The sequence below is a fragment of the Acinetobacter indicus CIP 110367 genome (assembly GCF_000488255.1).
In the GTDB taxonomy this organism is placed as follows: Bacteria; Pseudomonadota; Gammaproteobacteria; order Pseudomonadales; family Moraxellaceae; genus Acinetobacter; species Acinetobacter indicus.
On sequence record NZ_KI530756.1, the window covers coordinates 230685 to 288355 of the forward strand.

Sequence of the window (57671 nt, forward strand, 5' to 3'; positions counted from 1 at the left end):
TCTTGTCCAAGAATTCACGCAGTTCAAGAATGGTGCGCTGTTCTTTCAGCATCTTGTCGATCTGATCACCCAGACCTTTGGCTGCCATACCCAAGTGCGTTTCCAGAATCTGACCCACGTTCATACGCGATGGTACACCCAGCGGGTTCAGTACCACGTCTACCGGCACACCGTTGGCATCGTGTGGCATGTCTTCAACCGGCAGAATGTTGGATACAACACCCTTGTTACCGTGACGACCCGCCATCTTATCACCTGGCTGGATACGACGTTTCACCGCAAGGTAAACCTTAACCACTTTCAGTACGCCAGTGGTCAGTTCATCACCTGTAGACAGTTTGCGTTTCTTCTCGGCGAATTTCTCGTCAATTTCAAAGCTCTTCTCTTTCAAGAAGGTTTGAATTTGCGTTAAACGTTCCGCAATCGCTTCGTCACTTGGCTGGATTTCAAGCAGATCAACCAGTTCAAGACCAGACAGCATATCTTCAGACAGTTTGTCGCCACGTTTGGTGCCGCCACCGCCATTCGATTCCTGACCTTTTAACAGACGGACAATACGTTCACGTGCTGCTTCTTCGAAGATTTTGTATTCTTCTTTCAAGTCTTTACGGTATGCATCAAGCTGCGCTTTCTCAATCGCCAGTGCACGTTCGTCTTTTTCCAGACCATCACGGGTAAAGACTTGAACGTCGATGACTGTACCTTTGGTGCCCGATGGAACACGTAAAGAGGAGTCTTTCACATCCGCTGCTTTTTCACCGAAGATGGCACGAAGCAGTTTTTCTTCAGGCGTCAACTGAGTTTCACCTTTTGGTGTTACTTTACCCACCAGGATGTCACCGGCAGTCACTTCTGCACCGATGTAAACGATACCTGATTCGTCCAGTTTAGACAGCGCAGCTTCACCGACGTTTGGAATATCAGCCGTGATTTCTTCAGCACCCAGTTTGGTATCACGTGCAACACATGACAGTTCCTGAATGTGAATCGACGTTAAACGGTCTTCTTGAAGCACACGCTCAGAAAGCAAGATCGAGTCTTCGTAGTTGTAACCATTCCAGGTCATGAACGCCACGCGCATGTTTTGACCCAGGGCCAGTTCACCGCCATCTGTCGATGGACCATCCGCCAGGATGTCACCACGTGCAACTTTATCGCCTAAACGTACCACAACGTTCTGGTTGATACAGGTATTCTGGTTTGAACGCGTGTATTTGATCAGGTTGTAGATATCTACGCCTGCTTCACCCGCGATCATTTCATCTTCATTCACGCGAATTACGATACGTGATGCATCAACAAACTCGATCACACCACCACGGCCTGCAACCACACACACACCTGAGTCACGTGCCACGTTGGCTTCCATACCGGTACCAACCAGCGGTTTGTCCGCGATTAGTGTAGGTACCGCCTGACGTTGCATATTTGAACCCATCAATGCACGGTTGGCGTCATCGTGCTCAAGGAATGGAATCAGCGATGCTGCAACAGAAACCACCTGCTGAGCAGATACGTCCATATGGGTCACTTTTTCAGGTGACATACGTACGAATTCACCATGGTGACGTACAGAAACGAATTCTTCAGTCAGGTTACCGTCCTGATCTACAACCGAGTCGGCCTGTGCAATCACAGTACCCACTTCTTCAATCGCAGACAGATATTCAACTTCGTCTGTTACACGACCATCAACCACTTTACGGTATGGTGTTTCCAGGAAACCGAAGCTGTTGGCTTTCGCGTATACAGACAGCGAGTTGATCAAACCAATGTTTGGACCTTCAGGCGTTTCAATTGGACATACACGACCATAGTGAGTCTGGTGTACGTCACGCACTTCGAAGCCTGCGCGTTCACGGGTCAAACCACCAGGACCAAGCGCCGATACACGACGTTTATGAGTGATTTCAGACAACGGGTTGTTCTGGTCCATAAACTGAGACAACTGGCTCGAACCAAAGAATTCTTTGATGGCTGCAGCCACTGGCTTCGCATTGATCAGATCTTGCGGAGACAGGTTGTCAGTTTCAGCTTGTGATAGACGCTCTTTTACAGCACGCTCAACACGTACCAGACCCACACGGAACTGGTTTTCGGTCATTTCGCCCACTGAACGAACACGACGGTTACCTAAGTGGTCGATATCGTCGACTTCACCTTTACCGTTACGGATTTCAACCAATGTTTTCAGTACATCCGTGATGTCTTCGTTCGACAGGATGCCTTCAACTTCGCGCGACTTCTGGTCAGTACCAACTTCATAAGGACGACCCAGACGACGGTTGAATTTCATACGGCCGACTGGTGACAGGTCATAACGCTCAGAAGAGAAGAACAGGTTGTTAAACAGGTTCTCAGCTGCTTCTTTGGTTGGTGGCTCGCCTGGACGCATCACTTTGTAGATTTCAACCAGTGCTTCTTCACGACCTGTAGTCGTATCGGCACGTAGCGTATCTGCAATGAATGAACCGCGGTCGATGTCGTTAGTGAACAGGATGTTGAACTGCTTCACGCCGCCTTCAGCCAGTTTCACCATCACTTCATGGCTTAACAGGGTGTTGGCTGGAATCACATCGCCATCTTTCAGCACGATGTCTTCGGCAGTAATACGCTCGTACAAGTATTCATCCGGCACTGACAGTTTGGTCAGACCAGAGGCTTCCATTTGACGAACATGACGTGCGTTGATACGCTTACCTTGTTCAACAATGACTTTACCATCGGCATCAGTGATATCGAATTGTGCCATTTCGCCACGCAGACGTTCTGGAATCAAGTCGATCTGATAGCTACCCATATCCACGTAAACAGGAACTTTTTCGTAGAACAGGTCAAGAATCTGTTCGTTGTTATAGTTCAGGGCACGCAGAACCACAGTCGCCAGTAATTTACGACGACGGTCGATACGTACATAGACTAAATCTTTGGCATCAAATTCAAAGTCTAACCATGAACCACGGTAAGGAATAATACGCGCTGAATACAGCACTTTACCGCTTGAGTGAGTCTTACCTTTGTCATGGTCAAAGAATACGCCTGGTGAACGGTGTAATTGCGATACGATTACACGCTCGGTACCGTTGATCACAAAAGTACCGTTATCCGTCATCAATGGCATTTCGCCCATATAGACTTCTTGTTCACGTACGTCTTTGATTGATTTCGTTTCACGATCTTTCAGGATCAAACGAATTTTAACGCGCATTGGTGCCGCATAAGTTGAGCCGCGAAGGATACATTCACGTACATCAAACTCTGGTTTACCAAGACTATACTCAACAAATTCTAAAGCAGCATTGCCAGAATAACTTTCTATAGGAAAAACTGAACGAAATGCGGCTTGGAGACCGATATCTTCGCGGTTTTTTGGAGATTTGCCATCTTGCAAGAAAGTACGGTACGAGTCGACTTGAATCGCCAACAGGTACGGTGCTTCCATGACTTGGGGCAATTTACCAAAATTCTTACGGATCCGTTTCTTTTCGGTATATGAGTATGCCATCTGGAGTCCTCGGAAAGTAAACCAAGCCCGCCTGCAGAACGGGCTCAGAAGGAATTACGCAGGCCGATATGGCCACCACTCTTTACAAATGCTGCAATTTTTAGTGGTATTAAAACGCTTAACAATATTTTTTAACATTGAAAAATATTGGTAAGCGTTTGATTGTTATCTTTATTTTTAATTTGTATGAAATTTATATCATGCAAACAAAAATCGAGCCGATTATTGTAACGCAAAAAGGCTGATGACCCAAGAGCCATCAGCCATTTTTTGGAGTCGATTATAAAAAAATCGACTCCGCTTAAGCTATTACTTAAGTGTAACTGTAGCACCAGCTTCTTCAAGTTTCTTCTTAAGCTCTTCGCCTTCTTCTTTAGAAACGCCTTCTTTAAGTACTGCTGGAGCACCTTCAACCATGTCTTTCGCTTCTTTAAGACCAAGGCCAGTCGCTTCACGAACTGCTTTAATTACTGCAACTTTGTTTGCACCGAAAGAAGTCAACTCAACGTTGAATTCAGTTTGCTCTTCAGCAGCAGCAGCGCCAGCGCCTGGAGCAGCAGCAACTGCAACAGCAGCAGCAGATACGTTGAATTTCTCTTCGAAAGCAGAGATCAGTTCAACAAGTTCAAGAACAGTTTTTTCAGCAACTGCGTTTAAAATTTCTTCGTTAGTTAAAGCCATGAGAATAACTCCAAATGGAAATTGAATGGTGTGTAAATTGATTTAAGCTTAAGCTGCTTCTGACTCGTTTTTCTCTTTGAGTGCTGTAATAAGGCGACCCAATTTCGAAATAGGAGCTTGAAGAACGTTTGCAAGCATAGTAAGCGCTTTTTCTTGGTTCGGAAGATTTGCAATCACGCTAACTTCAGCACCTTCATAAACCTTACCGTCAAATGCAGCAGCTTTAAGTTCAAATGCTTTGTTTGTTTTAGCGAAATCTTCGAACAAGCGTGCAGCTGCACCCATGTCGTCTTCAGAAGTCGAGAAAGCTAAGATTGTTGGACCAACAAGAGTTGCATTCAAGATATCGAATTGAGTACCTTCGAATGCACGCTTAGCCAAAGTATTACGCACGATACGAGTCGTAACACCAAGCTTACGCGCTTCAACACGTAAAGCAGTTAATTGCTCAACGGTTAAACCTTGATAGTCAGCAACAACAGCAGAGAACGCGCGAGAAGCAACTTCGTTTACTTCTGCTACGATCTGTTTTTTGTCTTCAATAAGAAGAGCCATTGTAAAACCTCCTAACGGTGATTTATGTACCCACAAGGGATACACTCCCAATTCGTGAATTCATCACTGAACTCACACGCGGAGGAGGAATAAATCACACCACCGCGTCTACGCAGGCTGGGATTTTAAGAGAAGAGCATAAAACTCCCCTCGCCTGAGGTCTTTGACGCTGATAAATTCTCATTTACCAATTCAAAGTCCGCCTGAATGTCCCCTCTCCTTTCAGGAGAGGGCTAGGGAGAGGTTTAACCCTCATCCCGATCTTCTCCCAGAGGGAGAAGGAGACCTTTCAGGACTTTAAAATTCTGTCTAAGTCAAAACTTAGTTAGAAACGTTGTTTACATCAACAGTCAGACCAGGACCCATAGTTGAGCTTAGAGTGATCTTTTTGATGTATACACCTTTAGAAGTCGCAGGTTTTGCTTTCTTCAGGTCAGCTACAAGAGCTTCAACGTTTTGACGAACAGCTTCAGCAGTGAAACCTACTTGACCGATCGCAGCGTGGATGATACCCGCTTTGTCTACACGGTAACGTGCTTGACCAGCTTTTGCATTTTTAACTGCAGTTGCTACGTCAGGAGTAACCGTACCCACTTTAGGGTTTGGCATTAAGCCACGTGGACCAAGGATTGTACCTAATTTACCTACAACGCGCATTGCATCTGGAGCAGCAATTACCACGTCAAAGTCAAGGTTACCCGCTTGGATGCTTTCAGCCAGGTCATCAAAACCAACTACGTCCGCACCTTCAGCTTTAGCAGCTTCAGCAGCAGCGCCTTGAGCAAACACAGCTACACGTACAGTTTTACCTGTACCTGCAGGAAGTGTAGTCGCGCCACGAACAACCTGGTCAGATTTACGAGGGTCAACACCTAGGTTTACAGATACATCCAAAGATTCTTTGAATTTAGCTGCAGGAAGGCTGTTAAGAACTTGTACTGCTTCTTCCAAAGTATAAACTTTGTTTGCTTCTACAGCAGCAGCAATGGCTTTTTGACGTTTAGTTAACTTTGCCATGTCTTATAGCTCCACTTCCAAGCCCATAGAACGTGCAGAACCAGCGATGGTACGTACACGCGCGTCTAAGTCAGCACCAGTTAAGTCTGGTTCTTTCGTAGTCGCGATCTCTTCTAACTGAGCACGAGTCAACTTACCAACTTTAGTTTTGTTTGGTACAGCTGAACCCTTCTGGATACCAGCAGCTTTCTTAAGCAGAATAGCAGCAGGTGGAGTTTTCATGATGAATGTGAACGACTTGTCGTTATACACAGTGATCACTACTGGAATTGGAAGACCAGCTTCAACTTTTTGTGTCGCCGCATTGAATTCTTTACAGAATGCCATGATGTTAACACCACGTTGACCTAGTGCAGGACCAATTGGTGGAGATGGATTTGCTTTACCAGCTGGAACTTGCAGCTTGATATAGCCGTCAATCTTCTTAGCCATTTTCAATTACCTCTGGGTACAAACGCCGCTAGGCTCCCCAATGATTTCTAAGTAACGATACCGTTACAACAACAATGCCCGATCCATAACAAATCGGGCGTTTTCAACCAGCAGTGAATTAAACTGATTTTTCGACTTGGCGAAATTCCAGCTCAACCTGTGTTGGTCGATTGAATACATTAATCGTCAACGTTAAACGCGACTTGTCGTAAAGGACTTCTTCCACCACGCCTTTAAAGTCGGTGAATGGACCGTCAATTACCAGTAATTCTTCGCCTGGTTCAAACATCGTCTTCGGACGAGGTGCTTCACCAGTATTGCGTACACGTGCAAGAATCGCATCAGCTTCACGCTGCGTAATTGGCGCAGGTTTTTCCGGTGTACCACCAATAAAACCTAATACTTTTGGACATTCTTTTACAATGTGCCAAGTATCATCATTCATTTCCATTTCGACTAGCACATAGCCCGGAAAGAATTTACGCTCAGATTTACGTTTCTTGCCATCCTTCATTTCTACCACTTCTTCGGTAGGAACCAGGACTTCACCAAAGCTATCGGCAACAGCGCTACGCTGGATTCGATCATTAAGCGAACGCATCACTTGTTTTTCATAACCAGAATAGGCATGAATAATGTACCAACGTTTCATAGCTCTCTTACCCGATAATAAATTTAATTGCCCAACCTAAAACGTAGTCAAAACACCACAATAAAATGGATGCTACAACCACAACTGCAAGTACGTGCCAAGATGTGGTCACTGTCTCTTGCTTGGTTGGCCAAGTCACTCGACGCAGCTCGATTCGTGAATCTTTCAATAAACGAACAAAGCCTTTGCCTTGATGGGTGGCGTATAATAAACCTAAAGCCACTACGATACAAGCCAAAATTACCCCAACGCGCACCCAAATATCATTTGCCGGTGCCCAGTACGCTGGTAGATGCTGATTCACCATGGTTGCCGCAATGAATAAAATCAAGGCGATAATCCACAACACGTAGTCTAATGGAGAACCCGAATTTACAACTTCAGCAGGATTATTTCTTTGAGGAATTGGCGCTTCGCTTAATGCGTCACGCGATTTATCATTCGACATTTTTGTACTCGTCGTAGGATTCGCGACTTATTATATGACCAGTTTTGCCAGCATCAAGCTTTTTTTGAAAAATGGCAGGCCAGGAGGGACTCGAACCCCCAACATTCGGTTTTGGAGACCGACGCTCTACCAATTGAACTACTGGCCTGTAGAACAAGCCGAAATCCGCAAACTTCGGCTTGTGAAACTTATTTTATAATTATGCAGTTACTTTAGCAACTACACCCGCACCTACAGTACGACCACCTTCACGGATCGCGAAGCGTAAGCCAGCGTCCATTGCGATTGGGTGGATTAATTCTACTGACATTTCAACGTTGTCGCCTGGCATAACCATTTCAACGCCTTCTTTCAGCTGGATCGCACCAGTTACGTCCGTAGTACGGAAGTAGAACTGTGGACGGTAACCATTTAAGAATGGAGTGTGACGGCCACCTTCGTCTTTAGAAAGTACATATACTTCTGCGTCGAATTTAGTGTGCGGCTTGATTGAACCTGGTTTAGCAAGTACTTGACCACGTTGAACTTCTTCACGCTTAGTACCACGTAGAAGAACACCACAGTTCTCGCCAGCACGACCTTCGTCAAGAAGCTTACGGAACATTTCAACGCCAGTAACAGTTGTTTTCGCTGTATCTTTGATACCAACGATTTCAACTTCTTCACCAACTTTAACGATACCAGTTTCTACACGGCCAGTTACAACTGTACCACGACCAGAAATAGAGAATACGTCTTCGATTGGCATCAAGAATGCTTGATCGATTGCACGTACTGGCTCTGGAATGTAAGAGTCAAGTGCTTCAACAAGAGCAACAACAGCGTCTTCGCCGTATTGACCAGCTTCACCGTTAAGTGCAGCAAGCGCTGAACCACGGATTACTGGAGTGTCGTCGCCTGGGAAGTCATAAGTAGAAAGAAGTTCACGAACTTCCATTTCAACCAGCTCAAGCAGCTCTTCGTCGTCAACAAGGTCGCATTTGTTTAAGAATACAACGATGTAAGGTACACCTACCTGACGAGAAAGAAGGATGTGTTCACGAGTTTGTGGCATTGGACCGTCAGTCGCAGCACATACAAGGATCGCACCGTCCATCTGAGCAGCACCAGTGATCATGTTTTTAACATAGTCGGCGTGGCCTGGGCAGTCAACGTGAGCGTAGTGACGAGTTGGAGAATCGTATTCTACGTGAGAAGTGTTAATTGTAATACCACGTGCTTTTTCTTCTGGAGCAGAGTCGATTGCAGCGTAATCTTTCGCTTCACCACCGAATTTCTTCGCACATACAGTTGCAATTGCAGCTGTTAAAGTTGTTTTACCATGGTCAACGTGACCGATTGTGCCCACGTTAACGTGTGGCTTATTACGTTCAAACTTAGCCTTAGCCATGTTTATTTTCCTCGTTTACGTCGAACACAATCTGAGTAATACCCAGCCTCGACATATCGCCTAAAAAACTAGACACCTAATACTTAAAAAGCAGACTAAATAGCCTGCTTTCTTTAAATCTCATGCAACCAAGTTGCTAAACTGTATCTGGAGCTCTTATCGAGATTTGAACTCGAGACCTCTCCCTTACCAAGGGAGTGCTCTACCACTGAGCTATAAGAGCGATCATCTTCGATGATGGAGCGGGAGACGAGGATCGAACTCGCGACATGCAGCTTGGAAGGCTGCCGCTCTACCAACTGAGCTACTCCCGCACATTGTTGGTAATGTACCACTTCATTCGAAGTTAATGGTGGTGGGAGAAGGATTCGAACCTTCGAAGCTTACGCGGCAGAGTTACAGTCTGCTCCCTTTGACCGCTCGGGAATCCCACCAATATCACACTTATTGCAGTGCTCGTTCTTTACTTCACATCTCGAATTCTCTAAGATGGTGCCGGCACACGGATTCGAACTGTGGACCTACTGATTACAAGTCAGTTGCTCTACCAACTGAGCTATGCCGGCGTTTCTTAGTGTTTCGTACGTTTCGTATCGGAACGGTGTGCAGTTTAGCAAAACTTGAAATCCGTGCAAGTGTTTTTTTTAAAAAAACCGTCAAAAACTCACAAAATCAATCCGTTTGACGATAATTCAACCGCTTTGATCACTGCGCGAGCTTTTATTTGGGTTTCATTCCACTCAGATTCAGGATTTGAGTCGGCAACAAGGCCTGCGCCAGCCTGCACATAGACCTTATTTTCACGAATAACACAGGTCCGAATCGCAATCGACATGTCCATTTCGCCATGCCAGCCTAAATAACCAACAGCACCACCAAAAATTCCACGTTTTACTGGCTCAACTTCGTCAATAATTTCCATGGCACGGATTTTTGGTGCCCCAGAAAGTGTGCCTGCCGGGAAAGTTGCCTTAAAAACATCCAAGGCATCAACATCATCACGCACTTCACCCTGCACATTGGACACAATATGCATGACATGCGAATAACGTTCGATCACCATTTGATCAGTCACCTGCACTTTGCCAATTTTTGAGACGCGACCAACATCATTACGACCCAAGTCAATCAGCATTAAATGCTCAGCAATCTCTTTTTCATCAGAAAGTAAATCTTTTTCCAAGGCCAGATCTTCTTCTTTGGTTTTACCACGTGGACGTGTGCCAGCGAGTGGACGCACGGTGGCAATACCATTTTCCAGACGTGACAGAATTTCCGGCGATGACCCAACAATATGGAATGGGATGTCATTGTCCAAGGTGCGCCCTTGCACCAAGAACAGATATGGTGATGGATTAAGGTGACGTAAAGCGCGATAGACCTGTAACGGCTCACCATCAAAGTCAGACACCATACGATGTCCCGGCACCACTTGCATGACATCACCAGCACGGATGTATTCTTTAACCTTCTCAACCGAAGCAATAAAGTTGTCATGCCCAGTTAAAGATTCAAAATGCGGTGCCATATGAGTCTGTGCTTGCAGATTCACCGGTATCGCCAGCAACTGCTCCAGCCCATCCAGTTGTGCCTGTGCTTTCTGATAGGCATCAGCATCCTTGCTATCGGCGTGCACAATCAGGAATAAGGTATCTTTTAAGTTGTCAAACACGATCACGGTTTTAGACAGCATCATCCAGATATCTGGCAGGCCCACCGGATCGGCATCTGGAATATTGTTCAGGCGCGGTTCGATATAACGCACCGCGTCATAGCCAAAGTAACCGACCAGTCCACCAGTAAAGCTTGGCAACGCCGGTAAATCGGCCTGTGTTGGCACTTTAAACTGGGCCTGGAAATCACGGATAAACTGGAAAGGATCACTACACGGCTGCTGTAGCAGTTCGCCATTGGTCTGCTGAATGGTCAACTGCCCTTCATTGCAAGAAAATACGGTCGACTCGCCCAGACCAATAATCGAATAGCGCGCCCAGTTTTCACCGCCTTCGACAGATTCAAACAGATAGGCCTGTTCATGCTCTTTTAAACGCGCAAACACAGACAATGGGGTTTCGGTATCGGCCAGACGCTGACGGTAGACAGGAATCAGGTTATAGCCGGCAGCTTGCAGTTGTTGATATTGGGCTTGAGTGGTCATGTTGAATCTCTTTCATTTTCGCGGGGTCATAGGAAGGTTGCTGGTAGGTGCTGACTTAGTGACGCCATCGAAAAACTACACAATCACTCATTGCGGTGTCCTTTTACATCTATTCTTACATTAGGAAGCTAATAATTCTGTCAGATTATCCACCACTTGCTGCGGCTGACAATCATAAATACTCTCGCCATGATTATAGCCATAGCTGACTACAATACAATCAATACCGGCACGACGTGCAGCTTCCACATCATTGGAAGAGTCGCCAATCATCAACACTTGGGATTTTTCTACCCCAAAGGTCTCAACACAGTGCAATAACTGGCGTGGATGCGGTTTACGTTCGCTAAACCGATCACCACCAATCACATCAACAAAATAATGGCTCATGTCCAGTGCATCTAAAATGGCGCGTGATGGCAGCTCGGGCTTGTTGGTGACACAGATCATTTTTTTCTGCTGCTGTTTGCCCCATTCCAGAAACTCCAGAATTCCGGCAAAAGGCTGGGTATCCAGACAAGGATCGGCATTGTAAATTCCTAGGAAAGTTTCCAGCAGCTGCTGATGCTGATCGGGATGCACCTCTCCGGTTAAATGCAGCAAGGTGCTGTGACAAAATACCGAGGTGCCTTTGCCAATCCAAGTGCGTACCTGTGCTTCGGTGACCATGGGCAGCTGCAAGGCATTCAGGCTCATATTCATGGCACGATACAGATCGGTGGCTGAATCGACCAGCGTGCCGTCCAGGTCAAATAAAATCAGCTCACGGGTGTCAAGTTTGGCCACAGACATTTTGGTCCTCTCAAAAAATAAAGGCATGCCAAAGCATGCCTCGATTGTATGCTGTGTCGCGGTTTATTTAAACAACAGCCAGGCAATAATTGCCAGGATCACCAGCACAATAATGGTCATCAGGCCAACAGAGGCATTTTTCTGCTGCTCTTTTTCCTGCTCAACGCGTGATACAGGCTGCTCAACCGGTACCGGTTGTGGCTCTGGGGTGGCCGCGCTTAAATCGGTCCCTTCAGGAATTGGGGCCGGTTTTGGTACACCGACATTGGTTGGCATGCCATCACGTGTCAATTGTACCGATGCATCACGCTCTTTCAGCTCAGGCATACCCTGATCATTCATCTGCTGTGCCGGCGTTTTCACTGCTACAGTTTCTGTCGGCTCGGCTGCAGTAGCGGTTTCCACCACATCCAGCTCAGGAATCTGTTCTACTTCGGTGCCTGCAGGCGCAAGCGGCTCATCTGCCAACAGTTCCGGTTTGGCTGGTGCCAGGACTGAAAATTTAAAGCTGGCAAACTGGACAATATCACCTTCATGCAACGGAGTTTCCTGCTCAATCCGCAGGTCATTCACAAAGGTGCCATTGGATGAATTTAAGTCTTGTACCCACAGGTCTTCAGCTTTCAGTAACAACGCAGCATGTTTGCGTGATACTTCAGCCGACTGCAGCACCACATCAGCTTCCTGATGACGCCCCACCAGCATGTCACGATCAACACTAATTTCCTGCCCGGTAAATTCACCCGTAATTGCTTGTAATTTCCAAGTCATAGCGAACTTCTCTTTAAATTTTTGCCCATCATAACATGCTCAAAACCAGATTCCATGTCCGCTCTGTTAAGAGCGCGGTCTTAAGGTGGTCGTGGTGGTGGTATTGGTGGTTTTGCTGACTTGCGGGCTTAAGGTCTGACGCTGCAGCGCCGGTTCTACCGCAACGGGTGTGGTCACCACAGCCGCCCCCGACTGTGCCGCAGGGGTCGCGGATGGCACCTGCTGATAACGGGTTTGATTTAGTGGAGTTTTAGACACTGGCACCCGCTGCTGATAGATATCTTCCACCCGCTCCGGCAGTTTGGCAAAATTACCATCCTGATCCAGCGCCAGTTGCAAGCTATACAGCTGACTATAACGCTGCTGCGAAATCCGGCGGATATCATTCTGATCTCCAACAATGGTCGGGTGAATAAAGATCAGCAGATTACGCTTCTGATTAGACTTGCCATCGGAACGAAATAAACGCCCCAGTCCTGGAATGGCACCTAACCCCGGCACAGCCTGACGCGAATAGGCAGTGTTATCTGAAATGAGGCCACCCAAGACAATGGTCTGACCATGCTCGGCCAGAATTGAGGTTTTAATTGCACGTTTGCTGGTGACCAAGTCCTGCGCCTGTCCTTTGCTGGATTTAACCCCAGAAACTTCCTGTTCCACTTCCAGACGCACTGTGCCATTTTCGCCAATATGCGGCACCACTTTCAGGGTAACCCCGACGTCTTTACGTTCAATGGTGGTATAGGGATTGACGGTACCATTTCCTGTACTGACCGAACCGGTGACAAACGGCACGTTCTCACCAACCACAATATAAGCTTCTTCATTGTCCATGGTGACAATGGATGGGGTCGACAACAGATTGGATTTGGTGGTTTCTTTTAAGGCTTGAATCAGCGCACCATACAAACGGCGTGAACCATCACTACCTTCCTGATAATCCCCCAGCACCAGTGAGGTACCCGCGCCAATCGCACCACCGGCACCCGCTGCACCTCCAGTTAAATAACCGGCGGCAATATTTTTCAGGCTGGAACCCAAGTTATCAAAATTGATCAGGCCAATGCCGCTGCTTAAATCACCCAAGGCCCATTGCACGCCAAGCTGATCGGCATCGGTGCCTTCTACTTCAATAATCGCGGCTTCAATGAGAACCTGTTGACGGCGTGTATCCAGCTGCTGAATCGCAGATTCAATTTCACGCATCAGCTGTGGATCGGCTTTGACCACCAGGGCGTTCTGGCTACTATCGGCAATAATACTGACGCCATTGCCATTAAAGCTGGTGATCTGGCTCTGCTGATCAAAACCGTTATTCAGGGTAATACTTGGCGAGGTACTGCCCGTGCTATTGCTGGATGTGCTGTTACTGCTGTTATTGACCAGACTGCTAACGCTATTGTTACTGCTATTTTTCGTATTGGAAGATGAACTGCTGACCGCCTGCCCCGACACCAGCCCTTGCAGAATTTCCGCCAGGCTTTGCGCACTGGCATATTTTAAGCGAAAGACTTTTAAGCCGCCGAGACGGTCGGCCGCCGGCACATCCATCATTTCAATCATCTGGCGGATACGCTTGCGGGTGGCGGTATCACCTTTAATGATAATGCGATTGGTCCGGTTATCCGCCACAATTCGCACCCGCGAACCTTTGAGATCTTTGGCATTGCCGGTCGAACTCATTGACTCCAATAGCCCGATCACTTCTTCGGCCTGACTGGACTGTAGCGAGATGGCTTCAATATCATTTTGGCCGGTGCCATCCAAATTACGGATAATATTTTCCAGCTGATAGATATTGCTGGCCCGGTCCGAAACAATCAGGGCATTGGTGCCGGCCACCGCAGACAGGTGGGCAAATTGCGGCATTAAAGGCCGTAAAGCCGGAATCATATCATTGGCATTGGTATTTTCCAGCCAGATGACCCGGGTCACAATCTGGTCGCCGCGCGCATTCTGGCGTGCATCAAACGGAATTCCGGAGCTTTTGACATTGTTATCTGGCACCAGCTTGATGGTATTACCCGAGGGAATAGCCACTACCCCATTAACATTAAGCACGCCCAGAAACAGGTCATAGACTTCATTGCGGTTCAACGGCTTGTTGGAAATGACCGTAACATTGCCGCGCACCCGCGGATCAACCGCGAAGTTTTTACCGGTAATATCGGCCACTTCATTAATAAATGCAGTCAGGTCAGCATCACGTAAATTAATTTTCCAGGTTTGTGCATAGCTCGCCGTACTTACCATAGCCACCAGAGGTGCACCGACCATCAATGCCCAAAGCGGACGCTCATGATTTAATAAAGCCATAATCTACCGTGTTTCCTAACCCTATAAGGTGACAAATCCGTCACTTAAAATCTTGTTGTACCGTGATGACCTGGTCACCACGCTGAACTTCCAGTCTGACCTGACCCTCCTGTCTTGCCTGTTCCAGCAATTGGGCTTCATTTTGCCCTTGTCCGACAGTCTGACCATTTAAGGATAAAATCCGGTCGCCTGGTTGTAATCCCAATCTGCTTCTGAGTGCCGCCGGTGTCCGTGCGGTAATTTCATAGCCCTGACCATTGCCACTATTCACGCCCATATCCTGTAAATAGCGTTCCCGGTCTTGCTGAATCTTTTGCACTGCCTGACCAATCGCATTTTGCGCAGTTGTTACCGATGCCGGATTTCTGTTGGGTGCAGCTGGGCTTTGTGTCGGCACAATCGGCTGATTCAGCCCGTTTTCAATGCCTTTAAACTCTATCTCACGGGTGGCGCCACTGCTATGACGCAAAACCACCCGATCCCAGTACACTTCAGCCAACTGATAACCACTGCCTTCAATCACATCGCCGACGCGATAGCGCTCTGCCACCTCATTGACTTTGAGCACGGCAGAAGAAAACTGGTTGGGATAACCGACCATCACGCCTTGTAATTGAAGGTTCAGATTGTCTTCGGCCTGCGTACGCTGGCTCGCTTCATGAAACAAGGCAAAACTGCTGATATTCGGTACACGCAGCTGCTGCGAACCCAGTTCGACCCGATCCAGTTGCATCGCTTGAGGCGGCGCCAGTAATAGCCAGAACAGACTGGCCAGCTTCCAGCATAAATACAGAATCAGCAGCGCCAGCAATAACGGTGCGACACGATCGGCCTGTTTCAACTGGAGAGTCTGCAACTGTTCCCAGATTTTCTGCATCAGAAGCCTCCCTTGAATAGCGGCTGGCGGGTACTGATTACATAGGTATCAGCACCAGCCTTACCTTCATAAGAAGGAACATGCATCAATAAACGCTGGGTCAGCTGCACATCCAGCATCATCTCCTGATCCAGACTCAGGTTTATCATTTTCTGGTCACGTGCATCACGCACATCAATTTTCAGTTTTCCGCTTTCATCTGACAGTGTGCCTTTCAGCGTGGGCACGGTCATGCGCTCTTGATGCTGGGCAAACTGATACACCAGCTCCCCGCCGGCCCAGTTGAGCTGGCCCTGTGCCTGGGCAAACCCTTGCTGCTTGCTATAGTTCAGATCGATATTTTGTAATTGAATCGGATTGGCCGGCCATTGCCAGTCGACCAGGGTTTTTAGAGTTTCTGGCGCAACACGGCCATGTACAGCGTTCAGCATGAAGGTCCCAAAACGGTAACCCATCACGCCTTTTAGTTCGGTATGACCACTATGGATTTCAACATCGGCTGCCACTTTCAGCAATAACAGGTCTAAAGGACGCGTATTCCAGCTTAAGCTGCCACGCAACTGTCCCTTGTGCCAATCTGCCTGCCCCTGCCAGATGTTGCCACTGACATTATGTAAACTCTGATTGTTTTTATAAAACTTTGAAATTAACCAAGCTGCAGGAATCTGTAATAACACAAAAATTAAAAAAGCAATGATGGCGAAAATCCACCACGTGATGTATCTCGGTTTCTTTATCATTCCACCACGACCAACCTATCTAATGCATTCATGAACAAATTGTTATTTTCATGCACACATTATGCACACTTTTTTTACAACACCAACGGATACACATAAAAAAACCAAGCAGTTCTGCTTGGTTTCGACACTCTAGTGCGCTTAGATGACAATCTGATGAAGTTTAGATCAAGAAGTCTTCAAGCTTGGCACCTTTTTCCAGTTCTGCCACTAACCAGCGCGGTTGCTTACCACGACCTGTCCAGGTTTCATTGGCATTGGCTTTATTACGATAACGCGGCTCTACCGATTTACGTACATTCTTTTTACGTTTAGACGCACCAAACTCAAGAATCTGTTCAATGCTTAAACCCGCATTTTCAGCAATTGCCAAAATCTGATTATATGCATCTTCAACTGCCTGGTCCTTTTTCGATGCAATTAATGCTTCCGCTTCTTCCTGCAAGCGCTTTAATTGTTCTACAGACAAATTACTAATATCGGGCATCATATTTACTCCACAAGTATGCTTTTATATTAATTTACTTCAATTGCATTAATACATCATATTTTTATCTGAATTAAGTTTCAATCATTATTTGAAATGAAAAACAATTATTAACAGAGATAAATAATCTATTTATTCGGGATTAGAATTAATCCAGATAATGCCCCACACTATTTTCCAAAGCCAAAATACGCTGCCGAATCGACTCGGGTAATGGCATTTTCTGCATACTTTCAGAATTAACACAAACCATGATGGCTTCTGCACTCGCGACTACAGCCTGCTGCTGCTCGCTCCATAATAGATAATGCATGCGAAAAGCACTATTTCGGATTTCCTCAACCCGCACACCTATTTTTAAGGTATCCGGATAAAATACCGGACGCATATATTTGCACTGATTTGATGCCACTACCGTCGAAAAGGATTGCTGCATCATTCTGATCTGATCCATATAATGAATGCGGGCACTTTCAATATAGCGGTAATACATCACATTATTGACATGACCGAGCGCATCCATATCGCCCCATGCCACCACTTGTTGATGAATTACTGGATAATCGGTTAATTGCATGCGACTTTACCTAGATTTTAATTTTCATGAAATGACTATTATTTTCAAACACCAGATTTAACTGCTGCTGTAAATGCGGTTGATCTTTTAATGCCGATTTAATTCTTAAATAGTTCATTAAAATATGTTCCGGATATAAATCCAGAAGCTGTGCTGCATCGTCATGACGACCGGTAGCTTCCAATATATGCCATTTGGCAAAACTCAATACCGCTAAAGCAGGATATTGCTGTTCCCACTGATTCAGATAATCTTCAATCTTGAGATAATCCGGTACCGGTTTTAACAGCTGCTGCTGGAACCATAAATAGAACACATCCTGATGAAACTGTTCAGACAGTAAATGCACCGCCAGATGCTCCTGCTGCTCTCCCATATCGCTTAAGCGTACCAGCACTTTTAACCACAGCACTTTAATCGCATACGGCTGGGTAAATATCTGCCCGGACAGGTTGCAATAACGCTGTTTTAAATCCTGTAATGCTTCCGGTGTAGCCTGCTCAAAATGCTGCAAGATTTGCTCAAGCCATAACTGCTTGCTGTCCAACCCTAAATGCCCATATTGAGTCGCACGCAAATATAACCATGGATACTGCAGCGCAAACTCCCCCCACAGTGCGGTTAAGCGCTGCTCATAGGCTTGTTTGACATCTTTGAGCCACGGCGACAGTTGATGGCCATTTAAAAATTCCAGATGAGTCAGGGCTTTTTCCGGTTGCTGCTGCGCCAGATAAATTTCAATACGCTGCAATTCGGCCAGCTCAAAGGCCATGGCATTGCTCTGGTTTAACATCTGCAAAGCCACCGGATAATCCTGCTGCATCAGCGACAGGCGTGAATGAATCACGGCTTTTAATAAACCGGACTGGTTAAATACCTGACGGATAAAGCCGCCCTGCTCACGCGCGGCATCCAGCAGCCAGATTACTGCCATTTGCTCATAAGGATGTAAATGCTGGAAATCAAACACCGCCGCCTGCTTACGCTGTTCACGGCTTAAATAGCGTTTTAGCATCGCCCAGATCAGCTGCACCACCAGACTGATCAGCATCAATAAAATTAAAAGCACCCAGATATTGGTCTGTAACTGCCAGTCACGCCAATACAGATAAACATAGCCCGCGCCATAGCCATAACTGAATACACTGAGCAAGGCCACCAGCACCAACGTGACCAAGACATAGGCCAGAACAATCTGCTTCATGATCATTCATCCAATAAGGTGCGGCTGGTCAGCACCGGCACAGGAATCACGGTCAGGCTCTGAATTTCCGCCAATTCAGCGCTTAACTGCTGCGCCCCCCGATCCGGCAGCGGCTGTAACAGATGAAGAATTTCAGTCAGCTCCTGCTGATAATTCAGATATTGGCCTTGTCCTAATAACTGACGTGCCAGTAATAAACGCAGCTGCGCTTCTTTTAACAGCAATTGACGCTGACTAAGCACCGTCGCTGGCTGCTCGGCGGCTTCCAGCTTCAACCATTTGTGCCAGAAGGCCGGATTGGCCGCTTGCGCCGGCTGCAGCTGCGGCTGCTGGATTTCCTGACGCAACAGCTGATCCAGCTGCTGTAGAGCCTGAGTGACCTGCTGCTGCTGGGCACTGCGCTGTGCCGCAAATTGCTGGATCAGCTGCCGGTCTTTGCTCAGGGTTTGATGCAGGCTTTCGGCCAAGGCCGGTGACAAAGCCCACTGATTCAGCTGAACATCCAGTACTGCCAACTTTTCCAGTGCATACGGATATTGCGCCTGCTTTAAGGCAAATTCGATCAGTTCCAGCTGCTGTTGAAGCATCTGCTGCGGCGTGATCGTGGTCTGGCTGATCTGCACCGTAGTATCAGTTGCAGGCGCACTTGAAGATACAGACAGTGAAGGATTACTACTCTGGCGCTGCAAAGCCACCAGCTGATCATTGAGATTGGCGCGGCTTTTTTCCGCCTGATGCATACTCTGAGACAATTCGGACTGCTGCACCGCTATTTTAAATACGTCATAGCTCAGCTTTAACATCCAGGCCAAGCCGATGATCAATAATAAAATAAGTAGCTTCTTCATGCGTGTCCTGATTTAAGCTCAATCTGCTGCAGTATTGTTTCTGTTTTTAAATTCGTCAACTTGATCAGTTGAAAACAGGTGTGATGCTGTTGTTGATAATCCATCAACAGCGCTTCCAGGCGGTCACCCAGCACCAGATAACGCCCCCGGCTCAATAATTCTTTTTGCGCTTGACTCAGCAGCAACCAGTTTAACCAGCTGGCCTCACTGCTGATCAGCATCCAATAGTCTCGATGCTGCTGCAGTTGTGGCAATAGCGCGGGCATCTGCTGAATGGACGCGGCCGGACACTGACGCTGATATAAAATAAAATTCAGAATCTGCATTCCGGCCTGTTGCAGACTGTCCATCATAAACTGACGACCACCTTCACCGCGCCAGAAGGCAATACATGAACCGGCCGCCAGGGATTTTAATAAAGGCAGTTCCAGCATGCCTTCTGAGGTTTCAACCTCCGGCACGGCGCTCGAAATTCCGTATTCTGCCAGTACCTGCGCTGTTTTTTCACCAACCGCAATCCACTGTAAATGTTGTAATTGATCGAGATGAATACCGCTTTGCACCAGATACTCCATCCCGATGTGTACTGCGGTCGGGCTGACCACCACAATCCGCTGCGCCTGCAGTAATTGCTGGTACAGCTGTGCCAATGCATCGGACCAGGGACAGGCCTGTAATTCCAGCAGAGGCAGTTCAATCACCGACCAGGCCTGTTGCCTTAAAGCCTGTGACAAGGCACAGGCTCGATCGGCCGGGCGGGTATTAATAAACAGCATCTTAATATAAAGCTTTTAGCAGCTCACCTGCCCCTTGTGCCAACAGGTTCTGTGCCAGTTGCTCACCCAGCTGTTCGGCCTGCTCAGGTGCAGCACTGAGCTGTGCGCTTAACAGGGCCTGGCCATCGACACTGCCCACCCGGCCTTCCATCGACAGCTTACCATCTTTTAAAGTGGCATAACCAGCAATCGGCACCTGACAGCCGCCTTCCAGATAAGCATTAAACGCACGTTCTGCGCGTACACAGACATTGGTTTCATCATCCATCAACGGCAAAATCAGCTCGAGTACGGCCTGATCATTAGTCCGGCATTCCAGCCCCAAAGCGCCCTGACCCACGGCCGGCAAACTCACTTCAGGCGCGAGCGTATGACGAATCCGCTCACTAAGGCCCAAACGCTTCAGGCCGGCACTGGCCAGAATAATCGCATCATATTGACCTGCATCCAGCTTGGACAGACGGGTACCAACGTTACCGCGCAAATCAATAATCTCCAGGTCAGGGCGTGCTTTTAAAATCTGGCATTTACGGCGCAAACTGGACGTTCCGACTTTGGCACCCTGCGGCAAGTCCTGAAAGCTGGCATAAGTATTGGAAACAAAAGCATCCAGCGGATCTTCACGCTCACAAATCACCGCCAGGCTTAAGCCTTCTGGTAGCGCCATTGGCACATCTTTCATGGAATGCACAGCAAGGTCAGCACGACCATCCAGTAAAGCTGCTTCTAATTCTTTGACAAACAGTCCCTTGCCCCCAATTTTGGCTAAGGGGGTATCGAGAATTTTATCACCCTGGGTCACAAAGGTGACCAACTCCACGTTTAGACCGGCATGTAAGGCTTCTAAACGCGCACGAATGTGTTCCGCCTGCCATAATGCCAGCGGGCTTTGTCGAGTTGCAATTTTCAGGGTGTTCATCATGTCAGTGAAAGCAAATAAAAGGATTCCCTTAAACTTAACCTGATCGCTTGAAAATGCAAGTCAATTTGCACCCTGAGATGGCGAAAAAGCCATTTCAGCCGGTGCTTACAGTTTCTGAATACGTTCTCTTAAAGTCGGTAAATGACGACGGCTTACTGCCAGACGTTCTTCCAGTTCACGACAACGCACCTGATATTGACCGGTATTAATCACTTCCAGTCCTTCAAGATAATGAATCGAGACCAGTGCATTGCGATGAATCCGAATAAACTGATCGGCAAATTCATGCTCCAGGTCTTTTAAGGTTTCGTCAATCAGCACGCTGCCATTTTTATGGCGCACGGTGACATATTTTTGATCTGCTAAAAAATAATAAATATTTTCTACAGGCACCAGTTCAACACCACGATAAGTTTTCGCCGTGATCTGGTGGCGTTTTATATTCAATTCTTCCATATTTTCTTTTTGTTTTATGTGACTCAGCTGGGCTTGCGTGAGTTTGGTTAAGTGATCTAAAACCTGCTGCAATTCCTGTTGCATGACCGGTTTTAACAAATACCCTTCTGCCTGCGATTTAAATGCATCAAGTGCATGCTCATCATAGGCGGTACAAAAGACAATTGCCGGCATGGGGTCAAGCTCGCGCAAATGCTGGGCGCAGCTTAGTCCATCCATTTCTGGCATCTGAATATCTAATAACACGACATCTGGCTGATGTTCATCTGCTAGCTCAATGGCCTGCTCACCATGACTGGCGGTTGCCACCACCTGATGTCCAAGTTGAGTCACCAAGCGGGCCAAACGCTCAGTTGCAAGAGGTTCATCATCACAGATCAGAACATCCATTTATCCCTCCTTTACGTTAAATCATTTATTTTTATAGCTTAACGTGAATTTTTTTTATTTATATGGATACTGTACCACGGTGGTATACATGCCCTCCCCTGCATACGTTTGAAAGACCACCTTTCTTCCATAAAAGGCGCGTAGACGCTGTTGCACATTTTGAATTGCAATACCATGTCCTTGTCGTAAATTCATTTTAGCGTTTACGTAAGGGTTTGTAATGACGATATTGACTTGATTTTCCAAAATTTCTACCAATACGCTAATGGTACTCGGTCTGGATATTTTTTCAACACCATGGAAAATACTATTTTCCAGTAAAGGTTGTAAAGTTAATAAGGGAATTTGTACCTGACTGAGCAGTTGCGGCTGTTCAATTTTCCATTCCACCTGCAAGCGTTCACCCAGCCGGATCTGCTCAATCTCCAGATAACGCTGGCATAATTCAACTTCTTCCTGCAGCTTGACCAGCTTGACTTCCTGCAAACTGGCACGAAACAGACGTGACAGATTGAGCAGCATCTGCTCGGCTTTTTCAGGATCAATCGCAATCAGGCTAATGACATTATTTAAGCTGTTGAATAAAAAATGCGGATGGATACGCGCTTGTAAGGCATGTACCTTGGCCTTTAGAGCACTTTGCTCGCGCAGATAATTCTGTTCGCGCAAATATAAATAGCGAAAACAGAATGCTCCCAGCAAGATGCCATAACTTAAATGCAAGTCCAGCCCAGCCCCCAGCTCGGCTGCAGTCAAGTCACGCAGATGAAAATTCTGGCCAAAATGTGTCAGCAGATTCAGGCTTAAAGTGGTCACCAGTACAATTAGCTGTAGCAATAAAAAACCAAAACCGAGCGAAAAGCCCAGACTCATCCGACCCAAACGTCTTTGAAAATATTCAATAAAGGCAGTAAAGGCCAGCAGCACCCAGTTAATATACAGCACATATTGCAGCAGCCTTGAGCCGGTTAATGCCTGCCAGCCCTGCGCTTCAGCCAGTGCCAGCACCATGGCCAATACATTGCTGGCAATAAATAATTCAATTAGATGTTGCCAACGCCCTATTTTCGTAAAAAAATAACTGTAATTTTTTTCATCAGCCGTATCTGCAAAAGATGATCTCACCTGCCCTTCGGCAAGTGATTCCGAATTTGTTATACTCGTTTTCAAATTACTGCTTTTTATTCTATTGAGCCGACATGACCACATCTTCTAATTCCTCAAATCCGTCACAAACCCAGACTTCGGGTATGTGGGGCGGTCGTTTCTCTGAAGCTACTGACGCATTTGTTGCTGAATTTACAGCATCTGTCCAATTTGACCAACGCTTTTATAAACAAGATATTGCCGGTTCCATCGCCCATGCGACCATGTTGGCCAAAGTCGGCGTGCTGACTGCACAGGAACGGGACGACATCATCAACGGCTTAAACACCATTAAAGTCGAAATTGAAGCGGGTCAATTTGAATGGCGTATTGACCTTGAAGATGTGCACATGAACATCGAATCACGCCTGACCCAGCGCATTGGCATTACCGGTAAAAAACTGCATACCGGTCGTAGCCGTAACGACCAGGTGGCGACCGATATCCGTCTGTATGTGCGTGATGAAATTGATGCCATTTTAGAATTATTGAAAAAACTACAAACCGGTATTCTAAGCCTGGCGGCAAAGAACACTGACACGATTATGCCGGGCTTCACCCATTTACAAACTGCTCAGCCTGTGACTTTTGGTCACCACCTTATGGCCTGGTTTGAAATGCTGGTGCGTGACTCTGAGCGCTTAATTGACTGCCGTAAACGTTTGAACCGTATGCCACTCGGTTCTGCTGCTCTGGCAGGCACCACCTACCCAATCGACCGTGCCTATACCGCAGAATTACTGGGCTTTGATGCCGTTGCTGAAAACTCGCTGGATGCAGTATCTGACCGTGATTTCGGAATTGAATTTAACGCCGCTGCATCGTTAATCATGATGCACCTGTCACGTATGTCGGAAGAACTGATTCTGTGGACCTCAGCCCAGTTTAAATTTGTGAATATTCCTGACCGTTTCTGTACCGGTTCATCGATCATGCCGCAAAAGAAAAACCCGGATGTCCCTGAACTGGTTCGCGGTAAAACCGGCCGTGTTTATGGTGATTTAATGAGCCTGTTGACCCTGATGAAAGGTCAACCACTGGCCTATAACAAAGACAACCAGGAAGACAAAGAGCCTCTGTTTGATGCAATTGATACTGTACGTGGTTCACTGATGGCGTTTGCTGACATGATTCCGGCATTGGTGCCTAACATTGCAGAAATGCGTGAAGCGGCGCTGCGTGGTTTCTCTACTGCAACCGACCTTGCGGATTACCTGGTGAAAAATGGCGTTGCTTTCCGTGATGCCCATGAAATTGTTGGTAAAGCGGTCGCACTGGGCGTACAGGAAGGCAAAGACCTGTCTGAACTGACCCTGGAACAGCTGCAGCAGTTCTCTGACCTGATTCAGGCCGATGTATTTGAAAAAGCCCTGACTCTGGAAGCTTCAGTGAATGCACGTAACCATATTGGGGGGACTGCTCCGGCACAAGTCGCTGCTGCGATTGAACGCGCCCACGCCCGTTTAGAGCAACTTTACGCTTAATCTTAAATTCGGAGTATGGATATGTCTCGACAAGTATTTTGCCGTAAGTATCAACAAGAAATGGAAGGCTTGGACTTTGCCCCGTTCCCGGGTGCCAAAGGTCAGGAATTATTTGATACCGTGTCTAAACAGGCCTGGAACGAATGGCTGAAACATCAGACCACGCTGATCAATGAAAAGCGTTTAAATGTGTTTGAAGCAGATGCGAAAAAGTTTCTGGAAGAACAGCGCGAAAAATTCTTCAATAATGACGAAACCTTAGAAAAAGCCGAAGGGCTAAAGCCTGAGTAAAACTTAAAGCGCTGCTTTAAGTTTTACGCAAGACAAGGACGAAGTCCGCGTAGGCTTTCATGCAAAAAGAATCTCCATTTTTTGAGGATTCTTTTTTATGCACGGTTGTAAAAATTACGTAAGACAAGCGAAGCGCGTAGTTTCAAATGTCTCAAAGGAGTCTGAAGAGGCTCCTTTTTTATACTCGATACTGCTCCGCCACGCCGCAAGACGAGAAGCTGTGCTTCGAGTAAAAAAGAAAGCGCTGCTTTAAGTTTTACGCAAGACAAGGGCGAAGTCCGCGTAGACTTTCATGCAAAAAGAATCTCCATTTTTTGGGGATCCTTTTTTATGCACGGTTGTACAAATTACGCAAGACAAGCGAAGCGCGTAGGCTTAAATTTGAAAGGCTCCAGAAATGGAGCTTTTCTTTTACTCTATCCAAACCCAAGATCAACCACTGCACATAGGGTTTTATCTCGGAAGATGCTTTTAGCCTTTAATCCAAAAAAATTTCATCGATAAAAAATGAATTCCTCTTCATTCACCCATTTCAGGCTTGGCACAGAAAAAGTAGATGAACTCTGTTGTTTTCCAGCCCCAAGCTCCCTGTTTATAGTGAGCTTAAGGTGATTGGTTTTTATTGAATTGACAGGTATATCTGGACAACTATAAAGTTTTACTTCACCAAAATCAGGGGTTTATAATTTAGATTAAAATTAACCTATTTAACCGATTGGTATTGTAACTGGCCGATACATTTGTTCATAAAACTCAACATTAGACTACAATAAGCTTAAAGATTTCCGCGCATCATCTTCCTATAATAACAATCAAGGAGATGGAAGCATCTCTTATAATAGATATAAATATCCCCGATTTCGATCTCAGATTTCCCCCAAAATCTGGGATTTTTTTTATCCATTTTATGCGTAATCCATAAAAAAAGCCTGAAATTATTTCAGGCTGTTTCTGGTATTCAAACTTAGCGTTCTTGAACTTTCTGTTCAATTTCTTCCATGCTGGTATGACGCACATCCAGACCTTTGACCATATAAATCACTTGCTCGGAAATATTACGCGCATGGTCACCAATCCGCTCTAGGGAACGCAGTACCCACATTACATTGATGACGCGGGAAATATGACGTGGATCTTCAATCATATAGGTCATTAAAGTCCGGGTGGCCGACTGGTATTCACGGTCGATATCGGCATCGGCCAGCAGTACACGTAAAGCCTGATCGACATCCAAACGGGCAAAAGCATCCAGCGCATCATGAATCATGACTCGCACCTGGTTACCAATATGACGGGTCTCCAAATAACCGCGCGGCGAGCCCCCTTCTTCACATAGGCTTTGTGCAATCCGGGCAATTTTGGCCGCTTCATCGCCAATACGTTCCAGGTCGGTATTGGCCTTGCTCATGGCAATCACCATGCGCAGGTCAATTGCAGCGGGATGACGGCGTGCCAAAATCAGGGTTAATGCTTCATCAATTTCAGTTTCCAGACGGTTCACTGCATTGTCCTGAAATTGCACCTCTATTGCCATCGCGGCATCTGTGTCCAGCAATGCATGAATCGCATTGGCCACCTGCTGCTCTACCAAGCCACCCATGGTCATGAATTTTGTATTGACATCCTGTAGATCTTCATTAAATTGAGAAGAAATATGGTGATTTAACACAGGATTATTTGGACTCAAGAGATGTACTCCAATGCAATAATAACGGACTTATTTGATCATTGATTATTAAATCACATTAAACATTAAGCTTTTATGACAATTTAAACAAGTGCCCGATTGCATCATTTTATTTTATTGAAATTTAAGGTTTTTCTATTAACCACAAGTTCATCTCGGCCAGATCTTTTTCACTGAGTTGCCCCACCGATGCCCGGAGGCGCAGCACATTAATCAGATAATCATATTTGGCATTCAAATAGTCCTGCTTGGCCGAAAAAGCATTACGCTGAGCCAGCAGGACATCGACCATGGTTTTTAGGCCTTCATGATATTGGGCACGGGAGGCGCGCGATACCAGTTGCGCCGATTGCATGGCCGCCTGTCGTGCCTGTAACTTGGATTGATCGGTTTCCACCTGCAAATAGGCACTTTTTACATCGGTATTGGCTTTACGGATGGCCGCATCCAGCTCGGCTTCGGCTTTATCGACATTCACTGCTGCTTTCTGGATATTGCGCTGGGTACGGCCGCCGGTAAACACATTCCAGTTCATTTCAATGCCGACCTGATCAAACTGACCATCCTGAGAAATCAGGCTTTGTGGCGTCTGCTTGTTATAGCCATAAGTACCGACCGCTTCAATTTGCGGATAACGCGCGGCCTGCTCCACCCGTTTCTGGTCTTCGGCATAACGCTGCTGCAAGCGGGCCTGCAAAATGGACAGGTTCTGACTTTGTGCCAGCTCGGTCCATGCCTCTAAACTGGCCGGATAAGGCTTTTGGAACTGAAAGTCATCTCGCAGTACCGCCAGATTTTCACGATATGGCCCGATCAGCTGCGCCAGTTGTTCCTGTGCCAGCACCAGCTGCACATGGGTAGCAATCCGGTTGGCCTTGGCATTTTGATATTGCGCCTCGGCTTCGCTGACATCACTGCGCGCGACCAGTCCCTCGCGCAGCTTGGCATTCATCATGTTCAGCTGTTCCAGCAGTGCCTGCTCTTCCTGCAAATAGGCCGTCGTTAAAGACTGCTGGCGCAGCACATTAAAATAGGCTTCGGCCACATTTAAAATATGCTCCTGCTTTTGCAGTCTTAAGGTGACTTCACTGAGACTGAGTGAGGTTTTGACCTGTTTTAGGCCTTCCCAGGCATCCCAGCGGAATAAAGGCTGGCGTGCAGTGACACTCACCTGACGGGTGGTGGTTGCTGAAGGCGACAGGCTTTCAGAGCTGACTGGAAAACCTGGAATTGTCGCAGCATTGGCGTCCTGACTGCGCCGGGTGATATTGCCAGACACAGTCACGGTCGGCAGCAAATTGCCTTTGGCAATGCCTAAATTCAGTTGATCGGCTTCATATTGCAACAGATTGGCCTGCCAGTTCGGGTCGGTGGCTTTGGCACGCTCATAGGCCTCGACCAGATCCAAGGCTTGCGCCCAAGGGCTAAACAACAGCAGGCCCAATATACATATTTTTTTCTTCATTTTATTCGTTTAACTCATCTCGCCAAAATGGCCATGTCTCAGTCAAGCATTGACTCAATTTGCTCCATAGTAGCGATTTATCGCATTTTTTTCGTATGTTTTTGATTATTTTTTTATATTTTACCGCTTTAACTCAAGCAGCAAGCTGTCCAGTTGAGTTGAGCCAGGAGCGCACTCACAGCCATGTAACCAAACTTCAGCACAACGCTACAATTCACCGGACCGAAGCTGGTTACAATAGCGCCATACATTCCGCACTTGTTATTTTTTTGCTGCTTTTTTAATTGGGTTATCGTGAAGCTTATTTCTCCCCGCTGGCGTACTTTACTGCTCAGTTTATGTTCTGCAATGGTTTTGACCGCGTGTCAAAGGCCAGAACCCCCTGTGGTCATTGAACAGAAGCCGAAGCAGGCTGTGGCTGAACAGGCGGTCGATTTAAAGTCGATCTGCCGCGGTATTGAACAGGAAATGCGCGAGATTAACCAGCAGCGCACCACCTTTGCCCTGGAACAGATTAACCAGGATTTAAAAGTCTGTTTGCCACTAATGGATTTCCCCGACCAGCAGCATCTGCTGGAACTGTCTGCCCAGATGTACCAGAATTTTCTGAAAGTCGAACGTACCGCCCAGCAGCAGACCGCTTTTGATCAGTATGCCTTTGATCTGGCCCAGCATCCCACCATTCAGCAAAGCCATTTCGAACAGTTTGCCTTACGCGACCAGTATCTGCTGAAACACAAAGGTCAGGCCTATGTCGACCTGTATGATGCCGGTGAAGGGCAACTGGTCTATCGGCGTAATCCGCAGTACCTGGCTCGTATTTTTGCGCCTTATCTGCCCGATGCCGAACGGATTTTTATTGAAAATCTGGCCGAACAGAATATGCAGCGTCCGATTCGTGATGGCGGCCTGACCATTGATGCCCAGGAAGTGGTGCGTCGCGCCCTGTTCTGGGAAGATTATGTCAAAAACTATCCTGACAGCAGTTATATCCGCGATGCGCGTTATCTGGATCAGGTCTATCGTATGTTCCTGTTTAAAGGCACCTTAAATACCCCGGTTTCAGACAGCTATGAAGCAGAATATGCGATTCAGCCCAGTGTCTGGTATGAAATTGAAAAGCTGGCCAAGCTGGAGCAGTCACGACTGGCAGATCAGGCGCGTAAATTCCGCAGCTTTGTACAGATGTCGCCACAGGAACGGCGTAACCGTATTCCAGTCAGCCTGACCGCACAGGAACAAAACAATGAACGTGCCAACACCCTGGCGCTAAAGCAGCTGTCCCATTATCTGGATTTACCGCTAAACGGCTTAAGTCCGACCCGTGACTGTTTTAGCGATGCGGTCTGTATGCCTTATCAGAATAACTAAGCCACCCACCAATTTGGCAGTTTTATCACTGGCCTTTTTAAGCCAACCTGTTAAGATTTAAGCAGCTTGACGGAGCGCGAGTAAATCCTCGCTGAGATTGTGTAATTGTCTAACCGTATAGATGATTAAGCACAAGTACCGTTGAACCTGATCAGGTTAACACCTGCGTAGGAATCAAGCGCAACTAAACCTTAAGTTTCGATTTATTATTCAGGATAAATCCGTTTCGTTTTGGTCGTGCTTGATTCGTTGATGCTCTTCATAAGGATCATGGTATGAACCAATTAACGAATCTTTCTTCCGAGGCTATTTCTGCTCAACACGAGCAAGATGCCAAAGACCTCACCCGTATTTTACCCGCTTCGAGCAAAGTCTATATCCAGGGCTCACGTGAGGATATCCGTGTCCCGATGCGCCAGATTGAACTGACCGAGACCCCAACCAGTTTAGGCGGTGAACACAATCCGCCGGTAATGGTCTATGACACCTCTGGCGTTTACACCGACCCGGAAGTCAATATTGATCTGAACCAGGGTTTACCGAATGTGCGTGAACGCTGGATTGAAGAGCGTAACGATACAGAAATTCTGGATCAGCTCAGTTCTAAATTCGGTCAGGAACGCCTGCGTGACATCCGCACTACCGACATCCGTTTTGCCCATATCCAGAAACCGCGCCGGGCCAAACGCGGGCATAACGTGACCCAAATGCACTATGCCAAACAGGGCATTATTACCCCGGAAATGGAATACATCGCCATCCGTGAAAACCTGCGCCAGCAGCAAGGCGTCGATATGCGCCAGCATCCGGGACAAAACTTTGGCGCACAAAACCTGCGTGAAATTACCCCGGAATTTGTACGTCAGGAAGTCGCTGCCGGCCGCGCCATTATTCCCGCCAACATTAACCACCCTGAAATTGAGCCAATGATTATTGGCCGTAATTTCCTGGTGAAAATTAATGCCAATATTGGTAACTCGGCACTGGGTTCTGACATTGCCGAAGAAGTGGCAAAAATGACCTGGGCCACCCGCTGGGGCGCCGACACCATCATGGATTTATCGACCGGGAAAAATATTCATGAAACCCGCGAATGGATTATCCGTAACTCACCCGTGCCAATTGGTACCGTGCCCATTTATCAGGCCCTGGAAAAAGTCAACGGCGTGGCAGAAGACCTGACCTGGGAAATCTTTAAAGACACCCTGATTGAACAGGCCGAACAAGGTGTGGACTACTTCACCATTCATGCTGGGGTACTGCTGCGTTATGTACCGCTGACCGCCAACCGCCTCACCGGTATTGTGTCACGTGGCGGTTCAATCATGGCGCAGTGGTGTCTGGCGCATCATGAAGAAAACTTCCTGTACACCCACTTCGATGAAATCTGCGAAATCATGAAAGCCTATGACGTCTCCTTCAGTCTGGGCGATGGCCTGCGTCCGGGCTGTATTCAGGATGCCAATGATGAAGCACAATTCAGCGAACTTCGTACCTTGGGCGAATTAACGCATCGCGCCTGGGAACATGATGTGCAGGTAATGATTGAAGGCCCGGGTCATGTGCCAATGCATATGATCAAGGAAAATATGGATCTGCAACTGGAAGTCTGCAAAGAGGCGCCGTTCTATACCCTTGGTCCGCTAACCACCGATATTGCACCGGGCTATGACCATATTACCTCGGCCATTGGGGCCGCCATGATTGGCTGGTATGGCACGGCAATGCTGTGCTATGTGACGCCAAAAGAGCATTTAGGTCTGCCGAACAAGAAAGATGTTAAAGACGGTATTATCACCTACAAGATCGCTGCACATGCCGCCGATCTGGCCAAAGGTCATCCGGGTGCGCAGGCGCGTGACAATGCCCTGTCCAAAGCCCGCTTTGAATTCCGCTGGGAAGATCAGTTTAACCTGAGTCTGGACCCGGATACGGCGCGCAGTATGCATGATGAAACCTTGCCGAAAGAAGCACACAAATCGGCGCACTTCTGTTCGATGTGTGGACCGAAATTCTGCTCCATGAAAATCACCCAAAATGTGAGAGATTATGCGCAAAATCAGAATCTTGCTAAAGAAGCCATGCAAAGTGATACAGAGGTTGCGGAAGGTCTCAAAGCCATGAAGGAAACCTATCAGCAGACTGGTCAAAAATTGTACCACGACGTCTAAACTATCGAAAAAGAGTTTGTGTTCCATTTAATCTCAGTTAGGATGAAAACTGATGTTCTTCATCCGTATGATGTTTTATGGAAATACTTAAACAGGCGACCTATGGTCGAAATGAACTGCGCATTCAACAACGTGAATTCTTGTTTCGTGGCTTTATTCAGGTTGAAAAAGTCAGTCTGAGCCATCGCCTGTTTAATCAAAACCACTATACACCGGTCATTCATCGGGAGTTGATTCAACGCCCGGAGGCAGCCGGTGTATTGTTATATGATGAAAAAAAACATAAATTTGCATTAATAGAACAATTTCGTATTGGGGCAATGGATGATCAGGATTCTCCCTGGCAACTCGAAGTCATTGCGGGCGTACTCGATGGTGATGAATCACCGGAAAGCTGCATTCGCCGTGAAACCCTAGAAGAATCAGGCTGCGAAGTTGAAGAACTGCAGCATCTGTTTACCTTCTATCCCTCTGCAGGAGCTTGTGCGGAAATCTTTCATTTATATAGTGCGAAAGTAAATTTGCCTGAACAAGGCGGTGTGTTTGGTCTTAGTGAGGAAGGCGAAAATATTCAATTACATATTTTTGAATATGAGCACTTACCCATCTTATTGGCCAATGGTCGGCTCAGGAATGCGCCGCTGATCATCGCCCTGCAATGGTTACAACAACAAATTAAACCATAAGGAATGTCTAAGGGGTCAGGCATGACTTTTATAAGCAAAAATACACAAAGCTGGACCATCGTCCAGATTTCAGACACACATTTAATGGATCAGGAAGACCTTAAATTTGTGCAGATGAATCCGGAACACAGCTTTCATGGCATCATGCGCGATATTCAGCAACGCTATCCAGAGCTGGATGCCATTGTTCATACCGGGGATCTGGCACAGGTGCCGGTGCCGGCGACCTATGCGCGCTATCTAGCATTTATGCACCGCCTGAATATTCCGTTTTATCAGATTCCGGGCAATCATGATGAAGTCGAATATTTTCCGTTTCACCAGCAGCAAAACCGGGTACATGCTATTCATTTGGGTGCCTGGACCATCATGCTGCTGAACAGTGCGGTCAAGAATCAGATTGATGGCCGGATTGAACCCTCCCAGCTCGCGCAACTGGACCAGCTGTTAACCGAACATGCCGGCCAGCATGTGATTGTGGCCTGTCATCATCATCCTTTTGCCATGCAGTCACATTGGGTCGATCAGCATAAACTGAAAAATACCGCAGATCTGACTGAAGTGATGGCCAAGCATCAGAATATTAAAGCGGTTTTATTTGGTCACGTGCATCAGGATTCGCTGAACATCTGGAACAATATTCCTTTTTATTCAACACCTTCGACTTCAGTGCAGTTTAAACCGCACAGTGATGATTTTGCCCTGGGACAGGAAGCACCGGGCTATCGGGTCTTGCATTTAAAGGACAATGGCGAGTTCGACACACAGGTACATCGTGTTGAAAATTTAGTCGGTCAAATAAATAATGAAATTTCAGGTTATTAACTTTTCATTTTAATCTTTTTGCTTTAAGTTATGGCTGCGAAGGAAAACGTGATACGACGAAATCCAAACATCAAAGACTATCAATATACATAAAAAGTCTATATGATGACGACCCCCGAAGGGATAATCTTCTCCTTGGGAGTGGATAAAAACACTTGCATATCACCATATTTTTTGCGTATAGATAATACGTATATGATGAGGAATGCCCTACATGGCGAATGACAACCAAAATCAAGTCTTGGACGAACAAACAGATGTTGTAGAGGAAAAATCTACAAAGCGCGTGCGTAAGACAAAGCCAAAGGCGTCAGAAGGTGGTTCTACTGCTAGCTTATTTGGTATTGAGCCTTATCAGCCGAAAAAAAATGAAGAATATATGTCTGAGGGCCAGCTTGAGCACTTCCGTCAGATTCTCTTGGCCTGGAAAGCCGAGCTGATGTCTGAAGTTGATCGTACGCTAAACACAATGCAAGATGAAAATACTGCATTGCCTGACGTAAACGACCGCGCCACTCAGGAAGAAGAGTTTGCCATCGAGTTACGTACCCGTGACCGTGAACGCAAACTGATCCGTAAAATTGAACAATCCATTGAAGCCATTAAAAACGATGACTACGGTTTCTGTGAAACCTGCGGAATCGAAATTGGTTTACGCCGTTTAGAAGCGCGTCCAACTGCGACTTTATGTATTGACTGCAAAACTTTGGCAGAAATCAAAGAGAAGCAAAATAACGGTTAAGCATGTCTATTCGTAATCCCTCCCTGCCCCTCCCTTTGATAAAGGGAGGGAAAGCTGAAGAGAATTACGTGGGCCGGTTTGCGCCATCGCCAACCGGCCCTTTGCATTTTGGTTCCCTCATTACTGCGGTGGCCAGTTATTGTGACGCCAAGGCCCAGCATGGGCGCTGGCTGGTCCGTATTGAAGACACCGACATTCCCCGTATTTATCCTGGCAGTGAAGCGCATATCCTGCGTTCTCTAGATGCCTTTCAGTTCGAGCCGGATGGCGAGATTCTGTTTCAAAAAGACCGTTTGGCCATTTACGAAGACGTTCTTGAGCAACTCGCCGAGCAAGGCTGGGTCTATGCCTGTCAGTGCACGCGTAAAATGCTCGGTTCCAATCATATTTATGCTGGCACCTGCCGCAATCTGCAACTCTCCTTTGCACAGCAGGCCATCCGCCTGAAAGTGACCGATACAGACATCTGCTTTGAAGACCGCTTACAGGGCCGGCATTGCTCCAACCTGCAACATGATCTGGGTGATTTTGTCTTAAAACGCCGTGACGGGATTATTAACTATCAGCTGGCCGTGGTGGTCGATGACTATCTGCAAGGCATTACCGATGTCGTCCGCGGCGCAGACCTCTTGGACAATACCGAACGACAGATCTGGCTTGGGCGGGTGCTGGGCTATCCGGAACTGCGCTATCTGCATTTGCCGCTGGCCATGAATGATCAGGGGCAAAAACTCTCCAAGCAGAACCTGGCCCAGCCGCTGGATTTAAATCAGGCTCCTCTGCTATTACAACAGGCGCTCACGGCTTTGCACCAACCCCCGGTAGTTTTAGACACCCCGGCACGTATGCTGCAGCAAGCCATTGCCCAGTGGTCAATTGACGCCATTCCACATACAACTCAGCTACAGGGCAGCTACGCATAACTACACAATTTGCGCTAATCTAGAAAAAAATAACTGCAAGATGGGATTACTATGTTTTTTATTTTCGGGATTGGTCCAAAAACCAAAGTGCTGGAGAAAAACCAGTTTGTCTGTCCGGTCTGTCGCACCCGCACCAGCTATGAACTGAAGCAGCAGCGCAATTATTTTTCCTTATTTTTTATTCCTTTAATTCCGCTATCCAAAGCCAAAGGCAGCTTTGTCAAATGTCTGAACTGTAAAACGGAAATGCCAAGCACAGTGTTGCACCATGCTCAGCCAGATCCATTTCAGCAGAGCAATCTAGAAGCTTGATTCCTCACGGCTTGGATTGGTCTGCTGGGTAGTACTTTCAATTTTCAGAATCAGACTGACCATCACCGCACACATAATTAGCGATGAACCACCATAACTGATAAATGGCAGGGTCAGCCCTTTAGTCGGCAACATGCCCATATTCATGCCGGCATTCACCAGAATCTGTAACAGGAAGATGATGCTGATGCCATAGGCCAGATAACCGGCACGTAAATACTGATGTCGCAAGGCACGATGACCAATGCGAATACAGCAGACCAGCATGGTGAAAGACAGGCTCAGCACCACCAGGATACCAAAAAAGCCAAATTCTTCGCCTAAAACGGCCAGCATAAAGTCGGTATGCGCTTCCGGCAGATAGGACATTTTCTGGATACTATGCCCCAACCCCACCCCGGCCCATTCACCCCGGCCAAAAGCCATTAAGGCATTTGACAGCTGATAACCGGCCCCGAGCGGATCATTCCACGGGTTAGAGAAAGACATTAAACGTTCAAAACGGTAGGGCTCAAACACCACCAGGAAGGTAAACGCACCCAGCATCGCACCCAAGGCAATCCCGAACTGAATCAGTGGTGCACCGGCCAGGAAGAACACCCCGAGCATGGTCAACGCAATCACCACAGTCGCACCCAAATCCGGTTCTGCCATAATCAGGCCCACAGTCGCCGCCATAATCACTGCCAGCCGTACCAGACCTTTAATATTATTACGCACTTCTTCAGCACGACGTACCACGTAGTCGGCGGTAAAAATCGCCATCATCACCTTGGCCACTTCTGAAGCCTGCAAGGTAAACCCGGCCACCCGAATCCAGCGTTTGGAACCATTGACTTCGGTACCGACCACCAGTACCGCAATCAGCAAGGCAATGGTAATAATCCATAAAAAGAAGGTGTTATTGAACCAGAGGTTTAAGGGAACTTTATACACGGTATAGGCGGCAATTAGCGCTACCGCAATTGAAATACCATGCCGCAGTACATAATGGAAGGCATTTTCATGCATACGCTCGGCATAGGGCATTGAGGCAGACGCCACCATAATCGAGCCGATACAGAGCAAGGCCAATACGCTAAAAATGAGCACATTGCGCACATTCACTTCGGCCGGTAACCGCGGTAACCAGCGCTCATAGACCTGATTGATTTTATTGATCGTTGTCTGAGCAAAGCCAGCCATATCCCAAATCCTTATTATTCTTGACCAAGTTCATTGACATAAGTCACGAACTGACGACCACGTTCCGGATAGCCCGAGAACATATCAAAACTTGCACATGCAGGTGACAATAACACGACATCCTGTGGCTGGGTATGCTGCTGGCACAGCTGTACCGCCTGTTGCAGACTGTCGGCATGGAGCAGCGTAGTGGTGCCCTGTACTGCCGCTTCAATGAGTGCGGCATCTTCACCAATCAACACTGCCAGTTTGGCATATTGACTGAGCGCCTGACGCAGTGCCTTAAAGTCCTGGCCTTTGCCCTGCCCACCTAAAATAATGGCCACCTGACCGCCATGCGGCTGAATTGCTGCACCCAAACCTTCTAGTGCCGCGAGGGTAGCGCCAATATTGGTGCCTTTGGAGTCATTATAATAACGCACGCCTGCGACCTCTTTGACGAATTCACAGCGATGCTCCAGACCTTTAAAGCTTTTTAAAGTGTTCAGCATACTGTCCATCGGCAGGCCAATCGCTTCACCCAGCGCCAGACAGGCCAAGGCATTGGCAATATTATGCGTACCCTGAATATACATGTCGCTGCTTTTCAGCAGACGTTCACGGCCACGCGCCAGCCAAATGGTGCCATCTGTTTCTTTTAAAATACCGAACTGGTTGATATCTGGTGCGTTCAGACCAAAGCTCTGCATAGGGGTGGTATCTGGCACCAGTGGACGGGTCAGTGCATCATCACGGTTATACACCACCTGTTTCACGCCCTGAAAAATACGGTGTTTGGCGGTGTGATAACCGAGCATGTCACCATGACGGTCCAGATGGTCTTCACTCATGTTCAGCACCACCGCCACTTCAGCATTCAGGTTTGAGGTGGTTTCTAACTGAAAGCTGGAAAGTTCCAGAATATACAGCTCCGGATCATCTTTGGTTAAATCCAGCGCCGGACGGCCCAGATTACCCCCAACCGCGACCTTCTTGCCAGCATCGGCAGCCATCAGGCCAATTAGTGTGGTTACGGTACTTTTGGCATTGGAACCGGTAATGGCCACAATTGGCTTGTCAGTGGCACGGCGTAAAATCTGGATTTCACTGACCACCGGAATGCCCTGCGCCATTGCCGTCTGAATTTCTGGCAGTTTTGGATCCAGTCCCGGACTGATGATAATTTCTTCAGCAGACAACAGCAGTTCCTGGTCAAACTGGCCAAAACTGGTCTGAACCTCGGCCGGAATCTGGTCATAACCGGGGGGTGTCGCTCGAGAGTCTGTTACGGCAACGCGGTAGCCCTGATCATGCAAGAAGTTGACTGCTGCAACACCTGAAATGCCAAGACCTGCCACAACTTTTAATCCACCGCGTTGTATTAACATTTGAGCTCCATCAATGATTTGGATTTTAAACTGCGGAAATGTTAGCACTTTGGGGTTTTGAATGCTTTTTCTGTTTGCAGTTTCTGGAAAAAATTTTGTGTCAGTGCGTAAAAAAGCCGTCATAGAGATGACGGCTTTTTTGATGCTCAAGGGCTTACTTCCACTTGACCCCTTGTACTTCAGTTTTCTTGCTGGCCTGCTCCGACACCGGACAATCACAGCCACCGCCACAACCGGCAGCCATTTTCGGTCTGAACCATTTGCCCAGCGTGTGCCAGCCTTTTGCCGTACAGGCATCCGACAACTTCAGAAAGACTGAATTTGAAGTCTTCGGGAATACCTTTTTGAAGACCACCAGCGTGCTCCACATCACCAATACCGCCACAATCAATACTTCAATCATTTCAGTCTCCTTTTTTTGTTTCGGCTTAAGCCAACAGGTTGGATGCAATCTGATAGGTCAGGAATGACATCAAATAGGCCAGACCAAACAGATACACGGTCATAAAGCCCACTGTTTTCCACGATGCCGTTTCACGGCGTACCGTGGCCAGCGTCGCCAGACAGTGCGGTGCATAAATAAACCAGACCAGTAGCGATAAACCGGTCGCCAATGACCAGCCCAAGTCACCACCGCTGCTGATGATGCTGGCCAGACCATCGGCCATGGCATCTTCGTCCCCTGACAGGGCGTAAATGGTACCCAGTGCAGCCACCACCACTTCACGGGCTGCCATTGCTGGAATCAAAGCAATACAGATCTGCCAGTTAAAGCCCAGTGGGGCAAAAATTGGCTGCATGATATGGCCCAGCATCCCGGCAAAGGTATAATCAATCGCCGGCATGGTCGCGCCTTCTGGCGGCTGCGGGAAGGTACACAGGAACCAGAGCAGAATCGACAGGGCAAAGATGATGCCACCAACCCGTTTCAGGAAGATTCGGGCGCGATCCAGCAACCCAATCCAGACGTTTTTGATGTCCGGGAAACGGTAACTTGGCAGTTCCATCAACAGCATGTGATCGGATTTGTCTTTCTGGAAAAACTTCAGCACAAAAGACACGCCCAGTGCACTTAAAATACCAGCCATATACAGCGCAAACAGCACCAGACCCTGCAGGTTAAACAGGCCCCATACCGTTTGTTCCGGAATAAAGGCAGCAATTAACAGCGCATACACAGGTAAACGTGCGGAACAGGTCATCAGCGGTGCCACAAAAATAGTGGTTAAACGGTCACGCGGGTCGCTGATACTGCGCGTTGCCATAATCCCCGGAATCGCGCAGGCAAAGCTGGACAGTAACGGAATAAAGGCACGGCCACTTAAACCGGCTTTAAACATCAGTTTATCCAGCAAGAATGCAGCGCGCGGTAAATAACCGGATTCTTCCAGCACCAGAATAAAGAAGAACAGAATCAGAATTTGCGGCAGGAACACCACCACACCACCGGCGCCGGCAATAATCCCGTCCACCACCAGACTGTTCAGTAAAGGATGGGCAATACTGCCACCAATTACTTCACCCAGCCGGCCAAAGAAGGTTTCAATCCCGTCCATAAATGGGGCTGCCCAGGCAAAGACCGCCTGGAAAATGATAAACATCATGACCGCCAGACTGACCAGACCCAGCACCGGATGCAGGAACACCTTATCGAGGAAATCGGAACGTTTATCTTCCTGATCGACGTATTGCACCACATCATTCAGCAGGGTTTCGGCCTTCTGATGGGCATCGCCTTTCAGACCGGTCAATTCGGTATGTGGCAGCGCATATTTACCCTGATCCAGCGCATTCATCAGGTTTTCAATCCCGGAACGGCGCACGGCCACGGTTTCTACCACCGGCACACCGAGGCGCTCAGACAGTTTCTGGGTGTTGATCTGCATGCCACGACGACGCGCTTCGTCCATCATGTTCAGCACCAGCAACATTGGACGACCCAGTTCAATCATTTCCAGTACCAGACCCAGATGCAGCTTCAGATTGGTGGCATCAACCACACACAGGAAAGCATCCTGCTGGCCTTCTTCTGCCAGTTTGCCCTGTACCACATCACGGGTAATGGCTTCGTCCGGGCTGGCAGCATTCAAGCTATAAGTGCCAGGTAAATCCAGCACCCGTACCGGCTTGCCTGAAGGTAAATTAAAATGACCGACTTTACGTTCGACCGTTACGCCGGCATAGTTGGCAACTTTCTGGCGTGTACCAGTTAAATGGTTGAATAATGAGGTTTTACCGCAGTTAGGATTCCCTACAAGGGCAATACGTAAGGCATCACTCATGTAGTGACTCCATCTTCAATTTCAATTTTCTCTGCTTCATTTTTGCGTAAGGCAAAACGGGTAAAACCGACCTGAATCAGAATCGGATCCCCGCCAAAAACACCTTTGGTAATGACCTGAACGCGCGTGCCCGGCACAAACCCCAATGTTTCCAGACGGCTGGCCACCAAGTCATTGTGTGACTCGCCCCCCTCATCCTGCCGGATAATCTGGCGGATAATGGCCGTCTGCTTTACCTTTAACTCTGATAAACGCACTGTGAAATTCCTAAGCTCTTTTAAATAGTATACAAACAAATGAGAATAATTAACAAATAAGGATTGATTACGTTTCCGTTCTTATATCACATCGACAGCCCGGAAAAATTACTCTACATTGGAGAATTCCAATGATCTTGATCGAATTCTTAAATTAAAGTGATCCACATGCTCAATAAAAAGCCCCGCATTCCTGCACCTGTCACCATTCCGGAACATTTAAGCTATTTGCAGGGCTTTCGCGATCATCTAGTAGCACAAACCGTCAGTCCACATACCCGCAATGCCTATCTGTCCGACTTAATGTTATGCAGTGCCTGCGTGCCCAGTTCAATGCTGGACTGGAGTCATGATGATATTTCCGATGTCCTGATTGAATTGACCAAACAGCAAAAAAGCCCACGTTCGATTGCCCGCTGCCTATCGGCCTTAAGGGCTTTTTATAAATTTCTGCGTGAACAGAAACTGCGCGCCGACAATCCGGTCGCCGCACATAAAACCCCAAAACTGGGCCGGGCCTTGCCCAAAGATCTGTCCGAAGCCGATGTTGAAGCGCTAATTCAGGCACCGGATGTCAATACAGCACTGGGTCTGCGCGACCGGGCCATGTTTGAAGTACTGTATGCCTGTGGTTTACGTGTCTCTGAATTGCTGAATTTGCGTCTGGAGCTGATTAACCTGAAACAGGGTTATTTGCGCATTGTCGGTAAAGGCAATAAAGAACGTCTGGTACCTTTGGGCCAAGTCGCCTGTGAATGGGTAGAACACTATCTGCAAGAGGCGCGGCCGCAGCTGTATAAAACCAGCACCGATTATTTATTTCTGACCCAGCATGGCGGCATCATGAGCCGGCAGAACTTCTGGTATGCAATTAAACGCTATGCGCTACAGGCCGGAATTCAGGCCGAATTATCACCGCATACCTTGCGCCACGCCTTTGCCACCCATCTGCTCAATCATGGCGCAGACCTGCGCGTGGTGCAAATGCTGCTGGGGCATAGCGACCTGTCGACCACACAAATTTATACCCATGTCGCGCAGATTCGCATGCAGCAGCTGCACGCGACCCATCATCCTCGCGCTTAACCGCACTGCCGAAATACGACCAAGAAGTTTTCGATCGGTCATTTTTTTTTGTTATGCTAGCCTCCTTGTTTTTATATCGATAAGAAAAGGGTTAGCAATGACATTTACCCGCGCGAAAATTGTAATGGCCATGACACTTGCTGCAGGCCTGGGCCTGACGGCATGCTCGAGCAATAATGATGAGAAAAAACAAACCACGCTTACGGCCAGTGCACCGGCAACCGGGGAAGCCTCTACCCTTTCTGAACGTAATGCCCAGCAGCGTCTGGTCAAAACCCTGGAACAGCATTTTAAAACTGCTGGCATTCAGGCCAAAATCACGGAAGTTAAAACCACGGAAGTTCCCAATCTGTACTGGGTCAGCCTGGAAGGCATGTCTGCGGTCTATGCCACCAGCGATGGCAAATACATTTTCCAGGGTGATGTGATCCGTTTAGGCGACAAACAGCTACATAACGTCGGTGAGAGCCTGCAAGCCGGCACCAATAAACAGATTTTTGCCAGCCTGAAAAAGCAGGATCTGCTGATCTATAAAGCCAAGGGCGAAACCAAACACGTCATTTATGTGTTTACCGATGTCAGCTGTCCATACTGCCACAAGCTGCATGAACATATGGATGAGCTGAACAGCAAAGGCATTGAAGTGCGCTATATTGCCTGGCCACGTGGTGAACAGTTTATTCCGGCCATGGAAAGCGTCTGGTGTAGCCAAGACCGCCATGCGGCCTTTGATCAGGCCATTGCCGGTGCTGAACTGCCTGCCGCGAGCTGCAAAACGCCAGTACGTGAACACTATCAGCTGGGTCTGAATATTGGGGTGAACGGTACCCCGGCAATCTATAGTGCAGACGGGGTTTACCTTGGTGGTTATCTGTCGCCAAGCGAATTGCTGAAGCGTTTAAATAACTAATTTTAATGGGTTAAATTACTGTTTTTTATAGATCAAGAGAAAGTGATTTCTACGCTAGAGTCTTCAGCTTTTTTTAGCTATGATCTAAGCTCGCTTAAAATTGATTAAATATGGAGTGTGACGTGAAACCAGTTCGTCTGGCAATCCTCGGTCTTGGTACTGTGGGTGGTGGTGCCCTTAAACTATTAAAAGAAAATGCTGCTGAGATTAAACGTCGCACCGGTCGTGAAATTGAAATTACCTATGTCGGCACCCGTCGTCCGCGTCCAGACCTGAACCTGCCAGAAACGGTCAAACAAAGCTCGGACCTGCTAGATATCGTGCGTCAACCGGATGTAGATGTCGTGGTTGAAGTCATGGGTGGGATTCATCCTGCATATGAAGTCATTATGGAAGCGATGAAACACGGCAAACATATTGTCACCGCGAACAAAGCCTTGCTGGCTGAACACGGCAACGAACTGTTTAAAGCCGCGGATGATCATGCCGTTCAGATCGCTTATGAAGCTGCGGTAGCTGGTGGTATTCCAATCATCAAGGTGATTCGTGAAGGTCTGGCCGCGAACAAGATTGAATGGCTGGCGGGTATCATTAACGGTACCGGTAACTTCATCTTAAGCGAAATGCGTGAAAAAGGCCGTGCCTTTGCCGATGTGCTGAAAGAAGCGCAAGAGCTGGGTTATGCCGAAGCCGATCCAACCTTCGACGTTGAAGGTATTGATGCAGCACACAAGCTGACCATTCTGGCCTCATGTGCATTTGGTATTCCGCTGCAATTTGACAAGGTGTATACCGAAGGCATTAGCAAAATTACCGCGCAAGATGTCAAATATGCCGAAGATTTAGGTTTCCGTATCAAGCATTTAGGAATTGCACGCCGTACCGATGCCGGCATTGAACTACGTGTGCATCCAACCCTGATTCCTGAAGAAGAACTGATTGCCAATGTGAATGGCGTGAAAAATGCGGTGCTGGTGCAGGCCAATGCAGTCGGTCCAACCCTGTATTATGGCGCCGGTGCCGGTGCAGGCCCAACCGCTTCAGCAGTGGTTGCTGACGTGGTCGATATTGTCCGTGACATCTCCTATACCGAAGATGGCGCAGGTACAATTCCGCAACTGGCCTTCGAAGCCTTAACTGACCTGCCAATTTTAAGCCGTGAACAGATGACCACGGGTTACTATATTCGCATTAATGCCGAAGACCAGACCGGTGTACTGGCCGATGTCACCACCATTTTAAGCCGTGCCGGTATCAGTATTGATGCCATCATGCAGCAATCTCGCTTAAAAGACCTTATTCCTATCGTGATTCTGACTGACCCAGTTCAGGAATCAAAAATGGATGAAGCGTTACAACAAATTCAAGCTTTGCCTGTGATTCATGGCGAAATTGTACGAATTCGTTTAGAATCGCTTGATAATTAATCGGGTCAAGGGGAATATTTCCCCTTGCCAAGCTCTACACACAATTGGAACATCATCATGTCGAATGCCAATCGTTATACTGGTTTAGTTGACCGTTATCGTGACCGTTTACCAGTGTCTGCAACTACACGTGCAATCTCTCTCGGTGAAGGGAATACCCCGCTAATCAAGCTTGAGAACATTCCACGTATTATTGGCAAGAACGTTGAAATTTATGTGAAGTATGAAGGCTTAAACCCGACAGGTTCATTTAAAGACCGTGGTATGACCATGGCCGTAACCAAAGCGGTTGAAGAAGGTTCAAAAGCCATTATCTGTGCCTCTACCGGTAACACTTCTGCAGCGGCAGCAGCCTATGCAGCGCGTGCTGGTATCAAAGCGTTTGTGCTGATTCCTGAAGGCAAAATTGCTATGGGTAAAATGGCACAGGCCATGATGTACGGTGCCATCACCATGCAGATTCGCGGTAACTTTGACGATGGTATGCGTCTGGTGAAAGAAGTGGCCGATCAGGCTCCTGTAACCATCGTAAACTCGATCAACCCGTACCGTCTGCAAGGTCAAAAGACCATTGCCTACGAAATCGTGGATGAACTCGGCCGTGCACCAGACTACCACTGCCTGCCAGTTGGTAACGCGGGCAACATCACTGCACACTGGATGGGTTATACCGAAGCTGTGGCTAACCAGCCTGCAGACCAGTTTGAACAAGTGGTTTATGATGCGGCAACGGATGCCTTTACTGGTCCAAAACCGGAAGGTTTACCAGTTATGGTCGGTTATCAAGCCTCTGGCGCTGCGCCATTCTTACGTGGTGCACCAGTTGAAAACCCGGAAACTGTAGCCACTGCAATCCGTATTGGTAACCCGCAAAGCTGGAACCATGCCAAAGCTGTAGTTCGTGATTCACAAGGCTGGTTCGATGAACTGACCGATGCGGAAATTCTGGAAGCTCAGCGCATGCTGTCCATGTACGAAGGCGTATTTGTTGAGCCTGCATCTGCAGCATCCATTGGCGGCGCGATGCGTGACATTAAAGCCGGTAAAATTGCAGAAGGTTCAGTAATTGTATGTACTGTTACTGGTAACGGTCTGAAAGACCCAGACACTGCAATGAAACAGTGCCAGGATGCGGTGATGCTGTCGATTGACGCTACCATGGATCAGGTTCGTGATTCTATCCTTTCAAACATGGATCAATAATTCCGGTTTGAAACAAAAATCCCTGCTCATGCAGGGATTTTTTTATGGCTGAGGTTTGAAGTTCTGCACGATTTCGCACAGAGCAGTTCAGCTTAAATCCGTTTTGGTAACTGGCTGGTCCAGGACATTAAACGGGTGGCATCGTTATTACGCGCCTGGGTATTGCTGGCCCCTAAAATAATCACCACCGCCGGACGTGAATTTAAAGTGGTGTGCATCACCAGACAACGCCCTGCTTCATTAATAAAGCCGGTTTTGGACAGGTTAATATTCCAGCCACCATTACGCACCAGCGAATTGGTATTGTTCGATTTCAGCACCCGATAACCTAGGTTAAAGTCATAGCTTGGCGTGGTCGAAAACTGGCGAATCAGGCCATATTGTGACGCGGTACTGACCAGAATACCTAAATCACGCGCCGATGATACATTGCGTGGGTCCAAACCGGTCGATTCGGTAAAGCGGGTCGAATGCATGCCCAGCTCACGCGCTTTGTTGTTCATGGCAGCCACGAACGCGCTGCGTCCACCTGGATAGGTACGCGCCAGCGCTGCTGCGGCCGGGTTTTCTGATTTCATTAAGGCAAATAATAAGGCTTCAGCACGGTTCATCTTGTCGCCCACACGCAGGGTCGAACTGGAGTTCTTGCCTGCTGCACCGGCAAAATCAATCTGCTGTAAGGTAATTTGCTCAGACATATTTAAACGCGCATCCGCCGTCACTACCGCAGTCATCACTTTGGTAATTGAAGCAATCGGCAACGCGGTATTGGTATTTTTACTGTACAGCACTTCACCGGTATTGGCATCCATCACCAGTGCGGCACGTGCGTTCACAGTGGGCTGGTTGCTATAGGATGCAGTATCCAGAATCGGGCTGGTTCTACTGACCGTGCTGGCGGGCGCCAGTGTGCTGGAACTGCGTACCGTGGTGGTAATTTTGGTTGAGCCTTGTGGTGACGGTTCCACCACCTGCTCGGTCACAGAAGTCGTGGCGGTGGTCATCACATCGCCATTCAGCAGCTGATTGGCCTCTTCAGATGACCAGCTTAGCGTTGCCTGGAGGTTACTCCCCGAGGAAGGGTTCATGACGATTTCAGCAGTACTGACTGAACTCATGCCGAGCAGAACCGATGCTCCCAGCACATGCATTAATAACTTCTTAGAATTTTTCACTATTGCTTACTCAACTCAGGGAGGTAAGATACATTTGCGTATTACCTCAAATATGCCTTACATTTACAACACAGCACGGAACCAACTTTAGCCTCCGACATTGTGCAGAATTTTTCACTTTAGGTTAAGAATAGGATGGCCAATTTTGTCGGTTGATTGCAAGCTAATTTTGCTATATGTAACAAAAAAGATGATTTTAGTGAGAGGGAGAGTCTAGGTGATCACAGTTTTAGTGGTAGATGATCATGAATTGGTTCGTACCGGCATCTGCCGTATGCTCGAAGACCACACCGATGTTCAGGTCATTGGACAAGCTGAATCTGGGGAAGAAGCCATTAATCTGGTGCGCCAGCATCATCCCAATGTGGTCCTGCTTGACGTGAACATGCCGGGCATTGGCGGGGTGGAAACCACGCGCCGTTTATTACAGACTGCCCCGGAAACCAAGGTATTGGCGGTCAGTGGTCTGGCCGAAGAACCCTATCCTTCTTTATTACTCAAAGCCGGTGCCAAAGGCTATATCACCAAAGGTGCACCTGTCTCGGAAATGGTGCGTGCCATTAAAAAAGTCATGCAGGGCGGTAAATATTTTAGTGCCGATATTGCCGAGCAACTGGCCAGTTCCTACCTGTCAGACACCCAGCAATCACCGTTCGACAGCCTGTCGGAACGTGAAATGCAGGTGGCAATGATGGTGGTGAACTGTATTAGCGCGCAGGAAATTGCTGACAAGCTGTTCGTCAGCGTGAAAACCGTAAACACCTATCGCTACCGTATTTTTGAAAAACTGAATATCGACAGTGATGTCAAACTGACCCATCTGGCCATTCGCTACGGATTAATTAAACCTTAAGCGGTTTAAGCCTCATGGATATCCGCCGTACGCAAGCTGAACTGAACCAGTACCATCTCGGGCTATGGTACGGGGCGTATCGGCTGATAATTGCCTTCTGTTTGCTGCTGATTTATTTACTCACCACTCAAACTCTCAATCATGATTATCAGCATCCACGGCTGTATGCCGCCAGTCTGGTGCTGTATTTTATTTTTAGCTGTGCCCAGCTGCTGTATTTTCGCTATGTCCGGCACAGGATTCCGCTACAACTCACGCTGATTTTCAGTGTTGATGTACTGGTGCTCAGCAGCCTGACCTTTGCGCTGGATGGACCGAGCCTGCATTTAAGCCTGCTGTTTGTGATTGCGATTTTCGCCGCGACGTTATTGCTGGAAAAAAGCAAGGCGCTGTTCATTACCCTGGTGGCAATGATTTGTGTCACCTATCAGCATTTTGTTGGCACATTACTGGATTTTTCCTCTCTGGATCGCATCGGGCAAAGTGCCCTGCTCTCGTTCCTGTTTTTTATTATTTACCGTTTTGGCCAGATTGCCGTCCGCCGTTTCCAGATTCTGGAGCACCTGAACTTTTCCCAATCACTGGAATTGAACCGGCTAAAGAATATTAACCGCTATATTCTGGAACAGACCGATATGGGCTATCTGGTGCTGGATGAAAACTGCCATATTATGGTCAGTAATCCGGCCGCCTGCCATTTGCTGGGTATTAATCCGCTGTATGCTTTCGACAAATATCCACTGTATAAAGTACAGCCCGACCTATTTCAATTATTGCAGTTTGACCAGCTCTCTAACGGCGAAAAATTCCAGTTTGAATCGCAGCTCAGTCATTTCCTGATCCAGATTCAGGTACAAAAGCTGGTGGTGCCGCAGCAGACCTTAACCTTGCTGGTGCTGCAGGATGCACGGCAAATCAACCAGCATGTGCAGCAACTGAAACTGGCAGCACTGGGCCAGCTTTCGGCCAGTATTGCCCATGAAATCCGTAATCCGCTGGCGGCCATTGTCCAAGCCAATCGCCTGCTGGCTGGCAGCGATACCGATCAGCAGCAGATGCTGAGCCAGATGATTGACAAGCAGTCGCAGCGCATTGACAAGATCATTGATGACACCCTGAGCATGGTGAAAAATAAGGAAACCACACCGGTGCAGATTGATCTGGCGCGTTTTATTCCGCAGCTGATCCAGGATGATCTGGCCGATCTGGCCAGCCAGATTCAAGTCAGCCAGCCCGAACCTCTGCAGATTCTGTTTGATGAATCCCAGCTGCGTCAGGTGCTGATTAACCTGATCCGTAATGCCCAGCGCCACAATGCACCGGATCATCCGATTGAACTGCAACTTTATCGCCAGCAGGACACGGTCTATATGGATGTCAAAGATTATGGCAGCGGCGTGGCTTCACATGATATTCGCTACCTGTTTCAACCATTTTTTAGTACCGAAATTAGTGGAACTGGTTTAGGATTATACTTATCACATAGTTTCTGCGAGGCCAATCGGGCCAAGTTGCGCTATGTAGAACAAAAACAAGGAGCATGTTTCAGGATTGAATGCTCACCTGTTGACGTAAATAAATAGTTTTTTGGGGAAGTTTAGTGGAACAACCACTCGTTCTCTTCGTCGATGACGAGGAAGATTTATGCACGCTCATGCAAATGACATTGGCGCGCATGGGGATTCAAACACACGTGGCACACCGGCTGGAGCAGGCACGGCAGTTGCTGTCCAGTCATCACTATGATGCTTGCATCACCGATCTGAATTTGCCTGATGGAAATGGCCTGCAACTGGTCGAGCTGATTGCCCAGCATTTTCCGCAGCTGCCGGTTGCGGTGCTGACGGCCTATGGCAATATGGAAATTGCCATTGCCGCGCTCAAAGCCGGGGCCTTTGATTTTGTCAGCAAACCGATTAACCAGAAACACCTCGAACAATTGCTGGAAAAAGCACTGAATCAGCCGCTGTTTAAAGCACATAGTCAGGAAGCGGACCAGCTGGAACAGCGGATGCTGATCGGGCAATCTCTACCGATTCAGCAACTGCGCACCACCCTGAAAAAAATTGCCCGCTCGCAGGCACCGGTGTTTATTAGCGGTGAATCGGGCACCGGGAAAGAAGTGGTGGCCAATCTGGTGCATCGCCTCAGCAACCGCAGTGACGGGCCTTTTATTGCCATCAACTGTGGCGCGATTCCGGGCGATTTGATGGAAAGCGAATTCTTCGGCCATAAAAAAGGCAGCTTTACCGGTGCAGCGCAGGACAAACAGGGCCTGATTCAGTCAGCACACGGCGGTAGCCTGTTTCTGGATGAAATTGCCGAACTGCCGCTCAATATGCAGGTAAAACTGCTGCGCGCGGTGCAGGAAAAACGGATTCGTCCGGTCGGTTCCGATACGGAAATTGATGTTGATTTCCGGATTATTAGTGCCAGCCATCAGGACCTGGAAGCGTTAGTCCAGCAAGGCCGGTTCCGTCAGGATCTGTTCTTCCGGATTCATGTGATGGATATTGTGCTGCCGCCACTGCGTGAGCGCGGTCAAGATATTTTATTGCTGGCCCAGCATTTTATTCAGAAAATTGCCCAGGAATGGGATATACACAGCAAAACCCTGTCAGAACGTGCCCAGCAGTTTTTGCTGGAACAGTATTATCCGGGTAATGTGCGTGAGCTACGCAATATCATTGAACGCGCCATGACCTTGAGTGATGATGATGTGATTGATCTGCCACATCTGCAGACCGCACCCTTACGCAAAATGGCACCGCTGGCCGAGCCAGAAACCGACACTGCAACGCCGGTTACAGCCGATGCCCTGCCCGCTGCTCCGCGTAAATTGCCGGAAGAAGGACTGGAGCTGTTTCTGGAGAAAATCGAAAAAGAGATTTTGCTGAATGCACTGAATCTGACCCATTGGAACCGGACTTTGGCTGCGAAAAAACTGGGGATGTCGTTTCGTTCCCTGCGTTATCGGCTGAAGAAATTCGGACTGGATACCGATGAATAAGGCGCGCTAACCCTGCGCCTATTTATGACTTAACAGCAGCTCTGCAACATGATCCAGATAATTGTCTTCTTTCATGTCCTGTTGCAGTGCATAACGCTGGTTCGGTTCAATCCCGACCCCTTCAATCATTTTGCCTTGGGGGGTGTAATAGTGAGAAACCGTCATTTGTAAGGCGGTGCCATCTGACAGCGGAAACAGCTTCTGTACCACCCCTTTGCCATAACTTTTTTCACCAATCACCCAGGCACGGCCATGATCTTTTAAGGCGGCAGTAAACACTTCTGCAGCCGAGGCCGAACGCTGGTTAATCAGCACACCGACCTTTAGATTCTGGAATTCAAAACTCGGTAAAGCCTGAAATTGCTGGTCGCCTTCAGCGCGGCTTTTGGTAGAAACAATCACGCCCTGATTCAAGAACAGATCGGCTGATTCAACCGCCGAGGACAGCAAACCGCCCGGGTTATTGCGCAGGTCAAACAGTACCGCCTTTAGCCGTGGTGTGCTGTACTGTTCGATCAGTTCCTTGATTTCATTGGCAGTATCTTGCTGGAAGACTTTGACTTTAATCAGTAGTACCTGATTACTCAGCATCTGCGCCTGAATATCGGTTTCGACTTTTCTGTTGCGTACCAGACGAATCGGCTGCGCGCTTGCGGTCAGTTGCAAGGTGATATTGGAGCCAACCGCGCCCATCAACAAGGCATTGACCTGATCCTGATTGAGCTTTTGCAGTTCCTGATTGTCGATTTTAAAAACCGAAATACCATTACGCAGGCCCTGTTTGGCCGAGTCGGCATCAGGTCTTAAATTATGAATCTGCCATTGATGCTGCTGGGCATCGTAACGTAAATTAAAATCGACCGAGGCCAGATCGCCTTCGGTATATTGCACCAAGGCACGGTAATCCTCGGCATTCAGATAACGCGAATACTGGTCCAGTCCGGAAACCAGACCTTGAATGGCTTGAGCAAACAAAGCTTCGTCACTTTTTTCCGTGACATAATTGGCTTTGACCAGCCCATAAATTTTGACAAACTGCTGGATCGATTCGACCGGCACTTCAACATAGTCCTGCTCAGTGGTTTCTTCTAGTGCCAGCGGATCTTGATCTTCTGCCGCCCAGACAGGCAGGTTCACACACATCATCAATGTTGTTGCAACAAGCATGCGTTTCCAGTGTGGAACCATCCTTTCACCTATCTGTTGGCAGTTTATGGAGTCAGGGTAATTAAATTACGCCCTTGCATTTCTGCAGGAATTGGCAGTTGCATCAGACTCAGTAAAGTCGGTGCTACATCGGCCAGAACACCACCCTCTGCAATCACCGCCTGGGTCGGGCCGGCATAAATAAACGGCACCAGCTCGGTAGTATGCTGGGTATGGACCTGACCACTGTCATAGTCCTGCATCTGCTCGACATTACCATGATCAGCAGTAATCAGCATATGACCCTGCTTGGCCATTACAGCTTCATACACACGGCCCAGACAGGTATCCACTGCTTCTACCGCTTTCACCGCTGCATCAAACACACCGGTATGACCCACCATATCGCCATTGGCATAGTTGACCACCAACAAGTCATATTCACCTGAATTGATCGCTGCCACCAGCTCATCTGTCACTTGATACGCGCTCATTTCTGGCTTGAGATCATAAGTTGCTACATTTGGTGATGGAATCAGAATGCGCTTTTCGCCCGGATATTCATCTTCACGGCCGCCACTAAAGAAGAAGGTCACGTGTGCATATTTTTCGGTTTCGGCAATACGCAGCTGGGTTTTACCCAGGTCTGACAGGTATTCACCGAGCGAGTTTTTTAATGCTTCTGGCATATAAGCCACAGGTGCATCAATGGTGGCCTGGTAACGGGTCAGCATCACAAACTTGGCCAGCTGCGGCACCACTTTACGCTCAAAACCGGCAAAGTCGGTTTCCACAAAGGCTTTGGTCAGTTCACGGGCACGGTCTGCACGGAAGTTCATGAACACCACGCTGTCGCCATCCTGAATTGCCGCAACCTCACCAATACGGGTAGCTTTAACAAATTCATCGCTTTCATCGGCTGCATAAGCTGCGTCCAGACCAGCTACGGCGGTTGCTGCAGTACGGACTGCTTCACCTTCTGTTAACAGACGATAAGCCTGTTCTACACGATCCCAACGATTGTCGCGGTCCATGGCAAAATAACGGCCGATCATGCTGGCAATCCGGCCTTGGCCTGGATATTGGGCAAACAGGGCATCCAGTTTTTGCAAAGAGGGCTGCGCACTTTTTGGCGGAGTATCACGGCCATCCAGAAATGCGTGTAAATAAACAGTTGCACCACGTTTCAGCGCCAGCTCCGCCATTGCCACAATATGGTCTTCATGTGAGTGCACGCCACCTTCCGACAGCAGGCCCATTAAGTGCACGGCACCGCCCGCAGCTTTGGCTTTCTCGACTGCATCGACCAGCACTTCATGTTCAAAGAAAGCACCGGTACGGATATCTTTGGTAATGCGGGTAAAGTCCTGATATAGCACACGGCCGGCACCCAGGTTCATATGGCCCACTTCGGAGTTACCCATCTGACCATCTGGCAGGCCCACATCTTCACCTGAACCTGAAATCAACCCATGCGGATGCTTTTCCTGCATAGCGGTCAAATTTGGACGTTGTGCCGCCAGGAACGCATTGTCCTCAACAGCTTCACGATGCCCAATACCATCCATAATGACCAGTACGTGAGGGATTTTGCCTGCAGTTGCATCCGTCATAGTTCACACTCTTTTAGTCTACAAATTAATCGCATATCTTACCGAATTTTCAGTTCGGACACCATGCACGGCTGATGGTTTCAACCGTGCCACACTATCGTTTTGTTCAATTGCCGGCTTATCGGGCACGTTGCAGCAGATAGCCACCCACCACAAACATCAGAATAATCGGGATAAACACAAACCAGGCCGGAGATGGCGCATAAATCAGGCTGGCATAACCGAGGAAATCCTGTAAATAGAAGAAGCCCAAGCCGACAAACAAGGCAATCACCAGACGGAAACCCATCGACTGCTGGCGCAGCGGTCCAAAAATAAAGGAACAGGCAATCAGCACCAACGCAATCAGGGCAAATGGAGAACCAACTTTTTGCCAGAAAGCCAGCTGATAGCTTTTCGGCACCTGACTGTACTCATGCATATAGCTCATGAAACTGACCAGCTGACTGGGTGATAAATCTTCCGGGTCGATGGTGACCATGTGTACATATTTTGGTTGCAAGGCCAGCGATAAAGGCTGCGTGGCCTGCTGATCAGCAATAGCATTGCCCTCTGGCAGAATGTCCATTTGGCGGCTGTTTTGCAGTGACCAGGCGCCATCTTCGACAAACTGGCCCTGCTCGGCATTTAAGGTACCGCGTAAGCGGAAGTTATCATCAAAGTCGATGACCTGGATATTCTTCAGTGTGCCCTGCGAGTTGGCATAGTCAATATAAATAAAGCGCTGCCCTTCACGGGTCCAGTAGCCTTTGACTTCACCGAGTTCAGCCACGCTACGATGTTTCTTGACGCTTTCTGCGCGCTCATTGGTATAGGGAATCACCCATTCACTTAAGGCAAAAGACAGCACCACCAGAATGAGTGCCGAACGCACCACCCAGCCGACAATCCGCCACAGGCTGATACCGGCGGCACGCATCACAATCAGCTCACTGTTTGAGGCCAAGGTACCCAGACCCAGTACTGCGCCAATTAATGCGGCAATCGGGAGAATTTCATACAGATAACCGGGCGCACCCCAGAGCACATGCCATAGCGCATCCAGCGCGCCATAGCCTTCTTTTAGGGAACCGAGTTCACCCAGATAGGTAAATAATACCTGTAAACCGGACAACACCGCGGTTGCCCCCAACATCGCCAGTGCGGTCGTTTTGGTCACATGCTTGGCCACTATACGACGTGCGAACATATTAAGACCTCACTCGCTGAATCTGTTTCTTGATTTTGGGTGCCAGTTTCTGTTTACGCGAGAACAGCGCCGCCGCAATGGCATAGACCATCAGCACCAGCGGATAGGCCCAGATACCCATTTCTTCTTTACTGATCCGGGTTTTGACCGCCATTAACGCCACAATTAGGCTGGCAAAAATCAGCAGGGCCGGAAACAGTTTTAAATAACGTCCCTGACGCGGACTGACTTCAGATAAAGCCACGGCCAGCAGCAGTGCCAACAGAATTGAAAACGGCACAAAGATTCGCCAGCCCAGTTCACTGGCCACCACCGGGTCCTGACGGTTATCCCACAGTTGCCCGATTGGCAGGGCTTCCACTTCTGTACTCTGGAATTTGGCTTCCTGATCGCTTTCCAGACGTAAGCGATAGCTGGCAAATTCAGCCTGAGAATATTGCGGACGATCCGGATAAATTTCATAACGGCGACCTTCGACCAGATCGACCACATTGGCCGGATCATTGGACAGTTCAATCCGGGTCGCCTCTTTGGCCAGAATCATGATATCCGGTTTGCCCGGACGGTCAGCACGCTGGTAGAAGAAAATATCTTTCAGATTACGCCGGTCTTCTGACAGGTCGCCGGCATAAATGGTATATGGCCCCGAAGAAATAAACTCTTTTGGCCGCACCAGATCGAAACCGGTACGGACCGCCTGATTGGTGGTCAATTCTTCAAACTGGCGAATCCCCCACGGCGCTGCCCAAACCATCAGCATGGCCTGCACCGCCAGAAATACCACCGTCATCGGGACTAATAAACGTGCCAGTTGGTTACGACTGACACCGCTGCCATTTAACACTGCCATTTCATGATCGACATAAAGCCGGCCAAACACCAGCATCAGGCCAATAAAAAAGCCCAGTGGCAAAATCAGGGTTAAAAATTCCGGCAGACGGTAGCCAATAATGCTAAACAGAATCCCCGCATCCAGACGCCCCTGCGCGGCGACGCCAAAATACTTGATCAGCCGGCCACCCATCATGATCAAGGTCAATAAGGCAATCACAACCAAGGATGTCGACACAACTTGCTTGACCAGATAACGCCGAATAATCAAATTAATGCTTCCAGAAAACGAGGGAATAAAACTAGCGATAGTTTACCCGAATGTTGAAAATATAAAACCTATACTGTTGTTTCACATTGAAACTCTATTCATGAAAATGTTTCAATGGTTTAATGGTTTTAAAATTTTAAAAGGCCTATATAACGCATATGAAACTGACGATTCATCCGACATACCAAGACAATGTCACCGCAGCTGCTTTATTTATTCTGGTCGATGCCAATACCCTTCGTACAACCGCAGATCACTATAAAATCAAAAATTTAGATAGCATCACCCAGGCCGTACAATTTAAATCCGGCTTTAATGAAAGCTTAAGCCTGACAGCACAGGACAACTTGCCGGCATTCAGCCAGCTGATTGGCCTTGGTTCAAGCAGCGAATTACAGCCGGCTAAACTGGCCAAACTGGCGCAAACCATTGTAAAAACCGCACAGAAGAAATTTAGCAGTATTGCGGTAGATCTATCAGTCCTGCCACAAGAACTGCATTATATTTTTGCCTTGAGCCTGACCCAGGCCGCCTACGGTTTTGATGAATTTAAAACCAAAAAGAATGAATTTGTATTAGAGCAGATTCAATTGATTGCCACACAAAGCCCGTTAACTGCCCATCAGCTGAAATTTATTGAAGCGGTACATACTGGTCAGAATTTTGCCCGCGATTTAGGCAACCGTCCGGGGAACATCTGCTTCCCGGAATATCTGGCTGATCAGGCACTGGCACTGGCAGAAGAATTCCCGGATTTACTCAAAGTAACCGTGCTGAATGAACAGCATATGGCTGACCTGGGCATGGGTGCGTTCCTTGCGGTCAGCAAGGGTTCCGAGCGTCCGGGCCGCATGATTACCCTGGAATACAAGGCCAATCTTGAGCAGGCACCTATTGTACTGGTCGGTAAGGGTATTACCTTTGATACCGGCGGTATTTCCCTGAAACCGGGTGCTGGCATGGACGAAATGAAATTCGATATGTGCGGTGCAGCCTCAGTCTTGGGAACCATACGTGCGCTGTGTGAATCACGCTTGCCGATTCATGTGGTGGCAGCCATTGCCGCAGCGGAAAATATGCCATCGGGCAAAGCCACCCGTCCGGGCGATATTGTCACCACCATGAGCGGTCAGACTGTCGAAATCCTGAACACCGATGCCGAAGGCCGTCTGGTGCTGTGTGATGCCCTGACCTATATCCAGCGTTTTAACCCGGCACTGGTCATTGACGTAGCGACCTTAACCGGTGCCTGTGTGATTGCGCTCGGTTCGGTGTTAACCGGTCTGTTCACACCAGATGATGAACTGGCACAGGAACTGACCCAGGCCGGTCAGCAGAGTTTTGACCGCGTATGGCGTATGCCGGTGATTGATGACTATCAGGAACAATTAGATTCACCTTTTGCCGATATTGGCAATATTGGTGGTCCAAAAGCCGGTTCTGTGACTGCAGCCTGCTTCCTGCAACGCTTTACTCGTGACTATCGCTGGGCGCATCTGGATATTGCCGGCACTGCCTGGAATTCAGGAACCCATAAAGGTGCAACAGGCCGTCCGGTACCGCTACTGATGCAATTCTTGGCCAACCGTGCAGAGCAGCATGGCTAAAGTCAGCTTTTATCTGTTTGAAAAAAGTCCTGAACGGCAAGTGGACAGCACTTGCCGTTTATGCCGGAAAATCCTGCGTGAACCACAGCGCATCTGGCTGTATAGCGCAGACCCGGCATTGCAACGGGCGCTGGATGAACGGCTGTGGAGCTTTGATGCCGGCAGTTTTATTCCGCATGGTATTGATGAGCCTACGGCACAGGTCTGTATTTCAGCGCAGTTGCCAACTGAAAATGATTGGATTGTGTTTAATTTTAACGAACAGGCTCTTGAACAGTTCGCCAAATTTAGTCACATTATCGAAATCATTGAAAATCATGAAACCGCCAAACAGCTTGGCCGGGAAAAATATAAACAATATCGTCGTTTAGGCATTGAGCCGCAAACCCACAAATTATAGAACCACCCCAAAGGAGATGCAGCGTGGCATTAAATGTTGGTCCAGATTTTAAACAGCGCTGGTTAACTGCGCCTGAAGCTGTGCGTCAGACCTTTATTGATGACCTGCATCGGATTAGTGAGGTACTGCAACCGGACAGCGACCTAAAACGCTGGGTAGAGTACGATCAGCAGCAACAGCAACAGTCCTTTCAGAAAATTGATCAGGCCTATGCCGAACTGAAAATCCAGTTAATTGAAGAAGCGCGTATTCGCCGCCAGCAGATGCTGGAGCAACGTCTGGCCCAACAACGCGCCGATCAGGCCGCGTATGCGCAGGCTCTGTATCAGGATGAACTGCAACAGTTTGCCGCGCAGACCGAAACCCTGGCCAGTTTACGCACCCAGCTGGATCAGGAGATTCTGGACTACACTGCGCGTTATCAAAAAAATCCGGAAAATGGTAGTTTCAATTTTGCCAAAGGCGTGCGTATTGCCGATGAACAGATTCTGTCGGAACTCGACAGTGTGCGGGTACGTCTGGAACTGGAAGCCGAAACCCGGATTGAAGAAGCAGTACAACAGTTCCGCAGCCAGCTACAAGCCGCTGCCCAGGAAGAAATTGAATATATTTTAAAACATTCCCAATTTTCCAAAGAGGCCTAAATGACGGCCTTCTGGCGTGAAAAACCCGGTACGGTGTCAGTAAATGCAGATTTAAACCGGCCCATCTGAAAGATCAATCGGGTGTGAGGCAGAATTTCTCGCCCAAATGTCATGAAAG

53 protein-coding genes, 5 tRNA genes and 1 riboswitch (1 of these 59 only partly in view) are annotated in these 57671 nt (G+C 48.0%); of the genes, 19 read left to right on the forward strand and 39 right to left on the reverse strand.

The genetic code is table 11. The features are described from left to right. The 27 genes from rpoB to P253_RS12475 all read right to left on the reverse strand — a co-directional run. Window positions 1–3505: the 5' portion of a DNA-directed RNA polymerase subunit beta gene (gene rpoB, locus P253_RS12345; RefSeq protein ID WP_016659679.1), read on the reverse strand. 584 nt of this gene lie to the left of the window's left edge; 3505 of the gene's 4089 nt are visible here — the first part of the coding sequence; it begins with the start codon at window positions 3503–3505; the stop codon falls past the left edge of the window. Between the two features lie 309 nt (window positions 3506–3814). Continuing rightward, window positions 3815–4186 carry a 50S ribosomal protein L7/L12 gene (rplL, locus tag P253_RS12350; RefSeq protein ID WP_004774018.1) on the reverse strand — a complete coding sequence of 124 codons (372 nt, stop codon included), beginning with the start codon at window positions 4184–4186 and terminating at the stop codon, window positions 3815–3817. A gap of 48 nt (window positions 4187–4234) precedes the next feature. Then, a complete protein-coding gene (gene rplJ, locus P253_RS12355; protein WP_005181686.1) occupies window positions 4235–4741 on the reverse strand; it encodes a 50S ribosomal protein L10 in 507 nt (168 codons plus the stop codon). Window positions 4742–5062: 321 nt separating this feature from the next. Beyond that, a complete protein-coding gene (gene rplA / locus P253_RS12360) occupies window positions 5063–5758 on the reverse strand; it encodes a 50S ribosomal protein L1 (RefSeq protein ID WP_005181684.1) in 696 nt (231 codons plus the stop codon). Between the two features lie 3 nt (window positions 5759–5761). Next, a complete protein-coding gene (gene rplK, locus P253_RS12365) occupies window positions 5762–6190 on the reverse strand; it encodes a 50S ribosomal protein L11 (RefSeq protein ID WP_004868049.1) in 429 nt (142 codons plus the stop codon). A 118-nt stretch (window positions 6191–6308) separates the two neighbouring features. Then, complete coding sequence (gene nusG / locus P253_RS12370) at window positions 6309–6842, reverse strand: transcription termination/antitermination protein NusG (protein ID WP_005181681.1); 534 nt, start codon at window positions 6840–6842, stop codon at window positions 6309–6311. 7 nt (window positions 6843–6849) lie between these two features. Continuing rightward, on the reverse strand, window positions 6850–7290 hold the full coding sequence (gene secE, locus P253_RS12375; protein ID WP_005181678.1) for a preprotein translocase subunit SecE: 441 nt from the start codon (window positions 7288–7290) through the stop codon (window positions 6850–6852). A gap of 72 nt (window positions 7291–7362) precedes the next feature. Continuing rightward, window positions 7363–7438 (reverse strand) — tRNA-Trp (locus P253_RS12380). Between the two features lie 51 nt (window positions 7439–7489). Next, window positions 7490–8680 (reverse strand): elongation factor Tu, encoded by a 1191-nt coding sequence (gene tuf / locus P253_RS12385; protein ID WP_005181676.1) that lies wholly within the window; start codon window positions 8678–8680, stop codon window positions 7490–7492. 148 nt (window positions 8681–8828) lie between these two features. Continuing rightward, window positions 8829–8903: transfer RNA gene (locus P253_RS12390), tRNA-Thr, on the reverse strand. Between the two features lie 15 nt (window positions 8904–8918). Then, window positions 8919–8994: transfer RNA gene (locus tag P253_RS12395), tRNA-Gly, on the reverse strand. Between the two features lie 36 nt (window positions 8995–9030). Then, window positions 9031–9114, reverse strand: a tRNA-Tyr gene (locus P253_RS12400). A 56-nt stretch (window positions 9115–9170) separates the two neighbouring features. Next, a tRNA-Thr gene (locus P253_RS12405) sits at window positions 9171–9246 on the reverse strand. Between the two features lie 98 nt (window positions 9247–9344). Further along, the gene (trpE, locus tag P253_RS12410) at window positions 9345–10838 is read right to left on the reverse strand and encodes an anthranilate synthase component I (RefSeq protein ID WP_016659680.1); all 1494 of its coding nucleotides are present in this window, start codon (window positions 10836–10838) and stop codon (window positions 9345–9347) included. Between the two features lie 120 nt (window positions 10839–10958). Next, complete coding sequence (gph, locus tag P253_RS12415) at window positions 10959–11630, reverse strand: phosphoglycolate phosphatase (protein WP_005181670.1); 672 nt, start codon at window positions 11628–11630, stop codon at window positions 10959–10961. Window positions 11631–11693: 63 nt separating this feature from the next. After that, a complete protein-coding gene (locus P253_RS12420) occupies window positions 11694–12401 on the reverse strand; it encodes an FHA domain-containing protein (RefSeq protein ID WP_005181667.1) in 708 nt (235 codons plus the stop codon). A 66-nt stretch (window positions 12402–12467) separates the two neighbouring features. Continuing rightward, window positions 12468–14717, reverse strand: a complete 2250-nt coding sequence (gspD, locus tag P253_RS12425; protein ID WP_016659681.1) for a type II secretion system secretin GspD — start codon at window positions 14715–14717, stop codon at window positions 12468–12470. Window positions 14718–14757: 40 nt separating this feature from the next. Further along, window positions 14758–15594: a type II secretion system protein N gene (locus tag P253_RS12430; RefSeq protein ID WP_016659682.1), complete on the reverse strand. Its 837-nt coding sequence runs from the start codon at window positions 15592–15594 to the stop codon at window positions 14758–14760. Next, window positions 15594–16334: a type II secretion system protein N gene (gspN, locus tag P253_RS12435; RefSeq protein WP_016659683.1), complete on the reverse strand. Its 741-nt coding sequence runs from the start codon at window positions 16332–16334 to the stop codon at window positions 15594–15596. Before gspN ends, P253_RS12430 begins: the two co-directional genes overlap by 1 nt. Before the next feature lie 163 nt (window positions 16335–16497). Continuing rightward, entirely contained in the window at window positions 16498–16824 is a 327-nt protein-coding gene (locus tag P253_RS12440; protein ID WP_005181647.1) for an H-NS histone family protein, read from the reverse strand. Window positions 16825–16969: 145 nt separating this feature from the next. Beyond that, complete coding sequence (locus tag P253_RS12445; protein WP_016659684.1) at window positions 16970–17398, reverse strand: acyl-CoA thioesterase; 429 nt, start codon at window positions 17396–17398, stop codon at window positions 16970–16972. Window positions 17399–17408: 10 nt separating this feature from the next. Then, a complete protein-coding gene (locus P253_RS12450; RefSeq protein ID WP_035363514.1) occupies window positions 17409–18602 on the reverse strand; it encodes a hypothetical protein in 1194 nt (397 codons plus the stop codon). 2 nt (window positions 18603–18604) lie between these two features. Next, window positions 18605–19450, reverse strand: coding sequence for a hypothetical protein (locus P253_RS12455; RefSeq protein WP_016659686.1), 846 nt, complete (start codon window positions 19448–19450; stop codon window positions 18605–18607). Further along, on the reverse strand, window positions 19447–20226 hold the full coding sequence (locus P253_RS12460) for a uroporphyrinogen-III synthase (RefSeq protein ID WP_016659687.1): 780 nt from the start codon (window positions 20224–20226) through the stop codon (window positions 19447–19449). The genes P253_RS12455 and P253_RS12460 overlap by 4 nt, the downstream gene beginning before the upstream one ends. Window position 20227: 1 nt before the next feature. Next, on the reverse strand, window positions 20228–21145 hold the full coding sequence (hemC, locus tag P253_RS12465; RefSeq protein WP_035363550.1) for a hydroxymethylbilane synthase: 918 nt from the start codon (window positions 21143–21145) through the stop codon (window positions 20228–20230). 108 nt (window positions 21146–21253) lie between these two features. Next, window positions 21254–21994: a LytR/AlgR family response regulator transcription factor gene (locus tag P253_RS12470; RefSeq protein WP_005181633.1), complete on the reverse strand. Its 741-nt coding sequence runs from the start codon at window positions 21992–21994 to the stop codon at window positions 21254–21256. A gap of 54 nt (window positions 21995–22048) precedes the next feature. Next, window positions 22049–23203, reverse strand: coding sequence for a sensor histidine kinase (locus P253_RS12475; protein WP_005181627.1), 1155 nt, complete (start codon window positions 23201–23203; stop codon window positions 22049–22051). Between P253_RS12475 and argH the strand changes: the two genes are divergently transcribed. Both argH and P253_RS12485 read left to right on the forward strand, forming a co-directional pair. Continuing rightward, window positions 23194–24624: an argininosuccinate lyase gene (gene argH, locus P253_RS12480; RefSeq protein WP_171066722.1), complete on the forward strand. Its 1431-nt coding sequence runs from the start codon at window positions 23194–23196 to the stop codon at window positions 24622–24624. The genes P253_RS12475 and argH overlap by 10 nt on opposite strands. 21 nt (window positions 24625–24645) lie before the next feature. Continuing rightward, a complete protein-coding gene (locus tag P253_RS12485) occupies window positions 24646–24915 on the forward strand; it encodes an oxidative damage protection protein (RefSeq protein WP_005181625.1) in 270 nt (89 codons plus the stop codon). 964 nt (window positions 24916–25879) lie between these two features. Here the strand turns inward: P253_RS12485 and phoU are convergent. After that, window positions 25880–26602 carry a phosphate signaling complex protein PhoU gene (gene phoU / locus P253_RS12490; RefSeq protein ID WP_016659690.1) on the reverse strand — a complete coding sequence of 241 codons (723 nt, stop codon included), beginning with the start codon at window positions 26600–26602 and terminating at the stop codon, window positions 25880–25882. 124 nt (window positions 26603–26726) lie between these two features. Continuing rightward, window positions 26727–28067: a multidrug efflux outer membrane protein AbuO gene (abuO, locus tag P253_RS12495; RefSeq protein ID WP_016659691.1), complete on the reverse strand. Its 1341-nt coding sequence runs from the start codon at window positions 28065–28067 to the stop codon at window positions 26727–26729. Window positions 28068–28415: 348 nt separating this feature from the next. Here abuO and P253_RS12500 point away from each other — a divergent pair, with 348 nt between their 5' ends. The 7 genes from P253_RS12500 (at window position 28416) to P253_RS12530 (ending at window position 35097) form a co-directional block, all read left to right on the forward strand. Beyond that, entirely contained in the window at window positions 28416–29438 is a 1023-nt protein-coding gene (locus P253_RS12500) for a hypothetical protein (protein WP_042119428.1), read from the forward strand. A 60-nt stretch (window positions 29439–29498) separates the two neighbouring features. Further along, a riboswitch (TPP riboswitch) is annotated at window positions 29499–29629 on the forward strand. A gap of 84 nt (window positions 29630–29713) precedes the next feature. Continuing rightward, a complete protein-coding gene (gene thiC / locus P253_RS12505; protein WP_016659693.1) occupies window positions 29714–31609 on the forward strand; it encodes a phosphomethylpyrimidine synthase ThiC in 1896 nt (631 codons plus the stop codon). Between the two features lie 77 nt (window positions 31610–31686). Then, window positions 31687–32295 (forward strand): NUDIX domain-containing protein, encoded by a 609-nt coding sequence (locus P253_RS12510; protein ID WP_005181612.1) that lies wholly within the window; start codon window positions 31687–31689, stop codon window positions 32293–32295. A 21-nt stretch (window positions 32296–32316) separates the two neighbouring features. Further along, on the forward strand, window positions 32317–33120 hold the full coding sequence (locus P253_RS12515) for a metallophosphoesterase (RefSeq protein WP_016659694.1): 804 nt from the start codon (window positions 32317–32319) through the stop codon (window positions 33118–33120). Between the two features lie 214 nt (window positions 33121–33334). Continuing rightward, entirely contained in the window at window positions 33335–33862 is a 528-nt protein-coding gene (gene dksA / locus P253_RS12520) for an RNA polymerase-binding protein DksA (protein WP_016659695.1), read from the forward strand. A 2-nt stretch (window positions 33863–33864) separates the two neighbouring features. Beyond that, window positions 33865–34785: a tRNA glutamyl-Q(34) synthetase GluQRS gene (gene gluQRS / locus P253_RS12525; protein ID WP_016659696.1), complete on the forward strand. Its 921-nt coding sequence runs from the start codon at window positions 33865–33867 to the stop codon at window positions 34783–34785. A gap of 51 nt (window positions 34786–34836) precedes the next feature. Next, window positions 34837–35097 (forward strand): zinc-ribbon domain-containing protein, encoded by a 261-nt coding sequence (locus tag P253_RS12530; RefSeq protein ID WP_005181597.1) that lies wholly within the window; start codon window positions 34837–34839, stop codon window positions 35095–35097. On the opposite strand, the gene ftsW is transcribed toward P253_RS12530, so the two are convergent. The 5 genes from ftsW to P253_RS12555 form a co-directional block, all read right to left on the reverse strand. Then, window positions 35086–36282: a putative lipid II flippase FtsW gene (ftsW, locus tag P253_RS12535; RefSeq protein ID WP_016659697.1), complete on the reverse strand. Its 1197-nt coding sequence runs from the start codon at window positions 36280–36282 to the stop codon at window positions 35086–35088. The genes P253_RS12530 and ftsW overlap by 12 nt on opposite strands. A 14-nt stretch (window positions 36283–36296) precedes the next feature. Then, complete coding sequence (murD, locus tag P253_RS12540; protein ID WP_016659698.1) at window positions 36297–37649, reverse strand: UDP-N-acetylmuramoyl-L-alanine--D-glutamate ligase; 1353 nt, start codon at window positions 37647–37649, stop codon at window positions 36297–36299. A 154-nt stretch (window positions 37650–37803) separates the two neighbouring features. Next, window positions 37804–38052 carry a DUF6587 family protein gene (locus P253_RS12545; RefSeq protein ID WP_016659699.1) on the reverse strand — a complete coding sequence of 83 codons (249 nt, stop codon included), beginning with the start codon at window positions 38050–38052 and terminating at the stop codon, window positions 37804–37806. 25 nt (window positions 38053–38077) lie between these two features. Beyond that, window positions 38078–39931, reverse strand: coding sequence for a ferrous iron transporter B (gene feoB / locus P253_RS12550; RefSeq protein ID WP_016659700.1), 1854 nt, complete (start codon window positions 39929–39931; stop codon window positions 38078–38080). Further along, complete coding sequence (locus tag P253_RS12555) at window positions 39928–40188, reverse strand: FeoA family protein (RefSeq protein WP_005181588.1); 261 nt, start codon at window positions 40186–40188, stop codon at window positions 39928–39930. The genes feoB and P253_RS12555 overlap by 4 nt, the downstream gene beginning before the upstream one ends. A gap of 168 nt (window positions 40189–40356) precedes the next feature. Between P253_RS12555 and xerD the strand changes: the two genes are divergently transcribed. The 4 genes from xerD (at window position 40357) to thrC (ending at window position 44814) form a co-directional block, all read left to right on the forward strand. Then, the gene (gene xerD / locus P253_RS12560) at window positions 40357–41274 is read left to right on the forward strand and encodes a site-specific tyrosine recombinase XerD (protein WP_005181586.1); all 918 of its coding nucleotides are present in this window, start codon (window positions 40357–40359) and stop codon (window positions 41272–41274) included. A gap of 97 nt (window positions 41275–41371) precedes the next feature. Then, complete coding sequence (locus tag P253_RS12565; RefSeq protein ID WP_016659701.1) at window positions 41372–42184, forward strand: DsbC family protein; 813 nt, start codon at window positions 41372–41374, stop codon at window positions 42182–42184. A gap of 122 nt (window positions 42185–42306) precedes the next feature. Further along, on the forward strand, window positions 42307–43611 hold the full coding sequence (locus P253_RS12570; protein ID WP_016659702.1) for a homoserine dehydrogenase: 1305 nt from the start codon (window positions 42307–42309) through the stop codon (window positions 43609–43611). A gap of 57 nt (window positions 43612–43668) precedes the next feature. Further along, window positions 43669–44814, forward strand: coding sequence for a threonine synthase (gene thrC, locus P253_RS12575; RefSeq protein WP_005181581.1), 1146 nt, complete (start codon window positions 43669–43671; stop codon window positions 44812–44814). A gap of 92 nt (window positions 44815–44906) precedes the next feature. On the opposite strand, the gene P253_RS12580 is transcribed toward thrC, so the two are convergent. Continuing rightward, window positions 44907–45989 carry a serine hydrolase gene (locus tag P253_RS12580; protein ID WP_155757098.1) on the reverse strand — a complete coding sequence of 361 codons (1083 nt, stop codon included), beginning with the start codon at window positions 45987–45989 and terminating at the stop codon, window positions 44907–44909. A gap of 217 nt (window positions 45990–46206) precedes the next feature. On the opposite strand from P253_RS12580, the gene gacA reads away from it, so the two are divergent. From gacA to P253_RS12595, 3 genes are all read left to right on the forward strand, one after another. After that, entirely contained in the window at window positions 46207–46842 is a 636-nt protein-coding gene (gene gacA / locus P253_RS12585; RefSeq protein ID WP_005181577.1) for a response regulator transcription factor GacA, read from the forward strand. 14 nt (window positions 46843–46856) lie between these two features. Beyond that, window positions 46857–48425: a sensor histidine kinase gene (locus P253_RS12590; RefSeq protein ID WP_016659704.1), complete on the forward strand. Its 1569-nt coding sequence runs from the start codon at window positions 46857–46859 to the stop codon at window positions 48423–48425. Window positions 48426–48496: 71 nt separating this feature from the next. Then, on the forward strand, window positions 48497–49852 hold the full coding sequence (locus P253_RS12595) for a sigma-54-dependent transcriptional regulator (RefSeq protein WP_042119426.1): 1356 nt from the start codon (window positions 48497–48499) through the stop codon (window positions 49850–49852). Window positions 49853–49870: 18 nt separating this feature from the next. Here the strand turns inward: P253_RS12595 and P253_RS12600 are convergent, their stop codons facing one another. The 4 genes from P253_RS12600 to lptF form a co-directional block, all read right to left on the reverse strand. After that, entirely contained in the window at window positions 49871–51040 is a 1170-nt protein-coding gene (locus P253_RS12600) for a S41 family peptidase (RefSeq protein ID WP_005181572.1), read from the reverse strand. Between the two features lie 23 nt (window positions 51041–51063). Continuing rightward, on the reverse strand, window positions 51064–52611 hold the full coding sequence (gpmI, locus tag P253_RS12605; protein ID WP_016659705.1) for a 2,3-bisphosphoglycerate-independent phosphoglycerate mutase: 1548 nt from the start codon (window positions 52609–52611) through the stop codon (window positions 51064–51066). Window positions 52612–52729: 118 nt separating this feature from the next. After that, window positions 52730–53800 (reverse strand): LPS export ABC transporter permease LptG, encoded by a 1071-nt coding sequence (gene lptG, locus P253_RS12610; RefSeq protein WP_005181568.1) that lies wholly within the window; start codon window positions 53798–53800, stop codon window positions 52730–52732. Window position 53801: 1 nt separating this feature from the next. Further along, entirely contained in the window at window positions 53802–54902 is a 1101-nt protein-coding gene (lptF, locus tag P253_RS12615; protein ID WP_016659706.1) for an LPS export ABC transporter permease LptF, read from the reverse strand. Window positions 54903–55060: 158 nt separating this feature from the next. Between lptF and P253_RS12620 the strand changes: the two genes are divergently transcribed. The 3 genes from P253_RS12620 to blhA are packed head-to-tail and all read left to right on the forward strand — an operon-like array spanning window position 55061 to window position 57553. Further along, window positions 55061–56509: a leucyl aminopeptidase gene (locus P253_RS12620; protein ID WP_016659707.1), complete on the forward strand. Its 1449-nt coding sequence runs from the start codon at window positions 55061–55063 to the stop codon at window positions 56507–56509. Beyond that, a complete protein-coding gene (locus P253_RS12625) occupies window positions 56502–56909 on the forward strand; it encodes a DNA polymerase III subunit chi (RefSeq protein ID WP_005181563.1) in 408 nt (135 codons plus the stop codon). Before P253_RS12620 ends, P253_RS12625 begins: the two co-directional genes overlap by 8 nt. A gap of 23 nt (window positions 56910–56932) precedes the next feature. Continuing rightward, on the forward strand, window positions 56933–57553 hold the full coding sequence (blhA, locus tag P253_RS12630) for a cell division protein BlhA (protein ID WP_016659708.1): 621 nt from the start codon (window positions 56933–56935) through the stop codon (window positions 57551–57553). Window positions 57554–57671: the final 118 nt, after the last annotated feature.

Bases quoted from the DNA above. Each gene is read 5' to 3' on its own strand.
- lptG (WP_005181568.1), bottom strand. From the start codon at position 53,800: ATGTTCGCACGTCGTATAGTGGCCAAGCATGTGACCAAAACGACCGCA.
- dksA (WP_016659695.1), top strand. From the start codon at position 33,335: ATGGCGAATGACAACCAAAATCAAGTCTTGGACGAACAAACAGATGTT.
- P253_RS12485 (WP_005181625.1), top strand. From the start codon at position 24,646: ATGTCTCGACAAGTATTTTGCCGTAAGTATCAACAAGAAATGGAAGGC.
- thiC (WP_016659693.1), top strand. From the start codon at position 29,714: ATGAACCAATTAACGAATCTTTCTTCCGAGGCTATTTCTGCTCAACAC.
- P253_RS12600 (WP_005181572.1), bottom strand. From the start codon at position 51,040: ATGGTTCCACACTGGAAACGCATGCTTGTTGCAACAACATTGATGATG.
- P253_RS12625 (WP_005181563.1), top strand. From the start codon at position 56,502: ATGGCTAAAGTCAGCTTTTATCTGTTTGAAAAAAGTCCTGAACGGCAA.
- P253_RS12510 (WP_005181612.1), top strand. From the start codon at position 31,687: ATGGAAATACTTAAACAGGCGACCTATGGTCGAAATGAACTGCGCATT.
- xerD (WP_005181586.1), top strand. From the start codon at position 40,357: ATGCTCAATAAAAAGCCCCGCATTCCTGCACCTGTCACCATTCCGGAA.
- nusG (WP_005181681.1), bottom strand. From the start codon at position 6,842: ATGAAACGTTGGTACATTATTCATGCCTATTCTGGTTATGAAAAACAA.
- rplA (WP_005181684.1), bottom strand. From the start codon at position 5,758: ATGGCAAAGTTAACTAAACGTCAAAAAGCCATTGCTGCTGCTGTAGAA.
- P253_RS12590 (WP_016659704.1), top strand. From the start codon at position 46,857: ATGGATATCCGCCGTACGCAAGCTGAACTGAACCAGTACCATCTCGGG.
- rplK (WP_004868049.1), bottom strand. From the start codon at position 6,190: ATGGCTAAGAAGATTGACGGCTATATCAAGCTGCAAGTTCCAGCTGGT.
- P253_RS12595 (WP_042119426.1), top strand. From the start codon at position 48,497: ATGCAAATGACATTGGCGCGCATGGGGATTCAAACACACGTGGCACAC.
- P253_RS12500 (WP_042119428.1), top strand. From the start codon at position 28,416: ATGGTTTTGACCGCGTGTCAAAGGCCAGAACCCCCTGTGGTCATTGAA.
- argH (WP_171066722.1), top strand. From the start codon at position 23,194: ATGACCACATCTTCTAATTCCTCAAATCCGTCACAAACCCAGACTTCG.
- P253_RS12470 (WP_005181633.1), bottom strand. From the start codon at position 21,994: ATGGATGTTCTGATCTGTGATGATGAACCTCTTGCAACTGAGCGTTTG.
- murD (WP_016659698.1), bottom strand. From the start codon at position 37,649: ATGTTAATACAACGCGGTGGATTAAAAGTTGTGGCAGGTCTTGGCATT.
- abuO (WP_016659691.1), bottom strand. From the start codon at position 28,067: ATGAAGAAAAAAATATGTATATTGGGCCTGCTGTTGTTTAGCCCTTGG.
- gph (WP_005181670.1), bottom strand. From the start codon at position 11,630: ATGTCTGTGGCCAAACTTGACACCCGTGAGCTGATTTTATTTGACCTG.
- rplL (WP_004774018.1), bottom strand. From the start codon at position 4,186: ATGGCTTTAACTAACGAAGAAATTTTAAACGCAGTTGCTGAAAAAACT.
- P253_RS12430 (WP_016659682.1), bottom strand. From the start codon at position 15,594: ATGCAGAAAATCTGGGAACAGTTGCAGACTCTCCAGTTGAAACAGGCC.
- P253_RS12545 (WP_016659699.1), bottom strand. From the start codon at position 38,052: ATGATTGAAGTATTGATTGTGGCGGTATTGGTGATGTGGAGCACGCTG.
- P253_RS12450 (WP_035363514.1), bottom strand. From the start codon at position 18,602: ATGAAGCAGATTGTTCTGGCCTATGTCTTGGTCACGTTGGTGCTGGTG.
- hemC (WP_035363550.1), bottom strand. From the start codon at position 21,145: ATGAACACCCTGAAAATTGCAACTCGACAAAGCCCGCTGGCATTATGG.
- gluQRS (WP_016659696.1), top strand. From the start codon at position 33,865: ATGTCTATTCGTAATCCCTCCCTGCCCCTCCCTTTGATAAAGGGAGGG.
- P253_RS12445 (WP_016659684.1), bottom strand. From the start codon at position 17,398: ATGCAATTAACCGATTATCCAGTAATTCATCAACAAGTGGTGGCATGG.
- gspD (WP_016659681.1), bottom strand. From the start codon at position 14,717: ATGGCTTTATTAAATCATGAGCGTCCGCTTTGGGCATTGATGGTCGGT.
- secE (WP_005181678.1), bottom strand. From the start codon at position 7,290: ATGTCGAATGATAAATCGCGTGACGCATTAAGCGAAGCGCCAATTCCT.
- gpmI (WP_016659705.1), bottom strand. From the start codon at position 52,611: ATGACGGATGCAACTGCAGGCAAAATCCCTCACGTACTGGTCATTATG.
- feoB (WP_016659700.1), bottom strand. From the start codon at position 39,931: ATGAGTGATGCCTTACGTATTGCCCTTGTAGGGAATCCTAACTGCGGT.
- P253_RS12515 (WP_016659694.1), top strand. From the start codon at position 32,317: ATGACTTTTATAAGCAAAAATACACAAAGCTGGACCATCGTCCAGATT.
- P253_RS12460 (WP_016659687.1), bottom strand. From the start codon at position 20,226: ATGCTGTTTATTAATACCCGCCCGGCCGATCGAGCCTGTGCCTTGTCA.
- P253_RS12455 (WP_016659686.1), bottom strand. From the start codon at position 19,450: ATGAAGAAGCTACTTATTTTATTATTGATCATCGGCTTGGCCTGGATG.
- ftsW (WP_016659697.1), bottom strand. From the start codon at position 36,282: ATGGCTGGCTTTGCTCAGACAACGATCAATAAAATCAATCAGGTCTAT.
- P253_RS12530 (WP_005181597.1), top strand. From the start codon at position 34,837: ATGTTTTTTATTTTCGGGATTGGTCCAAAAACCAAAGTGCTGGAGAAA.
- P253_RS12565 (WP_016659701.1), top strand. From the start codon at position 41,372: ATGACATTTACCCGCGCGAAAATTGTAATGGCCATGACACTTGCTGCA.
- P253_RS12620 (WP_016659707.1), top strand. From the start codon at position 55,061: ATGAAACTGACGATTCATCCGACATACCAAGACAATGTCACCGCAGCT.
- thrC (WP_005181581.1), top strand. From the start codon at position 43,669: ATGTCGAATGCCAATCGTTATACTGGTTTAGTTGACCGTTATCGTGAC.
- gspN (WP_016659683.1), bottom strand. From the start codon at position 16,334: ATGATAAAGAAACCGAGATACATCACGTGGTGGATTTTCGCCATCATT.
- P253_RS12475 (WP_005181627.1), bottom strand. From the start codon at position 23,203: ATGTGGTCATGTCGGCTCAATAGAATAAAAAGCAGTAATTTGAAAACG.
- tuf (WP_005181676.1), bottom strand. From the start codon at position 8,680: ATGGCTAAGGCTAAGTTTGAACGTAATAAGCCACACGTTAACGTGGGC.
- P253_RS12440 (WP_005181647.1), bottom strand. From the start codon at position 16,824: ATGATGCCCGATATTAGTAATTTGTCTGTAGAACAATTAAAGCGCTTG.
- trpE (WP_016659680.1), bottom strand. From the start codon at position 10,838: ATGACCACTCAAGCCCAATATCAACAACTGCAAGCTGCCGGCTATAAC.
- P253_RS12420 (WP_005181667.1), bottom strand. From the start codon at position 12,401: ATGACTTGGAAATTACAAGCAATTACGGGTGAATTTACCGGGCAGGAA.
- rplJ (WP_005181686.1), bottom strand. From the start codon at position 4,741: ATGGCTCTTCTTATTGAAGACAAAAAACAGATCGTAGCAGAAGTAAAC.